48 protein-coding genes, 1 tRNA gene, 2 rRNA genes and 1 pseudogene (1 of these 52 running past the window's edge) are annotated in these 57671 nt (G+C 62.3%); 19 read left to right on the top strand and 33 right to left on the bottom strand.

The features are described from left to right. A protein-coding gene (locus JQ46_RS09170; RefSeq protein WP_034987534.1) for a PaaI family thioesterase crosses the window boundary here: on the bottom strand, positions 1-129 show its 5' end (the start). It extends 354 nt beyond the left edge of the window; only the first 129 of its 483 coding nucleotides appear in the window; the start codon lies at positions 127-129; its stop codon lies off the left edge, out of view. 44 nt (positions 130-173) lie between these two features. Here JQ46_RS09170 and gndA point away from each other — a divergent pair, with 44 nt between their 5' ends. Genes gndA through JQ46_RS09140 form a run of 6 tightly spaced genes read left to right on the top strand, consistent with a single transcriptional unit; the run spans position 174 to position 6559 of the window. Then, a complete protein-coding gene (gndA, locus tag JQ46_RS09165; RefSeq protein WP_034987531.1) occupies positions 174-1619 on the top strand; it encodes an NADP-dependent phosphogluconate dehydrogenase in 1446 nt (481 codons plus the stop codon). Then, complete coding sequence (locus JQ46_RS09160; RefSeq protein WP_034987528.1) at positions 1620-2762, top strand: DEAD/DEAH box helicase; 1143 nt, start codon at positions 1620-1622, stop codon at positions 2760-2762. 22 nt (positions 2763-2784) lie between these two features. Continuing rightward, positions 2785-4155: a hemolysin family protein gene (locus tag JQ46_RS09155; RefSeq protein ID WP_034987525.1), complete on the top strand. Its 1371-nt coding sequence runs from the start codon at positions 2785-2787 to the stop codon at positions 4153-4155. After that, positions 4155-5198, top strand: a complete 1044-nt coding sequence (locus JQ46_RS09150) for a hemolysin family protein (RefSeq protein ID WP_034987523.1) — start codon at positions 4155-4157, stop codon at positions 5196-5198. Before JQ46_RS09155 ends, JQ46_RS09150 begins: the two co-directional genes overlap by 1 nt. Beyond that, positions 5191-6030, top strand: a complete 840-nt coding sequence (locus JQ46_RS09145) for a hypothetical protein (protein WP_034987518.1) — start codon at positions 5191-5193, stop codon at positions 6028-6030. Before JQ46_RS09150 ends, JQ46_RS09145 begins: the two co-directional genes overlap by 8 nt. A 25-nt stretch (positions 6031-6055) precedes the next feature. Further along, positions 6056-6559, top strand: a complete 504-nt coding sequence (locus tag JQ46_RS09140; RefSeq protein WP_034987515.1) for a hypothetical protein — start codon at positions 6056-6058, stop codon at positions 6557-6559. Here JQ46_RS09140 and JQ46_RS09135 read toward each other — a convergent pair. The 5 genes from JQ46_RS09135 to secA2 all read right to left on the bottom strand — a co-directional run bounded on the left by JQ46_RS09135 (position 6556) and on the right by secA2 (position 11338). Beyond that, complete coding sequence (locus tag JQ46_RS09135; protein WP_034987513.1) at positions 6556-7068, bottom strand: MerR family transcriptional regulator; 513 nt, start codon at positions 7066-7068, stop codon at positions 6556-6558. The genes JQ46_RS09140 and JQ46_RS09135 overlap by 4 nt on opposite strands. A gap of 124 nt (positions 7069-7192) precedes the next feature. Next, positions 7193-7780 carry a hypothetical protein gene (locus JQ46_RS09130; RefSeq protein WP_034987510.1) on the bottom strand — a complete coding sequence of 196 codons (588 nt, stop codon included), beginning with the start codon at positions 7778-7780 and terminating at the stop codon, positions 7193-7195. Continuing rightward, a complete protein-coding gene (locus tag JQ46_RS09125; RefSeq protein ID WP_034987506.1) occupies positions 7773-8510 on the bottom strand; it encodes a MerR family transcriptional regulator in 738 nt (245 codons plus the stop codon). Before JQ46_RS09125 ends, JQ46_RS09130 begins: the two co-directional genes overlap by 8 nt. A gap of 6 nt (positions 8511-8516) precedes the next feature. Continuing rightward, positions 8517-8951, bottom strand: a complete 435-nt coding sequence (gene odhI, locus JQ46_RS09120) for an oxoglutarate dehydrogenase inhibitor Odhl (RefSeq protein WP_034987504.1) — start codon at positions 8949-8951, stop codon at positions 8517-8519. Positions 8952-9022: 71 nt separating this feature from the next. Continuing rightward, on the bottom strand, positions 9023-11338 hold the full coding sequence (secA2, locus tag JQ46_RS09115; RefSeq protein WP_034987502.1) for an accessory Sec system translocase SecA2: 2316 nt from the start codon (positions 11336-11338) through the stop codon (positions 9023-9025). A gap of 72 nt (positions 11339-11410) precedes the next feature. Between secA2 and JQ46_RS09110 the strand changes: the two genes are divergently transcribed. The 3 genes from JQ46_RS09110 (at position 11411) to JQ46_RS09100 (ending at position 12812) form a co-directional block, all read left to right on the top strand. Further along, positions 11411-12160 carry an alpha/beta hydrolase family protein gene (locus JQ46_RS09110; protein ID WP_034987499.1) on the top strand — a complete coding sequence of 250 codons (750 nt, stop codon included), beginning with the start codon at positions 11411-11413 and terminating at the stop codon, positions 12158-12160. 5 nt (positions 12161-12165) lie between these two features. Further along, a complete protein-coding gene (gene rraA, locus JQ46_RS09105; protein WP_005294589.1) occupies positions 12166-12669 on the top strand; it encodes a ribonuclease E activity regulator RraA in 504 nt (167 codons plus the stop codon). 69 nt (positions 12670-12738) lie between these two features. Then, positions 12739-12812 (top strand) — tRNA-Pro (locus tag JQ46_RS09100). 20 nt (positions 12813-12832) lie between these two features. Here JQ46_RS09100 and JQ46_RS09095 read toward each other — a convergent pair. From JQ46_RS09095 to JQ46_RS09080, 3 genes and pseudogenes are all read right to left on the bottom strand, one after another. Then, positions 12833-15919, bottom strand: a pseudogene (locus JQ46_RS09095) (type I restriction endonuclease subunit R). Beyond that, positions 15912-17000 (bottom strand): restriction endonuclease subunit S, encoded by a 1089-nt coding sequence (locus tag JQ46_RS11525; RefSeq protein ID WP_051894010.1) that lies wholly within the window; start codon positions 16998-17000, stop codon positions 15912-15914. Before JQ46_RS11525 ends, JQ46_RS09095 begins: the two are co-directional and overlap by 8 nt. A 203-nt stretch (positions 17001-17203) precedes the next feature. Next, on the bottom strand, positions 17204-19141 hold the full coding sequence (locus JQ46_RS09080) for a type I restriction-modification system subunit M (protein WP_034974294.1): 1938 nt from the start codon (positions 19139-19141) through the stop codon (positions 17204-17206). A gap of 519 nt (positions 19142-19660) precedes the next feature. Here JQ46_RS09080 and JQ46_RS09075 point away from each other — a divergent pair. After that, positions 19661-20056, top strand: a complete 396-nt coding sequence (locus JQ46_RS09075; protein WP_034987496.1) for a hypothetical protein — start codon at positions 19661-19663, stop codon at positions 20054-20056. 84 nt (positions 20057-20140) lie between these two features. On the opposite strand, the gene JQ46_RS09070 is transcribed toward JQ46_RS09075, so the two are convergent. Both JQ46_RS09070 and JQ46_RS09065 read right to left on the bottom strand, forming a co-directional pair. Then, entirely contained in the window at positions 20141-20395 is a 255-nt protein-coding gene (locus JQ46_RS09070; RefSeq protein WP_034987493.1) for a type II toxin-antitoxin system Phd/YefM family antitoxin, read from the bottom strand. A 9-nt stretch (positions 20396-20404) separates the two neighbouring features. Continuing rightward, positions 20405-21649, bottom strand: a complete 1245-nt coding sequence (locus tag JQ46_RS09065; RefSeq protein ID WP_237744793.1) for a glycosyltransferase 87 family protein — start codon at positions 21647-21649, stop codon at positions 20405-20407. On the opposite strand from JQ46_RS09065, the gene JQ46_RS11365 reads away from it, so the two are divergent. The 6 genes from JQ46_RS11365 to JQ46_RS09040 all read left to right on the top strand — a co-directional run bounded on the left by JQ46_RS11365 (position 21648) and on the right by JQ46_RS09040 (position 26420). Next, a complete protein-coding gene (locus JQ46_RS11365) occupies positions 21648-21881 on the top strand; it encodes a hypothetical protein (RefSeq protein WP_192817263.1) in 234 nt (77 codons plus the stop codon). The two genes, JQ46_RS09065 and JQ46_RS11365, sit on opposite strands and share 2 nt — an antisense overlap. Then, on the top strand, positions 21878-22795 hold the full coding sequence (locus tag JQ46_RS09060) for an ABC transporter ATP-binding protein (protein WP_034987489.1): 918 nt from the start codon (positions 21878-21880) through the stop codon (positions 22793-22795). The genes JQ46_RS11365 and JQ46_RS09060 overlap by 4 nt, the downstream gene beginning before the upstream one ends. A 2-nt stretch (positions 22796-22797) precedes the next feature. Further along, on the top strand, positions 22798-23559 hold the full coding sequence (locus JQ46_RS09055; protein ID WP_034987486.1) for an ABC transporter permease: 762 nt from the start codon (positions 22798-22800) through the stop codon (positions 23557-23559). Continuing rightward, a complete protein-coding gene (locus JQ46_RS09050) occupies positions 23559-24686 on the top strand; it encodes a sensor histidine kinase (RefSeq protein ID WP_034987483.1) in 1128 nt (375 codons plus the stop codon). Before JQ46_RS09055 ends, JQ46_RS09050 begins: the two co-directional genes overlap by 1 nt. After that, on the top strand, positions 24683-25285 hold the full coding sequence (locus JQ46_RS09045) for a response regulator transcription factor (protein ID WP_034987480.1): 603 nt from the start codon (positions 24683-24685) through the stop codon (positions 25283-25285). The genes JQ46_RS09050 and JQ46_RS09045 overlap by 4 nt, the downstream gene beginning before the upstream one ends. Before the next feature lie 91 nt (positions 25286-25376). Next, positions 25377-26420: a glycerophosphodiester phosphodiesterase family protein gene (locus JQ46_RS09040; protein ID WP_034987477.1), complete on the top strand. Its 1044-nt coding sequence runs from the start codon at positions 25377-25379 to the stop codon at positions 26418-26420. Here JQ46_RS09040 and JQ46_RS09035 read toward each other — a convergent pair. Beyond that, positions 26417-28111, bottom strand: coding sequence for an ABC-ATPase domain-containing protein (locus JQ46_RS09035; protein WP_034987475.1), 1695 nt, complete (start codon positions 28109-28111; stop codon positions 26417-26419). The genes JQ46_RS09040 and JQ46_RS09035 overlap by 4 nt on opposite strands. A 371-nt stretch (positions 28112-28482) precedes the next feature. Here JQ46_RS09035 and JQ46_RS09030 point away from each other — a divergent pair, with 371 nt between their 5' ends. Beyond that, positions 28483-30111: an aspartate:alanine exchanger family transporter gene (locus tag JQ46_RS09030; protein ID WP_034987473.1), complete on the top strand. Its 1629-nt coding sequence runs from the start codon at positions 28483-28485 to the stop codon at positions 30109-30111. A 23-nt stretch (positions 30112-30134) separates the two neighbouring features. On the opposite strand, the gene JQ46_RS09025 is transcribed toward JQ46_RS09030, so the two are convergent. Next, positions 30135-31601, bottom strand: coding sequence for a glyceraldehyde-3-phosphate dehydrogenase (locus JQ46_RS09025; protein WP_034987470.1), 1467 nt, complete (start codon positions 31599-31601; stop codon positions 30135-30137). 140 nt (positions 31602-31741) lie between these two features. Here JQ46_RS09025 and JQ46_RS09020 point away from each other — a divergent pair, with 140 nt between their 5' ends. Beyond that, entirely contained in the window at positions 31742-33430 is a 1689-nt protein-coding gene (locus tag JQ46_RS09020; RefSeq protein WP_034987468.1) for a formate--tetrahydrofolate ligase, read from the top strand. Positions 33431-33525: 95 nt separating this feature from the next. Then, positions 33526-34185, top strand: coding sequence for a PAQR family membrane homeostasis protein TrhA (gene trhA / locus JQ46_RS09015; RefSeq protein WP_034987635.1), 660 nt, complete (start codon positions 33526-33528; stop codon positions 34183-34185). A 29-nt stretch (positions 34186-34214) separates the two neighbouring features. Here trhA and der read toward each other — a convergent pair whose 3' ends face one another. The 20 genes from der to JQ46_RS08920 all read right to left on the bottom strand — a co-directional run bounded on the left by der (position 34215) and on the right by JQ46_RS08920 (position 57470). After that, the gene (gene der, locus JQ46_RS09010) at positions 34215-36548 is read right to left on the bottom strand and encodes a bifunctional cytidylate kinase/GTPase Der (protein WP_034987466.1); all 2334 of its coding nucleotides are present in this window, start codon (positions 36546-36548) and stop codon (positions 34215-34217) included. 84 nt (positions 36549-36632) lie between these two features. Beyond that, on the bottom strand, positions 36633-37505 hold the full coding sequence (locus tag JQ46_RS09005; protein ID WP_034987463.1) for a pseudouridine synthase: 873 nt from the start codon (positions 37503-37505) through the stop codon (positions 36633-36635). A 64-nt stretch (positions 37506-37569) separates the two neighbouring features. Further along, positions 37570-38166 (bottom strand): SMC-Scp complex subunit ScpB, encoded by a 597-nt coding sequence (scpB, locus tag JQ46_RS09000; RefSeq protein WP_034987460.1) that lies wholly within the window; start codon positions 38164-38166, stop codon positions 37570-37572. A 33-nt stretch (positions 38167-38199) separates the two neighbouring features. Further along, positions 38200-39024: a segregation and condensation protein A gene (locus JQ46_RS08995; protein WP_034987633.1), complete on the bottom strand. Its 825-nt coding sequence runs from the start codon at positions 39022-39024 to the stop codon at positions 38200-38202. 7 nt (positions 39025-39031) lie between these two features. Next, positions 39032-39925, bottom strand: coding sequence for a ParA family protein (locus JQ46_RS08990; protein ID WP_005294544.1), 894 nt, complete (start codon positions 39923-39925; stop codon positions 39032-39034). A 75-nt stretch (positions 39926-40000) separates the two neighbouring features. Then, positions 40001-40900 (bottom strand): site-specific tyrosine recombinase XerD, encoded by a 900-nt coding sequence (locus JQ46_RS08985; RefSeq protein WP_034987456.1) that lies wholly within the window; start codon positions 40898-40900, stop codon positions 40001-40003. Further along, positions 40897-41553, bottom strand: coding sequence for an NUDIX domain-containing protein (locus JQ46_RS08980; RefSeq protein WP_034987454.1), 657 nt, complete (start codon positions 41551-41553; stop codon positions 40897-40899). Before JQ46_RS08980 ends, JQ46_RS08985 begins: the two co-directional genes overlap by 4 nt. A gap of 39 nt (positions 41554-41592) precedes the next feature. Then, on the bottom strand, positions 41593-43260 hold the full coding sequence (locus JQ46_RS08975; protein WP_034987451.1) for a CTP synthase: 1668 nt from the start codon (positions 43258-43260) through the stop codon (positions 41593-41595). Between the two features lie 63 nt (positions 43261-43323). Continuing rightward, a complete protein-coding gene (locus JQ46_RS08970) occupies positions 43324-44256 on the bottom strand; it encodes a copper transporter (RefSeq protein ID WP_034987448.1) in 933 nt (310 codons plus the stop codon). 33 nt (positions 44257-44289) lie between these two features. Then, positions 44290-45492, bottom strand: coding sequence for a putative cytokinetic ring protein SteA (steA, locus tag JQ46_RS08965; RefSeq protein WP_080719531.1), 1203 nt, complete (start codon positions 45490-45492; stop codon positions 44290-44292). A 45-nt stretch (positions 45493-45537) separates the two neighbouring features. Next, positions 45538-47193: a hypothetical protein gene (locus JQ46_RS08960; protein ID WP_237744791.1), complete on the bottom strand. Its 1656-nt coding sequence runs from the start codon at positions 47191-47193 to the stop codon at positions 45538-45540. A 205-nt stretch (positions 47194-47398) separates the two neighbouring features. After that, positions 47399-48043, bottom strand: coding sequence for a hypothetical protein (locus JQ46_RS10825; RefSeq protein ID WP_192817262.1), 645 nt, complete (start codon positions 48041-48043; stop codon positions 47399-47401). Positions 48044-48244: 201 nt separating this feature from the next. After that, positions 48245-49972: a DNA repair protein RecN gene (recN, locus tag JQ46_RS08950; RefSeq protein ID WP_034987445.1), complete on the bottom strand. Its 1728-nt coding sequence runs from the start codon at positions 49970-49972 to the stop codon at positions 48245-48247. 2 nt (positions 49973-49974) lie between these two features. Then, the gene (locus JQ46_RS08945; protein ID WP_034987442.1) at positions 49975-50973 is read right to left on the bottom strand and encodes an NAD kinase; all 999 of its coding nucleotides are present in this window, start codon (positions 50971-50973) and stop codon (positions 49975-49977) included. Next, positions 50970-51821: a TlyA family RNA methyltransferase gene (locus tag JQ46_RS08940; RefSeq protein ID WP_034987440.1), complete on the bottom strand. Its 852-nt coding sequence runs from the start codon at positions 51819-51821 to the stop codon at positions 50970-50972. Before JQ46_RS08940 ends, JQ46_RS08945 begins: the two co-directional genes overlap by 4 nt. Next, entirely contained in the window at positions 51821-51997 is a 177-nt protein-coding gene (locus tag JQ46_RS11360) for a hypothetical protein (protein ID WP_005294519.1), read from the bottom strand. The genes JQ46_RS08940 and JQ46_RS11360 overlap by 1 nt, the downstream gene beginning before the upstream one ends. Then, positions 51998-53005, bottom strand: a complete 1008-nt coding sequence (locus JQ46_RS08935) for an HAD-IIA family hydrolase (protein WP_034987437.1) — start codon at positions 53003-53005, stop codon at positions 51998-52000. Between the two features lie 3 nt (positions 53006-53008). Continuing rightward, positions 53009-53917 (bottom strand): tetratricopeptide repeat protein, encoded by a 909-nt coding sequence (locus tag JQ46_RS08930; RefSeq protein ID WP_034987433.1) that lies wholly within the window; start codon positions 53915-53917, stop codon positions 53009-53011. A gap of 231 nt (positions 53918-54148) precedes the next feature. Next, positions 54149-54266: ribosomal RNA gene (gene rrf, locus JQ46_RS08925) — 5S ribosomal RNA — on the bottom strand. Positions 54267-54393: 127 nt separating this feature from the next. Continuing rightward, positions 54394-57470, bottom strand: a 23S ribosomal RNA gene (locus JQ46_RS08920). Positions 57471-57671 lie beyond the last annotated feature (201 nt).

The raw sequence follows: 57671 nt of genomic DNA, 5'->3' as shown, positions 1-57671 counted from the left end.
GTACTGCACGCCAAGAGTGCGGTCGAGGGTGGGGTGTTTGGCTAGCAGTTCATTGAGAGTGGCGATCTCCTGCTCGGTGAGATCACGCTCGGTGGCAACACGACTTAGTTCAATGAAAATATTGGACATGTGCCTAAGACTAACCAAGACATCGCCCTGTAAGATGTAAAACCATGACTACTGCTGAAGGAACCGCCCAGATTGGTGTTGTTGGACTGGCCGTGATGGGCTCCAACATCGCCCGGAACTTTGCCAACAACGGTCACACCGTGGCCGTCTACAACCGCACCACCGCGAAGACCGACAAGTTCATGGAGGACTTCGGCGAAACCGGCAACTTCGTTCCCGCGGAGACGATCGCCGATTTCGTTAAGTCGCTGGAGCGGCCCCGTCGCGCCCTGATCATGGTGCAGGCAGGTGCTGGTACTGACGCCGTTATTTCCCAGCTCGCCGAGGAAATGGACGAAGGCGACATCATCATCGATGGCGGTAATGCCCTGTACACCGATACGATCCGCCGCGAGGCTGAGATGTCCGAGCGCGGCCTGAACTTTGTCGGCGCAGGCATCTCCGGCGGTGAGGAAGGCGCGCTGAACGGCCCGGCAATTATGCCCGGTGGCCCGGCCGAATCCTGGGAGGCCCTGGGCCCACTGCTGGAGTCCGTGGCCGCGAAGGTCGACGGCACGCCGTGCGTGACGCACATCGGCCCCGACGGCGCGGGTCACTTTGTGAAGATGGTGCACAACGGCATCGAGTATGCCGACATGCAAGTCATCGGCGAGGCCTACCAGCTGCTGCGCTACGGCGCGGGCATGGAGCCGGCGGAGATCGCAGAGGTATTCAAGACCTGGAACGAGGGTGACCTGGATTCCTACCTCATTGAGATCACCGCCGAGGTACTTTCGCAGACCGACGAAAAGACCGGCAAGCCGCTGATCGACGTAATCGTGGACTCCGCGGGACAGAAGGGCACCGGCCGCTGGACCGTGAAGGCGGCCCTGGACCTGGGCATCCCGACCACCGGTATTGGTGAGGCCGTGTTCGCCCGCGCGCTGTCGGGCGCCCGCGAGCAGCGCGACGCCACCATCGGCAACCTGCCCAGCGGCGAGCTGTCCACCCTGGACGTGCCGAAGGAGGAGTTCATCGAGGACGTCCGCCGCGCGCTGTACGCCTCCAAGCTGGTGGCATACGCGCAGGGCTTCGACGAGATCAAGGCCGGATCCGAGGAGCACAAGTGGGGCGTGGACCCCCGCGACTTGGCCACCATCTGGCGTGGCGGCTGCATCATTCGTGCGAAGTTCCTGAACCGCATCCGCGAGGCCTACGACGCGAACGCGGAGCTGCCCTCCCTGCTGCTGGACCCGTATTTCAAGGGCGAGTTGGGCGGCCTGATCGACTCTTGGCGCCGTGTGGTCATCCTGGCTACCCAGCTGGGCCAGCCGGTTCCGGTGTTCGCATCTTCCCTGTCCTACTACGACTCGCTGCGCGCCGAGCGTCTGCCGGCGGCTCTGATTCAGGGCCAGCGCGACTACTTCGGCGCCCACACCTACCGCCGTACCGACCGCGAGGGCTCTTTCCACACCCTCTGGTCCGGGGATCGCAGTGAGGTCGAAGCGTAATTGTCCCGATCAGAGTTCGGAAAGCTCGGGCTAGATGATTGCATCACCAAGGAGCTTTCCGCCGAGGGAATAACCAAGCCCTTCCCCATCCAGGCGGCCGCCATCCCCGCGGCCGTCGAGGGGCGGGATGTTCTCGGCCGTGGACCGACAGGTTCCGGCAAAACATTCACGTTCGGGCTGCCGATGATTCAGCTGCTGAGGCGGGGGGCGTCCAAACCAAAAAAGCCGCGTGGCGTGGTGCTGGTACCGACCAGAGAGCTGGCGACGCAGGTGCGCTCGCGGCTGGATCCGATTGCGAACGCGGCCGGTCAGCGGCTGCTTGAGGTCGTCGGCGGGGTGAAGATTCAGCGGAACATTACGGCGCTGGCCAGGCCGGTAGACATTCTGGTGGCCACGCCGGGGCGCGCCCTGGATTTGCTGGGTCAAGGCATGCTGGACTTTTCCGACGTGAAGGTCGTAGCCATCGACGAAGCCGACCAGATGGCCGACATGGGCTTCTTGCCACAGGTAACCAAACTGCTGGACCGCATGCCGAAGCAGGCGCAGCACCTGCTGTTTTCCGCCACCCTGGACGGCGACGTGCAGGTGCTGGTGGATAAGTACATGCGCGAACCCGTGACGCACTCCACCGGCGAGGCCACCGCCAGCGTAGACACGATGCGCCACCTGCTGGGCGTGGTGGAAAGCCGCGAGGAGCGCAACGAGCTGATCGTGAGCATTGGAAAACTGCGGAAGCGCACTGTAATGTTTATGCGCACAAAATACGCTGTGGACCGGCAGGTCAAGAAGCTGGTGCGAGCGGGAGTGCCCGCCGTGGGGATCCACGGAAACAAGGGACAGAACACCCGCCAAGCGGCGTTGGACGGCTTTACCCAAGGCAAGAACACCGTACTGGTGGCCACCGATATTGCCGCCCGCGGGATCGACGTGAAGGACGTGGAACTGGTCGTGCACATCGACCCGCCCGCAGAGCACAAGGCGTATGTCCACCGAGCCGGGCGTACCGCTCGCGCCGGGGCCAGCGGCACGGTGGTGACGCTTTCCTTCGCAGACCAGCAAGCTGATACCGAGAAGATGATGGCCAAGGCCGGGGTGCATCCAACCGTGCTGCCGGGCGCCAAATTGGTCGCCGAGCTGAAATAGATTTAGGAGTCGGAATACTCAAGTGGACATAGTTCTTTCCCTAGTCGGGCTGGTCCTGTTTGTGCTGCTTACAGGCGCAACTGGCCTGTTCGTGGCCGTGGAGTTCGCGATGACGGGGCTAGAGCGCTCTGCCATCGACGAGCACGCCCGCACCAAGGGCGATGGCACGGCGAAGCTGCTGCAAAAGGCGCACGGGGAGCTCTCCTTCCTGCTCTCCGGCGCCCAGCTGGGCATTACGATCACCACCCTGGCGACGGGTTATCTGGCGGAACCGATCCTGGCGAAGTTCTTCGACCCGGCGCTGGAGTGGATGGGGTTAAGCGAGGCCGCAGCCATGCCCATCGCGCTGGTTCTGTCGCTGATTGTGGCGACGGTGCTGTCGATGGTGTTCGGCGAACTGGTGCCGAAGAACCTGGCAATCACCCACCCCATCGAAGTGGCGCGAACCGCTATCCGACCGGCGTGGACATTCAACGTGGCCCTGAAGTGGTTCATTAACGGAATGAACTCGACGGCCAACGCGGTTGTGCGGAAGCTGGGCATTGAGCCGGCGGACGAGTTGGCGTCCGCACGATCGGCCGAAGAGCTCTCGGCGCTAGTGCGAAACTCGACGGGCAACGGTGGGTTCACCGAGTCCAAGGCGCGGATTCTGGATCTGTCGCTGCGGTTTAGTGACGCCTCAGCGGAGGATGTAATGACACCCCGGTCGACCGTCGAATCCCTAACTGTCGATGAGACCGCGCTGGATCTGATCGAGCTGGCGCTGGAGACCGGACACTCGCGCTTTCCCGTGACCCGCGGGGATCTGGACGAGACTGTCGGAGTGGTGCACGTGAAGGATGCGCTGACTATCCCCCACGACTCGCGCCCCACCACCACCTTGAACAAGCTGATGAAGAACGTCCCCTCCGTGCCAGATTCCTTGAGCGGCGATGACGTGCTGAACCAGGTGCGAGCCGCGGGCTCGCAGCTGGTGATGGTCGTGGACGAGTACGGCGGCACCGCCGGCATCGTGACGATCGAGGACGTGGTCGAGGAGATCCTCGGCGAGGTGTGGGACGAGCACGACGATGTGGAAGAGGACAAGGAAGTCCGCAAAACGGGCACCCACTGGGAGGTTTCCGGCCTGGTGCGCACCGACGAATTGCCGGACGCGGTGGGCTACACCGCGCCAGAGGGCGACTACGATACGCTCGGCGGTCTAATCATGGCCACGCTGGGGCGCATCCCCGCCGAGGGTGACGAGGTGTTGCTGCCAGTCGGCGACAACGAGATGATGGAGAGCTTCGAAACGGGCATGTCCGGCCGCTGGCGGGCCACCGTCAAGGAGATGGATAACCGGCGCGTGGACAAGGTGCTGCTGCAACCGCTGACCAAGGAGGAGGCAAACTAATGAGTGACATTTGGGCCATCGTCTTTGCCGTCTTCCTGCTGGCGCTCAACGCCTTCTTCGTGGCGGTGGAGTTCGCGCTGATTTCCTCGCGCAGGGATCGCCTGGATTCCATGATCGCCGCGGGCAACAAGCGCGCCAAGCGGGTGCTTTACGCCAGCGAGCACCTGTCGATCATGCTGGCGGGCGCGCAGTTCGGCATTACGATCGCCTCGCTGCTGCTGGGTAAGGTCGGCGAGCCCGCGATCGCGCACCTCATCGAGGCGCCGTTCGAGGCACTGGGGCTGCCACCGGAGATGCTGCACCCGGTGAGCTTTGCGATTGCCCTGCTGGTCGTGACGATGCTGCACATCATCCTGGGTGAGATGGTGCCGAAGAACATCGCCCTGGCCGGCCCGGAAACCGTCGCGACGTTCGTGGTGCCACTGCACCTTTTGTTCGTCAAGGTCACGAACCCGATCATGCAGCTGCTGAACTGGATCGCCCGCCATACGCTCAAGCTGATGGGCGTGGAGCAGAAGGACGAGCTGGATTCCACCGTCTCCCCCGCCGAGCTGGCCAGCATGATCCAGGATTCCCGCTCCGAGGGGCTGATCGCTCCAGAGGAGGCCAACCGCCTGGACAAGGCCCTAAGCTCTTCGCGCCGCACATTGGACGAGGTTCTGATCCCCGCGGCCGACGTGCATTGCATCCGGCAGGACGGTCCGCGGATGAAGGTCGCGGCCGTGGAGAAGGCGGTGCAGGAGACGGGCTATTCCCGCTTCCCCGTCACAGATACCAAGGGAAAGTGGATCGGCTACGTCCACGTCAAGGACGTATTGGACAACCTGGTGGAGCCCGACGGCCAGTTGGATACCACGGACATCCGCCCCTTACTGGAGGTCAAGACTGGCTCCAGCTTCGATGTAGCGATGCGCAACATGCGGCGTACCTCCAGCCACATCGCCGCGGTAGTGGATACAAATGGGCAGATTATCGGCATGATCACGCTGGAGGACATCATCGAAGAGCTCGTCGGCACTGTCCGCGACTGGACCCATGACTGAGGTACTGCACGACTGGCGCGATAGGCAAGCAGCCCACCGGGAGCGCGTGCAGTGCCTCACCGAGGGGCACCGCCGACGCCGCGCTGAGGGTGAAAGGCACCCGGTGTGGGATTTCATGTTCAGCTACTACCCCACTACTCCTGGGAAGTTGAGCCACTGGCATCCGGGCGTCAATAAGGGTGTGGTGTGGGATGGCAACGGCGACCTGCCGCACTACAAGGATCACTATGTGCGCCGTGGCGACGTGTGGACCCTCGATACGGAACGGTTTATGGCCGCGCGAGGCAAGACGGTGCGCTATATCGCGCGGTTGTTGGAGGCGACGTATCGGCACCCGCCCGTGCTCGGCTGCTTCGGGCTGCATGAGTGGGCGATGGTCTACAAAGATGCGCCCCGCCACCCCGAGCCTTTGCGGCTGGGAGTGGCCGGTACCGACGAGGTGGTGGAGGCTTCGCAGTTGAAGTGCACGCACTTTGACGCTTTTCGCTTTTTTACGGACGCCGCCGCGCCTCGCAACGCCCACACCCCAACACGCGCCTCGCAGCCTCAGCTCGAGCAGCCGGGCTGCCTGCACGCCACCATGGATCTATACAAGTGGGCCACGAAGCTGGGGCCGCTGATCCCCGGCGAACTGTGGCTGGACTGCTTTGAGCTGGCCTGTGACGTGCGTCGGTTGGACATGGAGGCTTCGCCCTATGATCTGCGCGAATGGGGTTTCGAGCCGGTGCGGATCGAGACCCCGGCGGGACGGGCCGACTACGTGACTCGACAAAAGGGGTTGATGGAGCGCGGGCAGGAGCTGCGCAAGCGGCTGCTGGCCTACACTGGATAGCAAACTACTGGGAGGAAGAAGAATCGTGGCACGTCACGCAAGCGGGAAGCAGAACTATCGGGTAGCCGGGTGGGTCTGGGCAGCGCTCGCGGCCGTGATCGTGGTGGCGCTCCTGGTGGCCGGGTGGATTGCACTGGCGAGGAATAACCAGGATGACTTGGCCGCGCCGGAATGCCCGCAGGGGGACTTCGTGGTGCAGGTGTGGGCTGCGGATGAGTCGGAGCTGAAGGATGCGGTGCAGGAGTTCAACAATGCGAACGAGGTGGAGCTGGACCACTGCCTGAAGGCGGAGGTTGTGCGCAAGCCAGATGCAGAGGCAATTAAGGCCTACAAGGCGTGGGGTGAGGGTGGCCAGCCGGGTGCGGAGCTGTGGAAGCCAGCGGATAGACAGCTGGCTGATGAGGCGCTGGCGGTCTCCAAGGTGGAGATCGCCGAAGAGAATGGTGGAGTGTTGGCCCCGCAGCTGCAGGATAATCCCCTGCCGGAGCTGAACCAGCGGGCGCGGGGAGCTTTTCTGAGGCAGCTCTAGGCCATACGGCGACGGCGGCGCTCGGCCAGCTCGTCGATGGCAGCGTCCTGCACGACCTTCTCGGAGGGGAAGGCAGTGATGGTGCCGGTGAGTTCCTTCATCAGGCCCGGGACGGCAATGCCGAATACACCCTGGCCGCCGTTGAGGAGGTCAATGACCTCCTCGGAGGAACGGCACTCGTAGACGGTGTGACCGTCGGAAACGAGGGTGATGCCGGCGAGGTCGTCGACGCCCAGATTCTCCAGCTTCTCCACGGCCTTGCGGATGTTCTGCAGGGAGATGCCGGTATCCAGCAGGCCCTTCACGATCTTCAGCACCAGGATGTCACGGAAGGAGTACAGGCGCTGGGAGCCGGAGCCGACGGCGTTACGGATGCTGGGCTGAACCAGCTTTGTGCGGGCCCAGTAGTCCAGCTGACGGTAGGTGATGCCGGCGACTTGGCAGGCGATCGGTACGCGGTAACCGACCTCGTCGTCGGGGCCATGGACGTCGAAAAGGGCATCCTGCATGAAACACTCCTGGTGTAATTTCAATTCTCTTCTAAAGATTAGACCGGTTTGCGGCACAGTCAACCGCTAGCCGAACATTACTTTAACACGAGTCACAAAAATCACACGTGTAACAACAGGCGTGTCATTCCTTTAACCAGTCGTCGAGATCGCTCGACAGACCCAGGCCCTCCCACATTTCCTGGAAATCGGAGTCTGCGTTGTCGCTGGCGGTGAAGCCCATGTCCTCCGGGTTCCAGTCCAGCAAGAAGTCCACCTGGTCGCCGTCCTCGTCTACCTGCTTGAGTTTCGCCTCGAGCTCGTCAACCCAAGCTGGGTTAACGCGGATGAGCGCGCTTTCCACTCCGGGTTCCACGCGCACATCGAAGATCACGCCCGCGTGCCACAAGGGTTCCAGGATGGAGGGGCGAATGTCGATGAAACGCTCGGACTCCCCCTCCTCCAGCACCAAACCGGCGGTCATCTGACCGCGGGAGTTGGTGACGATGCGGGCAAACCACGGGTCGCGCGCGTCGTCGTACTTCAGAATGCTCGCCAGAACCTCGGCATCCGTGGGCCGCCCGCCCAGATCCAGCGTTGGCTCCACCCAGATCGGCAGGATGTGGGTGCGCTGGGGCGTCATAAAAATAAGACAGTCGGGCACGGGCGCGCCGCAGCCGAGAGAGCTACCGACAGCGCGGCCGAGGAAAACGACTTCGGTGCCTTTAGCCAAGGTTGCCCTTCACCAGCGCGGTGTTGAGGGAAATGATCAGCGCGGACATCTCGCGGGCGGTCTCGGCGGAGCGCTGCTGAGCGTTCTCGTCGCGGCCGTGAGCCAACGGGTCGGCGATGCGGGAAACCATGTCGAACTGGCGGTTCGCGATGGTCAACAGCGCCTTCAGGTGGCGGTTATCCAGGCCGTGGTCGGTCAGGTTCTGCGCGATCTGGACGATCTCTACGTCATCGACCGAGAAGAAACCGGCCGGGTCGGCGGAAATCAGCCCCATGCGGATCAGGGATCCGGTGAAGGAATCCTGCACGTTGGCGCGTGCCGTAACGTCTGCGCGGGTCAGGCGGCGGGACTGCGTGGCCCGCATCTGCTCCGGGGAAATCGCACCGGGGGCGGACTTGCGGGCGGCGGTCACCGGGGTGACCTTGCCGGAATCCATGGCCTCCAGGCGTTCGCGGATAACCTTCAGCGGCAGGTAGTTATCCCGCTGGAGGGTCAAGATGTAGCGCAGCCTGGAAATATCCTCCGGGGAAAAGCGCCGGTAGCCGCTCTGGGAACGGCGCGGGCTAACCAAGCCTTCGGATTCTAGGAAGCGGATCTTCGAGACGGTGACGTCCGGGAAGTCCGGCTTCAACTGCTTTAGCACATCGCCGATAGACGAAGTGGGCAGAACCTTTCCGGCTGGCGAGGAGGCAGGTGCAGGAGCGCTAGCGTGGCTTCTCTGTGCGCTCACTTTTCCTTAGGCTTCCTTCGAACCGTTCAGGAACACCAGGCGGAACTTGCCGATCTGGATCTCGTCGCCGTTGGACAGGACGGAGGAGTTCTTCGGCTCGCGGTTGACGTAGGTGCCGTTCAGGGATCCGACGTCCACAACCTCGTACTGGTCGCCATTGCGGCGGAACTCAGCGTGGCGACGGGAAACGGTGACGTCATCCAGGAAGATGTCGCTGTCCGGGTGGCGGCCAGCGGCGGTCGTGTCCTGGTCCAGCAGGAAGCGGGAGCCGGCGTTCGGGCCGCGCTTCACAACCAGCAGCGCGGAGCCCTCGGGAAGACCCTCGACACCGGCGGGAGAGGCATCGTGCTGCGAGCCAGACTCCATCTCCTTTAGAAGGTCTGCGCGAAAGACTGACGTGGTCTCGACAGATGCCTCAGGCACTCCGGTGTTATCGCTCATAGCTTTCAAGTCCTCTCATTCGAACTAATCGGTTCGGCTTTAACAATACGTCTAACAATACCCTAAAGCAGCTAGCGGAACATCTGAACGATAGACCCCATCACAGATCCCCCAGAGGAGGACAGCGGGTTGTCGTTCACCATGTAAGTCCACGTTGCGCTGGGCTTGTGAAGGCCCATCTCGCCCAGCTGGGCACCGTCGGAAGTGATCTCTACCTCGTCAAATGTTTCGCGTGCCTTGTTGACGGCACGCTCGGCCAGCTCGCCAAAGGCGGCGATGGACATGCGGTGAAACTCATCGATCGGCGATTCGCGGGCGATGGCGCGCAAGTGGATGGACTCGCGCACGTCATCCAGGTACGCAAGGTGCTCCGACCATTCGTTATCTAGGTGGAACAGCATGATTTCGCGGGCGGCCTGCTCCAGCACCTCCTCGCTAATCCCCTGCTTCTTCAGCTCCGCGGCGCGGTCGACGTTGTGGTAGCTCAGGTCGTCCCAAGCCGCGGTGGTATCCAGCAGGGTGTCGCGGCGATCGTTAACGATGTCGCGCTGGTCCTTGATCAGTTTGTTGTACTTCCAGGTAGTGGCGTGGATGTCCAGCATCTGGCCCTCGGTCACGCGCTGGCAGTGGTCCACGAACTGCTGGACCTTCTTCTGTGGCAGCAGGCCGTCCTCCTCTGGCTGAGCCTGCAGCTCCTCCCCTGCGCCGCCCACGGCGACCACGTCGTCTTCCAGGGAGACGAAGAACAGGGAGCTGCCTGGATCGCCCTGACGGCCCGCGCGGCCGCGCAGCTGGTTATCCAGGCGCTGGGAGCGGAAGCGCCCCACGCCAACGACGTGCAGGCCGCCGGTCTCCACGACCTCGTCGTGCTCGGCCTCGTCGGTGCCGCCCAGCTTAATGTCCGTACCGCGGCCGGCCATCTGCGTGGAGACGGTCACGCGGCCCGGGCGGCCGGCCTCGGCGACGACGGCCGCCTCGGCCTCGTGGTTCTTTGCGTTCAGCACGGAGCATTCCACGCCCGCGGAAAGCAGGGCTTCTGCCAGTTGCTCGGATTCCGCGACGTCCTGGGTGCCCACCAGCTGTGGCTGGCCGGTCTTCTGTACCTCGACGATGTGTTTGACCACCGCGTCGTTGCGCTCGGCGGCGGAGACGTACACCCGGTCGGCCTCGTCGAAGCGGATGTTCGGCCCGTTCGGCTCGATGACGGAGACCTGCAGGTTGTAGAACTGTCGCAGCTGGTCGCCGGCCGCCAATGCCGTACCCGTCATGCCGCAAACCTCCGGGTACATGCCAACCAGCGCCTGGATGGTGATCTGGTCGAGGATGCGACCGCCGTCGGTGACGTCTAGCCCCTCCTTGGCCTCCACTGCCGCTTGCAGGCCGTCGGGCCAACGCTGCAGCTCGGCCACACGGCCGCGGGAGCCGTCAATAAGAGCCACCTTGCCGTCGCGCACGATGTAGTGAACGTCGCGGATCAGCAGGTGCTCGGCGTGCAGGGCGACGTTCACCTGCACCAGTAGCTCGCCCTCGTCCTCGTAGAGGGATTCCACGCCCAGCTGCTTTTCTACGAACGCTGCGCCCTCGTCGGTGAGGAAGACGTTGCGGTGATCCTCAGAGACATGGAAGTGCTTATCTTCCTCCATGCGCTTGACCAGGTCGGTAATGCGGCCGGCGGGCGCGGGGCCGGGCTCGGAACCGGCGAGCACCAGTGGCACCAGGGCTTCGTCGACCATCACCGAGTCGGCCTCGTCAATCACGGCCACGTCCGCCGGGGTGCGCACCTGGTCGGCGCGGCGGGTGATCAGCTGGTCACGCAGGACGTCGAAGCCGAGCTCGTTGATGGCTCCGAAGATGACGTCACGGGAGTAGATGTCGCGGCGCTGGTCCGCGGTGAGGTCCTCGTGGATCGCGCCGTGGGTTAGCCCGAAGAAGTCGAACATCGGGCCCATCCAGTCGTTATCGCGCCCGGCCAAGTAGCTGTTGACCGTGATGACGTGCACGCGCTTGCCCTGCAAAGCAAAGCCCACGGCGGCCATCGCGCCGGCTAGGGTCTTACCCTCACCGGTGGCCATCTCCACCACGTCGCCGTGCAACAGGCGGTAGGTGCCCTGCATCTGCACGTCGAAGGGCTCCATGTTCAGGGTGCGGCTTGCCGCTTCGCGCAGGATAGCCAGCAGCGCGGGAGCGTCGTCTACCTGCCCACCGAAGTGGTGGCCATCCTCGCTAGTGGATTGTTCGGTTACCACGTCCGAGGCGGCGTCCCGAAGCTCCGCATCGCTTAGCCCCGAGTAGCGCGACGAGTCGGCCTGAGCGACCACGGCCCGGCTTTTCTTCTGATTCTTCTTCGGGGAAGATCCCATCGCCTTCCAGAACCAGTCAAATGCCATGAATGTGCCCTTCGAGTTTGAGGTGTAAGAATATGTAGACCACGTTAATCGACTGAAGGCGAGAGGCGATCCATGACCCGCACGATACGCTCCGTTCACGTGACCATTCCCACAGAAAATGGCTGGCAATTGGCGGGAACGGTGGACCTGCCGCGGGATTTGAAAATGGAAGATGCGCCCCGGCGGGCGGTCGTCGCGCACTGCTTCACGTGTACGCGCGGGGCGATTGGGGTGACGCGCATTTCCAAGGCTCTGGCGCGGGCAGGTTATGCGAGCTTGCGTTTCGATTTCGCTGGCCTGGGTGATTCGGGTGGCAAGTTCGAGGAAACCACGCTGGGGACGAACGTGTCCGATGTGCAGGCGGCGGCGAAATGGTTCGGCGGGGCGGAGTTGCTCGTGGGGCATTCGCTGGGAGGCACCGCGGTGCAGCGGGCGGCGGCGGAAGTTGCGTCGGTGGAAAGCATCGTGACCGTCGGCACTCCTTTTGAGCTGCAGGAAACCGCCAAGCGCGCACCGGAGATTATGCAGATGTTCGAGCGCCAGCGGGAGCTTTCTTTGGGCCAGGCGCTGCTGGAGGAACTCGCCGCGGCCGATTCGGCGGATACTGTGGCCGCTGTTTCTTCTAGTGACGCCACGTCTCTGGTGCTGCACTCTCCCGATGACCTGGTAGTTCCCGTGGCGGAGGCGCATGCGATGCGGGCGGCCCTGCCTCGCGCGGACTGGGTGAGCCTGGAGGGGATGGATCACCTGCTTCTACAGAGGGGATCTGGGCAGCGTGTGGGCGAATTGATCGCGGCGTGGGAGAGCTTGCGCCTAAAGTAGGTGGCATGGCTGAAGAGAAACTGACTTTTATTCCGACCGCCGACCTGGTGGACATCATTGGCAGCGACGTGCGCAGCTGCGATACGCAATTCCGCGACCTGGGTGGCGTGGTGGAGTTCTGTGGGAAGATCACCACGGTGAAGTGCTTCCAGGACAATGCGTTGCTGAAGAGCGTGCTGCAGGAGGACAACCCCGGTGGCGTGCTGGTGATCGACGGTGATGCGTCGATGCACACTGCGCTGGTGGGCGACATCATTGCAGGCCTGGGCAAGGACCACGGCTGGGCCGGCGTGGTAATTAACGGGCCGATCCGCGACTCCAAGGTGATTGGCCAGATGGAGTTCGGCTGCAAGGCGCTGGGCACCAACCCGCGCAAGTCGACGAAGACCGGAGAGGGCGAGCGCGACGTGACGGTGAGCTTCGGCGGCGTGGACTTCGTCCCCGGCGAGTACATCTACTGCGATTCGGACGGCATTATCGTTTCCGACGAGATTGTGCAGCCGGTCTAAGCAGGGGATTTCCTAACGGCGATGGGAGTGGGGTAACCTATCGCCGTTGTCCTTTTAACAGGGCTTCGGCGGACTGTGGCGCAGCTTGGTAGCGCACTACACTGGGGGTGTAGGGGTCGCAGGTTCAAATCCTGTCAGTCCGACAAATTTTCAGTACTAAGGACTATTCGTCCAGCTTCCCCATCTCATTAGCGGCAGCCATCAGCTCTGCGAGTGCTCCAATCACGCCATGCAACACGTCTCGGTCGCTGGAGAGTAGCGCGTCGCGTTGCTGACGCTCGGCGATTCCCGAGAAGATTGCCTTCGTCGCCTCGCCTTGGAATCTCTTGGAGCGCTTCAGCTGCTCCTTGTTATTGGTTCGTCCTAGCTTCAACGCCTCGGGCTGAGCGGAGAGCGTTCCCCACGCGGCGACGATCATATGCGCGGTTGCGCCGGAGGTTACGTCCACACCCGCCATCGAGAAAATGTCGTTGACCTTTTCGACTGCCTCGTCGAATGCAGCGCGTAGCGGGGTGGCATCCCCGCCGACGGTGACGTCGAAAGTTGGCACCTTCAGAGCTTCTCCTCCTCCGTCGGTCAATGACCGATCAACCTCGATCTCGTTTTGGGTGATCGCAACACCGGCCAGTGAGAGTCCGGTGATGAAGTCTTCATCCTCGTCGTACTCCGAGAGGTGGAGGTTGCGCTCCAGCACAGCGGCGAGCATCGCACGCTTAGAGACCTCCGCATCTGCGTAGGCGACGATCTGGGAGAGGAACTCGTAGGCGTGGCGGTACTTTTCCGCGTTGGACTTGAAGTTGTGCGCGTCGGCGCGCCCATCCTTGCCGGAGTCGCGTCGAACCTGCCACCGCCGGATGATCGGCGCGGCCGCACCGCGGAGCGCTTCCGAGTCGGTGCCGTCCATGTAGATCTGCGCGACCTGGTCCATCTCCTCGGGTGTGTAGAACCCGGAGGTGTCGAGCTCTTCGCCTAGGGTGTGTAGCGCGTTTGGGTCAATGTCCGTGTTTATCGCGGCGCCCTCGTAATAGCGTTTAAAGTCCTTGACGATCATTTCCGGATCGTTGACGAAGTCCACCACCATCGGGGTGGGCTTGTTCTCGTGGATGCGGTTGAGCCGTGACAGCGTCTGCACGGTGGTGACGCCGGAAAGCTGCTTATCGACGTACATCGCGCACAGTCGGGGCTCGTTAAAGCCGGTCTGGAACTTGTTCGCGACGATGATAACGCGATAGTCCTGCTCGTCGTCTTTGAAGGCGCGCTCGACGTCGGAGACGCCGTTGAGCTGGACTTCCGTTACCGGCTCGGAGTTCTCGTCGACGCGCACTGCGTCTGAGAAGGCCACTAGGGAGCGGAAGTCGTAGCCATTGGACTGGATGTAACGGTTCATCTCCTCCGACCAGCGGACTGCGGCTTTTCGGGAGGAGGTCACGACCATCGCGCGGGCCTGGCCGCCCAGGTGGTGGGCGACGTTGCGGCGGAAGTGTTCGATGACGACCTCCACTTTCTGCGCGATGGAGGTTGGGTGCAGGCGGACGAAGCGCACCATGTCGGTGACTGCTGCGGTCTCGTCGACTTCCTCGGTTCTTCCCAGCTCGTCACGGACTTCGGCCCACATTTGGTAAGTCGAGTAGTTACCGAGCACGTCGAGGATGAAGCCCTCTTCGATAGCCTGGCCCATTGGGTAGGTGTCGAAGGCGACGAAGTGGCCATCCGGGGTTTCGGTGCCGAACAGGCGCAGGGTCTTCCCCTTGGGCGTCGCGGTGAGTGCCACGAAGGTCATGTTTTCGGCGACCGCGATGGCTTCTTGCCGCAGTTCCAGTAGGTCGTCGGCGGTGTACTCCTCCCCCTCGTCGAGTTCGACATCCGTGAGTAGCTCGCGCAGCGCTGAGGCACTGGAACCGGTCTGAGAGGAGTGCGCCTCGTCAGCGATGACGCACCAGCGGCGGCCCGCGAGGTCTTGCTCGTCTTCGAGGAGCTTGAGCACGTGCGGGAAGGTCTGGAGGGTGCAGGTGATGATGTGATCGCCTTCCTCGATCGCCTGGCGCAGCTGCGGGGACTTCGCCCCGGCGTTCTCGCCGACGGAGACCACCAGCCCCATGGAGGCGTCCATCATCTGCATGTCCTGGCGGACGTTGGTGTCCAGGGCCGTGCGGTCGGTAACGACGATGACGGAGTCGAAGGTCTTCTGTCCGTCTTTGGCGACGTGCCGGATGAGCCGGTGAGCCAGCCACGCAATGGTCTTTGTTTTGCCTGAACCCGCGGAGTGCTCAATGAGGTAGCGCCCGCCGACACCGCGCCGGGTGACATCCCGTGTGACACGCTCTACCGCGCGGAGCTGGTGGTAGCGCGGGAAGATGAGTTTGCCGCCCGGGGTGCCACGCTTCGGCTTTGCGTCGGGTTCCCACACTGCGAAGTCGCGCAGAATACGGAGGAACATGTCACGTTCCAGCACTTCCTCCCACAGGTAGGAGGTTTCGGACTTACCGGGGATGGGCGGGTTTCCAGCGCCTCCGTCGACGCCACGGTTGAAGGGCAGGAAGAAGGTGTCGGAGCCCTTCAGCGCGGTGGTCATGTAGACCTCTGCATTAGAGACGGCGAAGTGGACGAGCGCGCGGCCCGGCTGCAGCAGGCGGCGAGTCGGGCTCGGCACACGGTCCTCCCGGTACTGCTTGCGGGCGTGGGCCACGGACTGGGTACTGTCCGTCTTCAGCTCCATCGTCACGACGGGGATGCCGTTGACGGTGAGCACGAGATCAATCGTCTCGTTGGTTTTCGGGTCGAAGTGAACCTGGCGGATGACACGCAGGATGTTGTCTTGCGCGCGCTCGGCGACTTTCTCTAGCAATGGGTTCGCCGGCGGGAAAGCGACCATCGGACCGAAGCTGGCGGAGCGGGCTCCGACCTGAGCGTATTTGAAGCCTTCCCGCACGGTGCCCAGCAGCCCGCCGAGGGTGCGCCCGGATTGTGGGTCCTTCCGCGTCTTGGACTCCAGCTGCTCGGCCACCCGTTCGAGGAGTTTGCGCTGCGCGACCTCGCGGGTGGCCTCCGGGACATCCGCGGGCACGGCCTTGGCGTATTCCTCCGGGTACCGGGTGGAGAGCCACTCCAGCACGTCGGCCGTGTAGAGCGCGAGGCGCCGATCCCAGCCCTGGTCGTTGTTGCCTTCCTCGTAGGTCTAGCCGCGCTCAGCGAGCGCGTTGCAGATGGCGCTCTCGTGCGCCTTTTCGCGGGTGATCTCCGTGTTAGTCATGGATGGTCTCCTCGGCGGCGGGGATGTCGATCTGGCCAGTCACGGCCGCAGCAATGACGGCGGCGCGGCGCTCGGCAAGCAGGTCGCGCAGTTCGGTGATGTCGGCGATCATGGCATCGATCTCGGCGGTTTCGCGGTCGATCTCGTCGGCGATTCGGCGCTGTTCCTCGAGCGGTGGTACCGGAAGCACCAGCTTCTCGAGCCTTGCATAATTAATGGTTTGGCCGTCCCTCAATTGGTTGGTCAGGTGAGATAGCCCATGAATAAAATCCGCCGATTTAAACAGGTGGCGATAGTAGCTTACGTCTACGCTTTTAGACCCCTTCAGCACGGTGTAGGCGGTGCTCACTTTTCCTCTAAGTCGCGATAGTTCCAAACCCCCCTGAAAACTCCGCAGATGACTCACAAAGTCACCTGGTTCGACGTGCTTCATCGAATTAGCCCCTTTTAGGTTCTTAACCACTGTCGCCCCACTGGTTTCAACGTATTCCTCTTGCGTCACCACCCCATGCCGTTGGGAGGGAGTCAGGTGTGGATCATCGGCATGGTTCTTTTCGGAGCGCTCCTTAAAAAGAAGTGGCAACGGAATTAGCTTCCAGTCTGCGGGGATTTGCCCGGTCCATTCCCGGTAGTCACCCAAGCCCCGGACCCCTGCGTTTTGAGGATCTGCGACAGCGCTCCGTCCGAAAACTGCATCCGAGTAACCGACAGAACGCCGCTCTCTCAACAGTGCCTCCATCTCATCTAAGTCAGCGCTCATCGCGTCGATCTCAGTGGTCTCGCGGTCGAGGTATTCCGCAATGGCTCGTTGCGTTTTCAACGGAGGCAACGGCAGGTCTAAAAGGGAAAATCGGTCATAACTAATGCGTTGACCAACTCGAATCTCGGTTGTCAGGAGGTGGAGGCTCGCCACTACATCACGGGACTTCATCAAATACCCCAAAAAGCCAGGAGAGTAGAGCGAATTTGGCCGCAGCACCCGGTAATCACCACTTACCTTTCCCGTTACTCGACTGCGCTCCAAACCAGACAGATGGCTGGCCATGCTGATGATGAAGTCGTCGGGCTCGACGTGCTTCATATTGGCAGCTGATTTTGTATTTCTCACAAGTTGGTGCCCGGTAATATCCCGATACTCATCCTGCGTCACAACTCCGTAGTTCTGTGAAGGAGTGAGATGCGGGTCATCTGGTCGAGCGAATTCCTTTGATTCTGAAAAGGCAATCCCAGCCGGTACGACATCCCAATCACGCGGGACACGCCCAGCCCAAGTACGGAAACTGATTAACATTCCCGCACCTCCGCGAACTTCTCCGCCAGGCGGCCCATGACCACGGCCACGTCGGCGTCGATCTCTTCCAAAGAGCGAACCGGGGCCTGGCGATAGAACACGCGCTTGAACGGGATCTCGTATCCCACTTTGGCGACCTCCTCGTCCCAGGTAACATCCGGTGCGAAAGGGAGGACCTGGCGGGACATGTGTTCGTCGACGTCCTCAATCAGCGGGATGCGCTCCGTCATGGAGAACGCCGGATCAAGGATCGGATTGCCCTTGCGGTCCACGCTGGGGTCGGCGTCCTCGTCGGGCACTCCCACGGCCGCGAGCACCAGGTCAATCATTCCGGCGAGCATCTTCACACCCCGCTTCTTCGCCGCGGCCTTGAGTGCCTCCGGCAGGTCGTTGAACTCTGAGTCTGCCACGTCGGCGAGCACATCCGCGTGCTCGGGCACGGCGGATTTATGCTCCAGCACCTGTGCCACGGCTTCCGGCGTGACCTCAACGCGTAGGCGCTTTTGCTTGGTGACCTCCACGTCTCGGAAGCCGAGCTCCGCTGGCGTGAGCACTCTCGAGATCTCCGTGTCCTCGAATCCGGCGTACTCTTTGAGCACTCGCTTACGATCCGGCTCCTTCATCTCCCGGCGCTTCTCACCCAGCCCCTTATCCGGCACCGACCAGCACTCGGAGGCGTCAATCAGCTGTACGAAGCCCTTGCGGTGCTCCTCCTTATTCGTATCCAGGATCCAAACATAGGTGGAAATCCCGGTGCCGTAGAACATATTGGTTGGCAGCTGGATGATCGCGTCCACCAGGTCGTTTTCCAGCAACCACGCGCGGATCTTGTCTGGCCCCGATTCTGGAGCACCGGTGAACAGCGGCGAACCATTTGAAACGACCGCGCCCCGACCTCCAGAGCCATTCGGACCCGCGGGCATGAGCTTTGCCGCAACGTGTGCGAGGAATAGCATCTGCCCATCGTTCTTATTAGGCAGGCCGTGGCTGAACCGGGAGCCTGGCACCTTGGCCTGCTCCTTCACTGACTTCTGCTGAACCTCCCAGTCCATGCCGAACGGCGGGTTGGAGAGAATGTACTCGAACTGCTCGCCCTCGTAGAGGTCGGTGAGCAAAGTATCACCGTGACGGATAGCGTCCGGCTCGCCACCCTGGATGAGCAGGTCGGCCTTACCGATGGCATAGCCGGTGGACATGAGTTCTTGGCCAGCCAGAACTACCTCGATATCCGGATTGAGCTCCTTGAGGGCACGCGCGGCAACCAGCAGCATGCCACCGGTGCCCGCTGTTGGGTCGTACACGGTACGCGAAGCACCATCCGCTGTCAGTCCGATGTCGTCGGAAGCAAAAAGAATATCCACCATGAGCCGGATCGCGTCACGTGGAGTGTAGAACGCACCCGCGGCCTTTCCCTTGGTATCGAAAGCCTTGTACATGACGTGCTCGAAGAGGTCGCCCATCTGGGCGTCCGGCAGCGCCTCCATGCTCATGTCGATGGTGGCGAAGTGCTTGATCACCGGCCACAGGCGAGAGGCACTGTCGAGGGTCTTCATCTTCACCGTGAAATCGAAGGCATCCCACACGTCGCGGATAGAGGCTGAGAACGCGCCAACATAATCCATCAGCGCCTCATATACGTGGTCATCGAGCTGGGCGATCCGTGTCAGGTCCAGGCGAGAGGAGTTATAAAAGGAAAGGCCAAAGCGTGCCTGCACCTCCCAGTCGATCATCTCGTCACTGAGTCCCTCCTCCTGCAGACTCCATACCAGGTCGAGGACTTCATCTTTGGTCGGCGCGAGAATACACTCGAGACGGCGCAGCACCGTCATCGGCAGAATATAGTCTCCGTAATCTTCAGGTTCGACGATGGAGCGCAGAAACTTGTCTGCTGTGTTCCAAACGGCGGACTGATTGAGCTCCGCTGTACTCATCCGGGTATGTCTCCTTGGGCCAAAAGTCTCAGTGCCCCTACGGTAAACGCACTGTCCAAAATCGTTCTCGAGACACGCACGTGCTGTCTCGCCTTCTAGTGCATCACCCCCGACAGACACTGGTTGCCATAGTCGAACAAACAACCGAACAACTTCAATCTTTCACCCCTTGCCGTCGTTCCCTATAAACCGCCCTTAACCACCACCCCTGCGCTCTAGAGTGCTATACCTACCCCACTTCACCACCTCAAGACCTAAGGGACTCTCTTCCATCGCCGTGTCAACTAGTGGTTGACACCACTGTCAACCTATGGTTGACTTACGGCCATGGATCCATTGACAAATATCCGACACACACTGCAAGCAGTCAGCCTCGCCGAACACGAACTGGAAGATGCCGTCGCGCAAGCAAGACATGCGGGACATTCATGGGCGGACATTGGGCAAGCGCTTAATGTTTCCCGCCAGGCAGCCTTCAAACGATTCGGCGCGGTGCGAAACCCCTTCACAGGAGAAACCATGGCCCCAGTATCAACCGACAAGCTCCCAGAGATTTCCGACGCGCTCATTCGCCACGTTTCCAAGGGCGAAGAAGCAGAAACCATTGAAATGCTCGATCCACACGTCCGCGAGGACCTCCCCTGGTCCGTCATCGTGGACGTGTGGACATCAATCCTGACCGACTTCGGCGAGCTCCAGGCGATCACCGATCAGACGATCGTCCCCATCAAGGGAGACCGCAACGCGGCCCCGGAGTCAGAAGCACTCTCCGCAAAAAGCACGGGCACATCGGTTGTCGTCTCGACGCTCAACCACGAAGCCGGCGAACTGATGTCTCGGATCGCCGTCAGCAGAGAGGGCACGGTCGTTGGCGTTCTTTTCTTGACGCCCGACGCCACGGACTACCCGTTCTAGGTCAGCTCCCGTAGTGGTAGCGACAATCCGCTGTCTGCCACCACAAATAGTCCCCCCAGGCAGACTCATCCCAAACGGGAACCATTAGTCCTCAATGAAGTCGTGGTGAGCGCCGCGCCCCCGCTCCAAGTTCTCGATGGAGTCGAGAAGGCGGCGAGCGTTCTCGGCAGAACGCAAAAGGTAGGCAGTTTCTCGCAGCGATTCGTACTCGGAAAGCGAAACGATCACGACATCCTCGTGACCAGCCCGGGTAATAATGGCTTCCTCACGGTTGTCGACAACATCGCTGAGCACCTTCGCGTAGTTCGCGCGGAATTCGGTATAACTAAACGTTTTCACAACACACCTTTACAGAGAATCAGCAGCGGCGCGCTCGGTCCCAGTAGCTCGGCGGTCCGTGAAGTACCGGACCGCGTAGTACGCCGCGGCCACCACAACGAAGGCCACGCCCAGGAAGGTGAAGGCGCCCTGCCACAGCGGGTTATCGTGAGCCACGCCCTGGCCGAAGAAGCCGAACCTGCGGGACGTGGCGTTGCTGACGAAAGGCAGGAACACCACCGTCAATACCGCCACCACTGCGAAGCTCAGGAGCTGCTCAACAACCCAGCCCAGCACTCCCTTCACCTTGTCTGAGACCGCCTGTACCAGCTGGAACCCGGCGTCCAGAAAAACGACAAAGAGCGGCACCAAGAACACCCAGTGGTGATACCAGCTAAACGGCGAGATGATGCAGGCAACAACTCCGCCAAGGGCCATAATCATCGAGTAGTTACCGCGACGGTAGCAGCCCAGGACCACGATGCTGTACAGCGCCACGATGGCGACAACGCCGACGAGCCACAGCACCGTGTTGTCGTAACCGAGGCGGTGCAAGACTGCGCCGAGGGACTGCGCGCCGGGATTGTCCTCGCCGCCGATGCGCTGGGTTTCGAAGATCTTGGTCTGCCAGAAAGACTTGGCGTCCGGGACGAACAGGAAGCCGATGCCGACAGTCGCGAAAATCGTTACGGTCATGTAGACCATCGCGCGCCAGCGCCTCCCCAGCAACAATGGCAAGTAGAAGAACACTGGGGTCAACTTAATGCCGGCGGCCACACCACTGAATACGCCGCCGCCCTTGTTGCCGGTGCGCCTGCGCAGGAAATCCAGGGCAACCAAGCCCATGAGGAAGATGTTGATCTGGCCCCAGAAGAAGGTGCCGAAAACCGGGGCCAAGTGGATGGAAGCGACTAGTGCTGCCAGGGAAACGAGGACCAGCCCCGGGGACCAGGCATAACCGCGTTCGCGGAAGACCCCGATAATCACAGCAAACAGCACCAAGGCAGTGCGGCCTAGCCAGATACTCGCCGCAACCTCGAACCGCGCCAGTGGCAATACTCTAAAAATCACGCCCGAAAACGGAGGATAAGTAAATGGAAGGCCCCCGACGAAGGGCTGGGAGTACAATTCCTGCCCGCTGTTCAGGGCAATCGCAGCGTTGTAATAGACCTTGAAGTCCGTCGGCCACTTGAAGAGGTTCGTGAACCAGGAGGCGCGAACCTCCGGCAGGGTAAGCCGATACACCGCATAGGCAGCGAGAAGAGCGAACGCCATGAACGCACCAAAAGCGCCCGGCAGCCTCTTGGAGGCGCCGCGCGAAGTGGTGGAAGCTATAAAACTCATCTCGTTTACTTTAAAACGCAAATCGTTGCTTTTTGGTTACCACGACCAAGCAACGAAGAAATTTAAGAAGAATTTCTCCAGCACCCATGACAAACGTCATGGTGCATTTCGTGACGAAAACTATGCGTGCACTTTTCAGGCCCGAAATAACGTGAAACCATGAGTGCGACACAACTGGCCCACGCCATAGAAGTATCCGGAATCAGCAAGACCTTCAAGCCACGCTCCAACAAACCGGTGCACGCGCTGAAGGACGTAAGCCTAAGCGTTCGCCCTGGCGAGATCATTGCACTGCTCGGCACCAACGGTGCGGGCAAGACCACGCTTGTAGATCTGATTTTGGGGCTTACTTCCCCGACCGCCGGGACGGTGAGAGTCATGGGCCGCTCCCCCAAGCAGGCCGTATACAACCAAAACATCAGCGCACTGATGCAGACCGGTGGCCTGCTCCACGAACTGACCGTGAAGGACACTGTGGAAATGATCGCCGCCGCGTTCCCGGAGCACCTGCCCCTCGACGAGGTTATCGAGCAGGCCAACCTGGAGCCGATCTACAAGCGCCGCGTAGGCAAGTGCTCCGGCGGCGAGCAGCAGCGCCTTCGCTTCGCCCTAGCAATCCTCGGCAACCCGGACATCCTCATCCTCGATGAGCCCACCGCAGGTATGGACGCCGGCGCCCGTCACCGCTTCTGGGACTCCATGAAACACCAGGCCCAGCTTGGCCGCACGATTATCTTTGCCACCCACTATCTAGAGGAAGCGGAAGACTTCGCCCAGCGCATCGTGCTTATGCACAAAGGCGAGATTATCGCCGACGGCACCACTGACGAACTACGACACATGAGCGCCAACCGAGTGGTCAGCGCCGAGTTCCCGGGCGGATTCCCCGACCTCTCGAGCATTAGGGGCGTCATAAAGAGCGAAGTAAACGGCCGCCGCCTTCGTATCACAACCAACGACTCTGACGCGCTTGCCCGGTACCTGTTGACGGAAACTGACGCCCGCGATCTCGACATCACTAGCCACAGCCTAGAGGACACGTTCCTTGCGCTGACGAACGAAAACCAGGAGGCCTAGCAATGAGCACCACACTAAAATTCGCCGGCCACGAGCTGCTACGCCTGCGCCGGGACATGACCACCTTGTTCTTCAGCGTCGGTCTGCCAATCTTCTTCTACCTGATTTTCGGCGCAATGCAGGAATATGGCGATCAGGAAATGAACGGCGGTAACGTCTCCGCATTCGTCATGCTGGGCATGGCCTTCTACGCCGGCGTGGTAGGCGCGGTCGGCGCAGCGGGTACTTCCGTGACAGATAACCGCAGTGGTTGGGGCAGGCAGCTGGCCCTTACTCCCCTGCGCCCGTGGCAGCTAGCCTTCGCCAATGGGCTGAGCATCGCCGTGCGTGCGGTGCTGCCGATCGTGGCCGTGTTTATGGTCGGCGGACTGACCCGGGCCCACATGCAGGCCGACCAGTGGGCGTTGAGCTTCATTGCCTGTGTGCTGTGTTCTATCCCCTTTGGCTTCTACGGCTTGGCGTGGACGCTGACTATTCCGAAGGAGAACACAGTGGCCATCGCCACTGCCTCCATCGTGATCCTGGCCTTCGCCGGAAACGTTTTTATGCCACTCAGCGGATCGCTTCTGCAGGTGGGCCGTTTCACTCCGATGTACGGCGCGATGACGCTGGTTCGCTGGCCGCTGGCCGAAGGTGCGCAACTGCTTGATGATGGATTTATGTACGACCCGATGTGGTACGCCTGGGTTAGCATCGCGGTATGGACGGCGATCTTCGTAGGCTTCTGCCTGCTGATGGGCAAGCGCGACAAGGAACGCAGCTAATGCGCCCTTTCGACGGGTTCCGGCTGAACTCCGCCATCTTCGCTTCAATATGGCTGGTATTCCTGGTGCCCGTCGCTCTGCAGGTTTACATGGGGGAAGGATTCTCTACTACGGCGAAAGCCTGGATGACAGTATGCCTGCTGGCTTTCGGCGCGTTCTACTTCTACGCCTTCGGCTCGCTGAAGTACTTCCCCCGTGACTGGGGAACACTTGCGCGGGCACTGCTGCGCTGGGGCATACTGCTAGCCATTGCGTTGGCCAGCGTGCCAGCGATGCAGGCTGGCGCGGTGGCCTTTGCCCCCTACCTGGCCGCGATGTTGGGATTCACGGTGACGCTACGAAAGGCGCTGCCGATCGTGGTGGCAACGGGTGTGCTCGGGACTGTCGCTGTGTGGAACTGGTCGCCGGACGACCTTACCTGGGCTGCATTCACCCTTTTCGGCATGCCGCTGATGCTCGTCGCACTTGGGATCTTCAGCCAATACGATGAATCCCGCCACAAGCTGCGACACGACCTGGACCTGGCGCAGCAACGGGAGGACATTGCCACCGATGTGCACGATCTGCTGGGCCACTCGCTGACGGTGATCAACCTGAAGTCCGAGGTCGCCAGGCGGGCAATGGACAACAACCCCGAGCAGGCTAAGCAGGAACTCAAGGAAATCAGCGACCTCTCCCGCCTAGCCTTGGCGGAGGTGCGTTCGACGGTCACCCGAATGCGCACACCCACCTTCGCCGGTGAGCTGCAGGCGGCGCGCCGGGCTTTGGAAACTAAGGGCGTCACCGCGCATCTACCCGAACTCCTGAAGGCACCGGGCGCACACGACGCGGTGTTTTCCTGGGGGCTGCGTGAGCTCACGACAAACGTGGTGCGGCACTCCGGGGCGAGCGCGTGCTGGGTGAGCGTCAATGCCCACAAGCTGCAGGTTACCGACGACGGCTGCGGGTTTAACGGTAATACCACGCAGGGTACCGGCGGTTTGGCCGGCCTGCGCGAGAGGGTCGAGGCAGCCGGCGGGCAGCTGATCGTACGCCGCGAACGGGGTCTGAGTACGGTGTTGATCGCTATGGAAGGCGACGACGAACTAATCGACGACGGCGCAGTAGCGAAGGAGGCCACCCGATGACCATTCGAGTACTACTCGCCGAGGATCAATCGCTGGTGCGCGGGGCACTGATCGCGCTGCTCAACGCGGAGCCGGACATCGAAGTCGTTGCCGAATGCGCGACCGGGACCGAGGCCGTGGCTCTCGCGCAGCAGCAGCCCATCGACGTGGCTCTGCTGGACATCGAGATGCCGGGGCTAAACGGCATCGATGCCGCGAAGGAGCTAGCCAGTAATCGGTGCCGCTGCCTGATCGTGACGACATTCGGCAAGGCCGGGTACGTCAAGCGGGCGATGGAGGTGGGCGTAGACGGGTTCATCGTTAAGGACACGCCTCCCGAGGAGCTCGCCGATGCGATCCGGCGGGTCCATGCCGGGCTGCGCGTTATCGACCCGACGCTCGCTCAGGAAAGTCTATTGACGCCCGATAATCCCCTTAGCGAGAGGGAAACCGAGGTGTGCCAGCAGCTTTTCGAGGGCAAGAGCTCCCCTTCCATCGCCAAGGCGCTGCACCTCTCGCCGGGGACTGTGCGTAATCACATCTCCAGCATCATGGCGAAGACGGGCGCGGGGAATCGCTACGAGGCGGCGCACCTAGCGAAGACGAATGGGTGGATTTAGCTCGCGCTGCCGAGTAGCTGAACGGCTGTTAGGTTTATGTGAGTTACTTCACGACTCCACCGCAGCACTCACGACTCGCAGTTAGGAATACATGAAGACATCCCTCACCTGGCGCAAGACCGCTGCCGCAGCAGTGGCCGCCATCGTTTCCCTCGGTTCCGCCGGCACCGCAGTTGCCGCGCAGGGTTCCATCGCCGGATCCTCCTTCAGCTTCGGCTCCTCCATCGCTGGTTCCTCCAAGCCTCAACCAAAAGAACCGCAGGGCTTCGACCTGCAGTCCCACCGTGGTGGCCGCGGCGAATACACAGAGCAATCTCGCAAGGCATTCGAAGAGTCTGTGAAGATGGGCGTATCCACCCTGGAACTGGACATCGTCTTAGCCGAGGATGGCACTCCAGTTGTTTGGCACGACCCGGTGATCCAGGCCGAGAAGTGCACCGACACCAAGCCCGCCACCGAAAACGACCCAGAGTTCCCCTACGTAGGCAAGCTCATCCATGAGCTGAACTGGAAGCAGCTGCAGACCCTGAACTGCAACAAGGTGCTGAAGGACTTCCCGGATGCGAAGGCCGAGGAAGAAAACAAGCTGCTGCAACTGCAAGATGTGTTCGACATCGCCGCTGCGGACCCGCAGATGCGTTTCAACATCGAAACCAAGATCGAGGCAGAAGAACCCGAGAAGTCCGCCGAGCCGCAGGAGTTCGTCGACGCGATCCTGCCGGTCGTGCGCGCCAACAAGGCCACATCCCGCACCACCATCCAGTCCTTCGACTGGCGCTCGCTGCCGCTGGTGCGCAAGGCCCAGCCGGATATTTCTCTGGCACTTCTCTACAGCGCCAAGACGTGGGCCTCCGGCTCCAAGTGGACCGGTGATGTGGACTACGACCAGGTTGGCGGCGACGTAAACAAGGCCGCGACCCAGCTGGGCGCGGAGATCCTCTCCCCGGAATACAAGCTGGCCACACCGGAGAACGTGGCCTCCGCCCACGAGGCCGGCCTGCAGGTTCTGCCGTGGACGGTCAATGAGAAGCCCGACATGCAGGCCGTGATCGACGCGAAGGTCGACGGTCTGATCACCGACTATCCGACCCGCGGCATGGAGGTTCTCAAGGAGAACAAGCTCCAAGTCCTCTAGGCGAGCTTGAGCTCCCGGTAGCGGTTTGCCGCAGCCAGGATTTCCGCCCCGCGCGGGCGACTCAGGTGTCCGGGATGATCACGCCCCGGCGCCAGCACGGCCAGGCCCTTCTCGGTGATCTGCTGCTCCAGGCGAGCAACCAGATCCACCAGCGGGGTCTGGCCATCGGCGTTCTTGGACAACCACTCCAGCGCCGCCGCGATCGCCGCCGTCTGGGACGGCGCAACTAGCTGGCCGACGGCACTCAGGTCAATGTCGGAACGGTCCACGCTGATGGTGGATAGTCCGCGCGGCTTCGGCGGCTTGCGGGAAGATAGAGTCCCGCGCGCGAGGACACGTTCAGCAGTGATGTGGCGGAACTCCCCCGCTTCCTCCATGCCTTCTCTGTTTACCGTGGCCTCCCCCTCCCGCGCGATGTCATGAGCGCGTGCGGTCACCTCGCTGGGACGGTAGGCATCCATCGCAATGACGGTATCGGCCAGCCGCAGATAGGCACCCGAGCCACCAGCGATAAGGACGGTGGAGACCGAGGTGGCGTCATATAAAGAACGAACGCGCTGCACAAACGGGGTGATGGGCTCCTTGTTGTTCGGCACGAGGCGCTGCATGAGCCGGTCGCGGATCATGAAGTTGGTGGCCGAGGTGTCCTCGTCGATGAGCAGAGTGGAGGTGCCTGCGGCGTGCGCTTCGACGACATTGGCGGCCTGGGAGGTGGAGCCCGAGGCGTTCGTGGTGGTGAAGTGGCGGGTATCGGCACCGGTGGGCAAGTTGGTGATAAACGGCGAGATGTCGTCGCCGGTAATCGGGCGGCCATCCTCGGCGCGCACGCTGGCAACGTCGGCGCGGGAGATCACCCACTCACGGCCATCGCCGGCGACGTGCGGGTAGACGCCGCGCTCCAGGGCGCGCAGCAGCGTTGACTTGCCGTGGTAGCCGCCGCCGACGATGACGGTGAGGCCCTCCGGTATGCCCATCCCCGTGACCGTGCGGCCGCTGGGGAGCTCGAAGGTTTGGGAAAGCGACTCCGGGGATTCGAAGGCCGTGGCCTGGTTGGCGGCAAGTGGGCGGTCGCTATCCCCCGCAGCGCGCGGGAGGATCGCGCCGTTGCCGACGAAGGCGACGAGTTTGCGGGGTGTCAGCTGGGCGCGAAGGGCTTCCTGGTCGCGCAGAAGTGCCACGTGATCCTCGAGAGCTTGAACGTCTGCAGGCTCGAAGCGATCGTGCCGCAGGCAGTCGTCGGCGATGTGAGGCAGGTCATCGGCCAGCAGGTGTGCGGCCTGGCGGCCCAGAATCCGGCGGCCTTTGGCGGGGAGGCCGACGAGTAGTCGGGCCTCCACGCGATCAGGGGTGACCAGCACGTGAGTACGTTCAAGGACCTGCTGCCCGATGTCGCCGATGTGGACGTTGCGCGGGCGGTTGGGATCGGCCTGGATCCGCCGGGCCAGGAAGTCGGATACCGCTACCCTGCCGGTGGCATCGTCAACGAGATACTGCGGGATGCCCGCGGCCTGCATGGGCAGGATGAGCCGCACCTTGGAGGGGCTGGCGTAAGGATCGGCCTGCACGCGGTCGATGGAAACCGTTAGCCCCGGTTCGCTATAGGCGCCCTTCAGCTTCTTGTAGGCGCCGTAGCCCGCGCCGTCGAGGCTCTTGGTACGGGAGAAAAGATCCGAGAGAGTGTTTCGTGCCATGTACCCCAGCGTAGGGAAAATTTTTCTCTGACTCTCACCTGCGAAAAGAACGCCTTTCACAATTTTTCCGAGAAAATTGTATCTAGGGCGTAACGCTTAGGGATGACAAACGATTGTTAGTGTGAAGGCGCTAACAAACTCACAAAATCCCTAGCGCCCGCCACTACACACTGAAAGGATCACTCCCATGATTGAACTGATTGCAAACTTCTTCCAGGGTCTCGTTAGCCTGATCGGCGGCGCACTCGCTGGCCTGGCTGGCCTGATCTCCGGCAAGTAAGGTCCGGCCACTCAGAAAGTCCTAATCTGAGGTTTCTCTTGGGTCCCCGCTCACCTCGTGTGGGCGGGGATTTCTTTATAGGATCAAGATCATGCTGGCATTCCTTGCTGAAAATCCGCTGATCGCCCTAGTCATTATCCTCGCCCTCGGTTTCGCCATCGGCAAGATACGCCTCGGCGGCATGTCGCTCGGCACCGCGGCGATTCTCTTCGTCGCCATTGCCTTTTCCACGGCGGATCCCAACATCCAGCTGCCCCCGATCATCTTCCAATTCGGCCTGGCCATCTTCGTCTACGCCATCGGCCTGACGGCTGGACACGCCTTCTTCGCCGACTTCCGCGAGCGCGGCTGGCGCATGATCCTCTTCGTCGTGGTGCTGCTCGTCGGCCTGATGGGCATGACGTGGCTGCTGGTGCCGATCTTCGGCGTGGAGGCCGCCACGGCCACCGGCTCCTTCGCGGCCGCACTGACTTCCACGCCAGGTATGGCGGCCGTCGTGGACATGCTGGAAGGCACCCACCCAGAACTGGCCGCCGATCCCGTCGTCGGCTACTCCCTGGCCTATCCCGGCGGCGTGCTCGGCGCCATCGCCGTGGCCGCCATTGGAACCAAGCTCTTGAAGGTGAACCATCGCCAGGACGCGATCGACGAGGGCGTGCTACACGCGCCACTGGAGCACCGCGGCGTGCGCCTGCGCGAGGACATCGAAGGCTGCGTGCGCGACCTGCGCGCCATCGCAGATTCAAAGATTATCGTCACCCGCTTGGTCCGCCCCCACCACGCCACCGAGGACGTCCAGGAAAAGGATCACAAGCTGGCCTACCCGGATGCAGAGGTGTACCCCGGCATGATCGTGGTGATCACCGGCACACCGGACTCCCTGGACAAGGCCACGGCCGCACTGGGCGAGCAGATCGACATCGACGTGGATAGCTCCTACATCGGCTACCGCCGCATCACTGTTTCTAACCCCAGCATCGCCGGGCGCAGCATCAAGGACATCGACCCAATCAGCCACGGCTTCATCATCGCCCGCATCCGCCGCGGCGACGAAGACCTAGTTCCCGGCCCAGACGACGTGCTCCACTACTCCGATCGCGTGCGAGTGGTGACCCCCAAGCACCGCATCGACGAGGTCTCCCAATTCCTGGGCGATTCCGAACGCTCCCTGGCGGACGTGAACCTGCTGCCTTTCACCCTGGGCTTGGCCATCGGTCTGCTCATCGGTGCGATCCCCATTCCCCTGCCCGGTGGCACCACGCTCAACCTGGGCTTCGGTGGTGGCCCGATCGTTATGGGTCTCATCTTTGGAGCGCTTGCCCGCACCGGCCCCATCGGGTGGCAAATCCCTTATCACGCCAACAAGGCCCTCAGCAGCCTGGGTCTGGCCATCTTCCTAGCTGGCGTGGGCACCATCGCGGGCACGGGTTTCCGCGACGCACTGACGGACATCACGTCCCTGAGCTACATCGCCCTCGGCTTCATCATCACCGTGACCTCAGCCATCGTCTGCGGCCTGGCCGGGCTGTGGCTGCTGCGCCTGAAGTGGGACGAGGCGATGGGCATGGCCGCTGGCGTCTCTACCAACCCCGCGGTGATCAGCTACCTCAACGATCAGGCGGACACGGAGCTGCCCATGCGCGGCTACGCCACCGTCTATCCGGCAGCGATGATCGGCAAGATCATCGGCTGCCAGATGCTCCTGCTGATGCTGCTATAACCCAGCACCAGCACTAGTAACTACTACAGATCCTGCGCAGCGGCACGCTGCGGCAGCACGCGCGGGCGCACGCCGGCGATCTCCTCGACAATGCGGATCACCTGGTTGGAGTAGCCGAACTCGTTGTCGTACCAGACGTAGAGCACCAAGTGGTTGCCGTTGGCAATGGTGGCCAAGCCGTCGACGATGCCCGCGTGGGTGGTGCCGACGAAGTCGGTGGAGACAACCTCAGGGGACTTAATGAAGTCGATCTGCTGGCGCAGGGTGGAGTGCAGGGAGACGCGGCGCAGGAAGTTATTCACCTCGTCGGCCTCAACATCCTGGTTCAGGGTCAGGTTCAGCACTGCCATGGAGACGTCCGGGGTGGGTACGCGGATAGCGTTACCCGTCAGCTTGCCTGCGAACTCCGGCAGAGCCTTAGCCACGGCCTTCGCCGCGCCCGTGGCGGTGAGCACCATGTTCAGGCCTGCAGCGCGGCCACGGCGATCGCCCTTGTGGAAGTTGTCGATCAGGTTCTGGTCGTTGGTGAAGGAGTGCACGGTCTCCACGTGGCCGTGTTCCACGCCGTAGCGGTCGTTGATGACCTTCAGCACCGGGGTGATGCCGTTGGTAGTACAGGACGCCGCAGACAGAATGCGATCATCCTCAGTGATGTCGCCGTGGTTGATGCCGTAGACGATGTTCTTGATGTCACCCTTGCCAGGTGCGGTCAGCAGAACCTTGGACACACCCTTGGCCTCCAGGTGCTGAGACAGGCCATCCCGGTCACGCCACACACCAGTGTTATCCACCACGATTGCGTCGTTGATGCCGTATTCGGTGTAGTCGATCTCCGCCGGGTTGTTGGCGTAGATAATGCGGATCGGGGTGCCGTTGGCCCAGATCGTGTTGTTTTCCTCGTCCGTGGTGATAGTGCCGTCGAAGGCTCCGTGGACGGAGTCGCGGCGCAGCAGAGAAGCACGCTTGATCAGGTCGCCTTCGCCCTTGGAGCGGACGACGACGGCACGCAGGCGCGCACCGCCATAGGTGGCCTCACGGGCAACCAAGATGCGGGCCAGCAGGCGGCCGATGCGGCCGAAGCCGTAGAGGACGATGTCACGGGGCTCGACCTGCTCCGGGCCGCCGATGACCTCCGCCAGCTCGCGCTCCAGGTACTCGCGCAGGGTCAGCCCCTCGGAATCCTTGTTGTAGCGGCTAGCCAGCGATCCAATATCGATGGAGGCAGTGCCCAGGTTCATCTCCACCAGCTCGCGCAGCACGGGCAGGGTCTGCTCCAGCGGCAGCTCTTTTTCCACGACACGGCGGGCGTAGCGGTGGGACTTGATGATGTCAATATCGGTGACGTTGACAAGCAGCCGGCCGAAGATGGAAGTCACCACGTTCTTATCGCGGTGCAGGCGGCTGATCAGCGGCAGCATCTCCTGCGCCACGGCCAGCCGCTCGTTCCAATCACTGTGCAGAGCGCTCTTGGTGTGTGCGTTGTCGGTCATCTATACCTCACTACCTCACTGGAAGTAATCGTTTTGCGAATATTCGGGGGGTTACCCTCTTACCCCCTGAAGTCTAGTTGCCCCCAGCCTTACACCCGCTATTACGGGGGCGATTAGGGGTAGGCGTTTATTCTGGGAATATGACTAACTCTTCTGTAACCAGCAATCCCCAACCCAGCGACGTCGACATCGCACAGGCCCACACTCTGGAGCCCATCACCGCGATCGCGGAGCACGCCGGCATCCCGGAGGCCGCTTTGATTCCCTACGGCCGGACAAAGGCCAAGATCGACGTTCCCGCTTTGCGGGCGGAGCGTGAGGGCGTCACTAAGAAGGGCAAGCTCGTGCTCGTGACCGCAATGAGCCCGACCCCCGCGGGCGAGGGCAAGTCCACCGTGCTGATCGGCCTTGCGGATGCGGTGCGGGCGGCCGGGCGCCAGACGATGGTGGCGATCCGCGAGCCCTCCCAGGGGCCGGTCATGGGCATCAAGGGCGGCGCGGCCGGCGGCGGCTATGCGCAGATTGTGCCAATGGAGGACATTAATCTGCACTTCACCGGCGACATGCACGCCATTACCGCCGCAACCAATACCCTGGCGGCCATTGTCGACAACCACGTGCAGCACGGCAACGCCCTCGGCATCGACCCGCGACGCGTGACGTGGCGGCGCTGCCTGGACGTCAACGACCGCTCGCTGCGCCACGTGGTCACGGGCCTCGGCGGGCCGGGCCAAGGCACTCCGCGCGAGGGCGGGTTCGACATCACGGCGGCCAGCGAGATCATGGCGATCCTGTGCCTGGCCACCGACTTGGAGGACCTGAAGAAGCGCATCGGGCGCATCGTGGTGGGCCAGACTTACGACCGCCAGCCTGTCACCGCGGGCGACCTGAAGTGTGCGGGTGCTATCACCGCCCTGCTGCGCGACGCGATCAACCCGAACCTGGTGCAGACCCTGGGTGGCACCCCTGCCCTGGTGCACGGCGGGCCTTTCGCCAACATCGCGCACGGCTGCAACTCGCTGATCGCAACCACCACGGCACTGGATCTATCGGAGGTTGTGCTGACCGAGGCTGGTTTCGGCAGCGACCTGGGCGCGGAGAAGTTCTTCGACATCAAGTCCCGCGCCGGTAGCCTCGACGTCGCCGCGACGGTCGTGGTGGCCACCATTCGCTCGCTGAAGCACAACGGCGATTCCGTGCTGAAGGCCGGTCTGGCCAACCTGGAGCGCCACGTCAGCAACATCCGCAAGTTCGGCGTGGAACCGGTGGTGGCGCTGAACCTGTTTAGCTCTGATACCGCCACCGAGCGCGCTCAGGTCGCCGACTGGGGCGAGCAATTCGGCGTACGCGTGGTGGAGTGCAACGTGTGGGCCGAGGGCGGTGCCGGCGCGGCGGATCTGGCCTCTGCGGTGTTGGAGGTCGTCGATGGTGTTTCTGGTGAGGACGCCCCCAGCTCCAGCCACCAGATCTATCAGCCCGTCGATGGCGTGGAAGCCACCCTGCACACGCTTGCCACGGAGATCTACGGCGCGGCGGACGTGCAGTTCGGCCCGCAGGCCGTGAAGGACCTGGCGTTTCTAAAGGACAACGGCTGGGACAAGCTGCCGGTGTGCGTGTCGAAGACGCAGTACTCCTTCAGCGATGACCCCAAGGCCCTGGGTGCGCCGAGCGGCCACACCCTGCACGTCCGCGAGCTGGTGCCGCGCATCGGCGCCGGTTTCGTCGTGGCACTCACTGGCGACGTGATGACCCTGCCGGGTCTGCCGAAGAAGCCCGCGGCCGAGCGCATCGATGTTGACGCGCAGGGGGTTATTTCGGGGCTGTTCTAGCTGCGGACGGGCGTAGGCTTTCTTTCGTGCGCGATTCTCAAGTACTCACGAAGAAGCCCTCTCGCCCCGTGTTCGACCGTGGCCCGCGCCCCTATATGCGCGGGCGGCTGCACACCGCCGCCGCATGGTATTTCGGCGGCATGGGCACGGCACTGACCATCGTTGCGGCCTCCAAGTTTCACCTGTCCTGGATGACCATGGCCACGGCGCTGTACGCACTGTGCCTGGCCGGGATGCTCACCGTCAGTGCGCTGTACCACCGCGTGCCGTGGCGCTCCGAGGGTGCGGTAAACAGCTGGCGACGTGCCGACCACGCCATGATCGCGGTCTTCATCGCCGGCACCTACGGGCCGGTAACGGTCGGCGCTTTCGGCGCGCGGTGGTTCACCGGCTGGGGCTGGTTTAACACCGGCGGGCTATGGATCTTGGCCGTCAGCTGGCTGGCCGCCACCGCGGCAGTGGTACTGAACTTGGTGTGGATTGATCACCCGCGGTGGCTGGATGCCACCACGTACCTCACCCTCGGCTGGCTGGCCGCCATCGGCGCCGTGGGCTACTACCAGCAGCTGGGTCTGGCCGTGAGCCTGCTGATGCTGCTGGGCGGGATCATCTACTCCCTCGGCGCAGTGATCTACGCCAAGCAGTGGCCGAACCCCTCCCCGCGCTGGTTCGGATTCCACGAGGTTTTCCACGCCGCCACGATCCTGGCGGCGCTGCTGCACCACATCGCCATCTGGATCCTGGTGCTGCGCTAGAGCCTATTTTTGGCGCCTACTTCTAGCGCCTACTTCTTACGCTTCTTCTCGCGCACACGCACCGCGATGCGCACCGGAGAGCCCTCGAAGCCGAAGGCCTCGCGCAGCTTGCGCTCCAGGAAGCGGCGGTAGCCGTGCTCCAGGAAGCCCGTGGTGAACAGCACGATCACCGGTGGCTTGGTGGATGCCTGGGTGGCAAACAGCACGCGCGGCAGGCGGCCGCCACGCATCGGCGGCGGGGTCTCCGCAATCACCGCACGTAGCCAGGTATTCAGCTGACCGGTGGAGATGCGCTGATCCCAGCTCTCCAAGGCCTCGATCATCGCGGGCTCCAGCTTCTGCAGCGCGCGGCCCGTCTTTGCGGAAATGTTCACGCGGCGGGCCCATGGGACGTGGGAAAGCTGCAGCTCGATCTCCCGCTCCAGCAGGTCGCGACGGTCCTCATCCACCAGGTCCCACTTGTTGTAGGCCACCACCAGGGCACGCCCCGAGTCGAGGATCATGCGAAGCACTCGTTGATCCTGCTCGGCGATGGGCTCGCTGGCGTCAACAAGAAAAACAACGACCTCCGCCGCGTCGATGGCGGAGCGGGTGCGCAGCGAGGCGTAGAACTCGTGGCCGCGCGCGTGCTTCGTCTTCTTGCGGATGCCGGCGGTATCGACGAACTTCCAGGTCTTTTCCTCCAGCTCCACGATGGAGTCGACCGGGTCGACAGTGGTGCCTGCAACGTTGTTGACCACGGAGCGCTCCTCGCCCGTGATCTTGTTCAGCAGAGAGGACTTGCCCACGTTCGGGCGACCGACCAGGGCCACGCGGCGCGGGCCAGAAACGACGGAGAGCTCGCGCGGGTGCTCCGGGAAGACGCGCAGGACCTCGTCCATGACGTCCGCCGCGCCCTTGCCGTGCTGGGCGGACACCGGGTACGGGTTATCCAGGCCCAGCGCCCAGAACTCGGCGACGTCGCCCAGCTGCGCATCCGCATCGCACTTGTTGGCCACCACGATCACGGGCACCTTACTGCGCTGCAGCTTGCGGGCGATGACCTCGTCGGTGGAGGTGATGCCGACCTTCGAGTCGACCACGAAGACGATGACGTCGGCTGTTTCCATGGCGGTCTCCGCCTGGCGGGCGATGGCGGCGTGGATGCCCTTCGCATCCGGATCCCAGCCGCCCGTATCCTGCACCCAGAAGCGGCGGCCGGACCACTCGCCCAGGTAGGAAATACGGTCGCGGGTGACGCCCGGGAAGTCCTCCACCACAGCCTCGCGGCGGCCGATGAAGCGGTTCACCAGGGTGGACTTGCCCACGTTCGGGCGGCCGACGATGGCAACGGTGCACAAGGCCTCCTGCTCGGCCTCCTCGTCGCCGAGCACACCGAAGGCTTCCTCCAGGGCTTCCCAGTCCTCGTCGGATTCCGGCATGTCGCCGCCGCCCTCGAGGGTGAAGTCGTCCGGGCCGGTGATGAAGAATTCGTCGGGGCCGGACTCGTTGCCCTCGTCGAACTCGTCATCGTCGTACTCGGAGAATTCGGCGGCGGAGAAGTCGGACTCCCCCAGCACCTCGCCATCGGCGGTGCGGAAGATCAGCTCCGCCGGGGAATCCAGGCTGTCCGGCTTGGCGCTGGCCAGGGTCAGCTGCGCCAACTTCTCCAGCACTGCGTCGATGTCCATCTCGCCGGTGTCTACAATCACGGCATCCTCTGCCGGGCGGAGCGGAGAGGTCTTACGGGAGGAGTCGGCCTCATCACGGCGCTGCACATCCGCGAGTACAGCCTCGTAGTCCGCGTCTCGGCCAGCTTCCAGGTCCTGATCGTATCGGCGCTGAGCCCGCACCTCGGCGGAGGCCGTCATGAAGATCTTCACGGGGGCGTCCTCAAGAACCACAGTTCCGATGTCGCGCCCCTCGACCACGCAGCGACCGGCGGCGAAGGCCAAAGAGCGCTGCAGGGCCACCAGGTTCTCGCGCACCTCCGGGATGGCGGCGACGGCGGAAACATGCGCGGTAACCTCGGGGCCGCGGATCTCGCCGGAAACGTCGGTGCCGTCCAGCAGCACCTCGGTGGAGGTGGGATCCTCGTTGATCTCCAGCGGCAGGTCGGCGGTGGCGGCGATGATCGCCTCGCGTGCGGACTCCTCGGAAGGGTCGATGCCCTGGCGCAGCACATGCAGCGTGGCTACGCGGTACATGGCGCCGGTATCCAGATATTTCGCGTCCGCGGCGGTAGCCAGGCGGCGGCAGACGGTGGACTTGCCGGTGCCGCTCGGGCCGTCGACGGCGACGATCAGACCGCCGTCCTCAATGTTCTTTGCGCTGGCGAGCTGATCCAGCGCGGAGCCGGGCTCGTAGAAAGGTGCGTTCGTCATAGAAAGGTCGTTCCCCTAATTAATTGTGTGTTTATGTCGGCTGTTCTAGCTGCGCTGGATAGTTACTGGCTCGTTGCTGGCTAACTACAGCCCGACCTTCTTGTACATGCTCTGCAGTTCCGCCTGGTTCAGCGCGCGGATCGTGCCCGGCTTCTGCTCGCCCAGCTGCACGGTGTGGATCTTGGTGCGCACCAGCGCCTGGACCGGGAAGCCGGCCTCCTTCAGCATGCGGCGCACGATGTGCTTGCGCCCCTCGTGCAGCTCCACCTTGATCAGCGACTTGCCTTGCCACACGTCCACGATCTGCACGTTGTCGGCGCGGGCAATGCCGTCGTCCAGCTCCACGCCGTCCTTCAGCTCGCGGATCAGCTTGCGGCTCGCCTCACCCAGCACGGTGGCCATGTAGGTCTTCTTTACTTCGTATTTGGGGTGCATTAGGCGGTTGGCCAGCTCGCCGTCGTTGGTGAGCAGCAGCAGGCCCTCGGTCTGTGCGTCCAGGCGGCCGACGTGGAACAGCCCCTGGCCTTCCTTCAGGCGCGTACCCACCAGGTCTCCCACGCACGGGCGGCCCAGGTCGTCGCTCATCGTGGAGTGCACTCCGCGGGGCTTGTTCAGCACGAAGTAGACCATCTCTTCGTTGACCTGCACGCGCTCGCCATCCACGCGGACGATGTCCACGCTCGGGTCGATGCGGGTGCCCATCTTCACCACGACTTCGCCGTTAACTTCCACGCGACCGGCGGCGATGAGCTTCTCACTCATGCGGCGGCTAGCCACACCCGCAGAAGCCAGCACCTTTTGCAGGCGCACCTGGGCCTTCTCCGAATCTGGCTTGTTGAGTGCGGCCTCTGCCTCCTGCGCCGTCACGTGCTGGCGCTTGGCGGGCTTGGCCTGGGATAGGTAGATGTCTTTCGGAGCGGTCTCCGGTGTGCCGTCTCGGCGAGCGGGTGTGTCCACGGTGTTTCTAGCCCTTCGAACTAAAATCTTGAATTATCAGCCCGAACTATACCCTTCAACCTGCTTAATTGTCGATATTGTCCAGGCTGTCGATGCTGTCCACTTCTGGCAGCAGCGGCGCCAGATCCGGCAGTTCCTCCAGCGATTCGATGCCGATCTGTTCCAGGAAAAGTTCGGTCGTGGAGTACAGGTGCGCTCCGCCCTGCTCCCCCGTCTCGGCGATCAGCCCGCGCAGGGAAAGGGTGCGCATCACGCCGTCGCAGTTCACACCGCGCACCGCCGCCACCTGGCTGCGCGTGACGGGCTGCCGGTAGGCCACCACCGCGAGAGTCTCCAGGGCCGCGCGGCTCAGGCGCTGTTGCGTGCCGTCCAGCAGCTTGGCCTCCACCACGTCCGAGTTCGCGCGCCGCGTGTACAGCCGGAAAGCGCCCTCGTGTTCACGCAGTTCAAAGCCGTTTCCCCGGGCTTCGTACTCCGCCGCGATCTCGTGGAGGGTGCGCGCCACCTCGGCTTCTGGCACCGCGTTGTCCTCGTTGGAAAGCACGCGGGCGAGCTCTGTGGGCGTCACTGCCTCGTCGCTTATCAGCAGCAGCGATTCCACGCGGCTGCGCAGCACCGACACCTGCGGCAGCGGCGCGGGGTTGGGATTTAGATCGCTCATGGTGTGTGCCTTTCTGTTCTTTCTTTGTGACGCCTACTCCCAGTTGCTGGCCGCCACCACCGCCGGGTCGACATCCAGCCCGGTCCAAGCCACCGACATGTCCTGCAGCGGCTCGGGCTGTTCGATGCCTATGGCGCGGGCCTTGTACAGCTCCAACAGTGCCAGGAAGCGGCCTACGACGATCATGTTCAGCTCCGCGTCGGCGACGAGCGCCCCGAAGGTCACCCAGGTGTTCTCGCCGGCGACCTTGAGGGTATTGAGAATCCGCCCGGCCTGCTCCGGCACGGAAACCGCAACCTGGTGGATGTGTCCGGTCTCCACGTGATCGGGCTTAGGGCGGAACACGGCCGCAGCCAGCTCGGCGAACTCGTCGGCGGTCTTGCCGATCTTCACCTCCGGCAGCAGGTTTGCGTGGTGTTCCTCCAGGGACAGGATTGCCGGATAGGCGCGGGCGGCGTCTCGTTGCCAGTCGGCGAAAAGGTCGGCGACCTGCTTGTAGGCGCGGTACTGCAGCAGGCGGGCGAACAGCAGGTCGCGGGTTTCCAGCAGTGCGAGATCTTCCTCGCTGTCCACCTCACCGCGCGGCACCAGGCGGGCCGCTTTAAGGTCCAGCAGCGTGGAGGCGACCACCAAGAACTCCGTGACCTCGTCCAGGTCCTCGGCGCTGGAGCTCAAGTTCTTGGTATAGGCGATGAACTCGTCGGTGACTTGAGCCAGAGCGACCTCAGTGATGTCCAGCTTGTGGGAGTGGATCAGCTGCAGCAGCAGGTCGAACGGGCCATCGAAATTAGCCAGCGCCACCCGGAAGCCAGTGATCTCTGGCTGCTCGGCCTGCTCCGGTTGCTCTGGCTCCTGCACGGGCTGGCTAGATTTGCTGAGCGACGCGCTCAATGACTTCCTTCGCCAGATTCGAATACTGCACCGCGCCAGACGAGCTCGGCGCCCAGGTGTTGATCGGCTCGCCGGCCACCGAGGTCTCCGGGAAGCGCACGGTGCGAGTGATGACGGAATCGAAGACCTTGTCCCCGAACGCTTCCACCAGCCGCTCCATCACCTCGCGGGCGTGCAGGGTGCGGCGGTCGAACATCGTCACCAGGATGCCCAGCACTTCGAGCTTGAAGTTCAGGCGGTCGCGAACCTTATCCACCGTGTCCATCAGCAGCGCCAGACCGCGCAGGGAGAAGTACTCGGACTCCACCGGAATGATCACCGAATCCGCACAGCTCAGCGCGTTGACCGTCAGCAGACCCAGCGAAGGTTGGCAGTCGACGATGATGAAGTCGTAGTCGCGCATCACGGGCCGCAGCGCGCGGGCCAGGGCTTGCTCGCGGCCGACCTCGTTCACCAGCTGGATCTCCGCAGCCGACAGGTCGATATTCGCCGGAACGACGTCCAGACCGTCGACGGGGCTGGAGTGGATGGCGTCAAGAATAGAGGCCGAAGAATCGACCAACAGGTTGTAGACCGTAACGTCCAGCTCGTCGTGGCTAATGCCCAGACCTGCGGACAGTGCGCCCTGCGGGTCCAGGTCCACCAGCAGCACCTTTCGACCAAACGCGGCCAGCGAAGCACCGATGTTGATTGTCGAGGTGGTCTTGCCCACCCCGCCCTTCTGGTTGCACATTGCGATGATGGAAGCCGGGCCGTGGCGGTCCAACGGCTCGGGGTCCGGCAGCTCCTTGATCGGTCGTCCGGTCAGGCCGATGCGCTGATCGGGCTTATCAAACAACGCATCCGCGTGTGACTGTGAACGTGACATCGGCGATCCCGTCAAGCCCTTTCCCTTGATTGTGATAAATAGCCTTTAATTACACCCTAGAGATTATCAGGCGCACTAGGTACGGGGGTGAGATGAGGCCCAAATTTCCCTCAAGTGCTCAGGGCTGACCTTGGTGTAAATCTGCGTGGTAGCCACGCTAGCGTGCCCGAGAAGTTCCTGTACCACACGAATATCCGCGCCGCCCTCCAACAGGTGCGTCGCGAAGCTGTGGCGCAGACTGTGCGGCGAAACGTGCTCCAGCCCCGCCGCCTCCGCCGCCTGCGAAACAATCTTGAAACCCGATTGGCGGCCGAGGCGCGCCCCGCGGTTGTTGAGGAACAGCGCGGGGCTGCCCTTCTTGTTCAGGCTCGGCCGCGCCCGCACCAGGTAGCGCTCCACCGCTTGCAGCGCGGGGCGCCCGAGCGGCACGATGCGTTCCTTGCCGCCCTTACCGCGCACCAGCAGCACGCGCTGTTCCCGGTCGAGGTCGTCGACGTCGAGGTCTAGTAGCTCGGTGATGCGCGCGCCGGTCGAGTAGAGCATCTCGAGCAGCGCACGGTCGCGGATGTTTATTTGGGACGCCCCGTCACCCGCCGGCACCGCGTTCAGCAAAGCCTCTACCTGTGCCAGGCTTAGGGCCTTCGGGATGGAACCGCCCAGCGAGGGCGTGGGGACGTCCGCCGCAACGTCGAAGGGCAGGCGGCCATCGGCGTGGGCGAAGGAGTGCAGCCCGCGGATCGCCGCCAGCCCGCGGGCGGCGGAGGACGCCGCGAGGTTCAGATCCTTGCGGAGATAAACCAGGTGGTCCTCGATGTCCGCGGCGGTGACGTCCTGCAGCGCCTTTGCCCCTAGCCACTCCAGGTAGCGGTCGAGGTCGCGCTGGTAGTTCGACAGGGTGTGTACGGACACATCGCGCTCGGTCTTCAGGTGCCGGATGTAGGCCGTGACGAGTTTGCGGTTAGCTTCTGCGCTCAACGGATGAACTTCATGTCCGAGCCGGGCTTGGCTTCCGCGCTGGCGGAGCGGCGATCGGCGAGGCCGGAGTGATAGTTGAAGGCCTCGGAGACGTCCCGGCGGGTACCGGCGGCCAGGTGCAGCAGGGCGATGGTGGCAATGGAGTTTTCCACCTTGCCCGTCTGCACCCACTCAATGGCTTCGGGGATGGGCACCCAGCGGGTTTCAATCTCCGCCTCCTCAAACTCGGCCTCCGGCAAGTCGAAGTCGGAGAGGTCATCGTCCAAGTCTTCGGCCAGGTAGATGCGGCACATTTCCTCGCTGAAGCCCGGGGAGGTCACGACATCCCCCAGCAGGTGCCAGTTGTGGGCGCGCAGGCCGGCTTCCTCGGCCAGCTCACGGCGGGCGGCCTCCAGGGGATCCTCCCCGACCAGGTCCAGCAGGCCGGCGGGGATCTCCCAAAGGTGGCGGCCCACGCCGTGGCGGTACTGGCGGATCATCATCACGTGGTTATCGCGCACGGCGGCGACCGCGACTGCGGAGAAGTGCTCCACGATCTCGCGCTTCGCCTCGCCGGTGGCGGTGGTGATGGTATCGCGCCGCACGCCGATGATCGGCGCATCCAGCAGCAGTTCACTATCTACAACGCGGTACGGGGTGCTGTCGTTGCTCATGACTCCCTAGTGTAGGAGCGCTGGATTAGGAACGCCGGTTTAGGAGCGCTCAGCCTGGTGCTGCAGCGCAGCATCCACCAGCCCCTGGAACAGCGGATGGGAGCGGGTCGGCCGGGACTTGTACTCCGGGTGAGCCTGGGTGGCCACGAAGTACGGGTGCACGTCCTTCGGGTACTCCACGAACTCCACCAGGGTGCCGTCCGGGGAGGTACCGGAGAACTGCAGGCCAGAGCCCTCGGTGATCTGCTCGCGGTATGCGTTATTCACCTCGTAACGGTGGCGGTGGCGCTCCGAGACGTCGGCGGCGCCGTACATCTCAGCGACCAGGGAGCCTTCGGCCAGACGCGCCGGGTAGGCGCCCAGACGCATGGTTCCGCCCAAGTCCGCCTCGCCCGACACAGCTGCCTTCTGCTCCTCCATGGTGGAGATCACAGGGGTGGAGGCGTTGGCGTCAAACTCGGTAGAAGAAGCATCGGTGAGCCCCGCGGTGCGCGCGGCCTCAATCACGATGCACTGCAGACCCAGGCAGATGCCCAGCAGCGGCAGCTTGTTCTTGCGGGCGTAGGTGATGGCGCCGATCTTGCCCTCGATGCCGCGATTGCCGAAGCCACCGGGGATGACCACACCGTCGACGTCCTTCAGGGCCTCGGCAGTGCCCTTCTCGGTTTCGCACTCGTCGGAGGCGATCCACTTCACGTTGGCACGCACGTTAGCTCCGAAACCGCCGGCGCGGATGGCTTCCGCGACGGAGAGGTACGCATCCGGCAGGTCGATGTACTTGCCGACGATGCCGATGGTCACCTCGCCCTGCGGGTTGTGGACGCTCTCCAGCAGGTTGCCCCATGTCGTCCAGTCCACGTCACGGAACGGCAAGTTCAGGCGACGGATGATGTAGTTATCCAGGTGCTGGGAGTGCAGCACCTTCGGGATGTCATAAATAGAAGGCGCATCCGGGCAGGAAACCACGCCGTCCTCGTCCACGTCACACATAAGGGCAATCTTGGACTTCATGGCCTGCGGGACCTCACGGTCGGCGCGCAGGACGATTGCATCCGGGACGATACCGATGCTGCGCAGCTCCGCGACGGAGTGCTGGGTCGGCTTCGTCTTCAGCTCACCCGACGGCGCCAGGTAAGGCACCAGGGAAACGTGGATGAAGGCAATGTTCTCGCGACCGGCCTCGTGGCGGACCTGGCGGATGGCCTCCAGGAAGGGCTGGGACTCGATGTCGCCGACGGTTCCGCCGATCTCGCTGATGACGACGTCCGGAGACTGGCCGTTCTTATCCGGCTGCCCCATGGCCAGCACTGCGGCCTTGATCTCGTCGGTGATGTGCGGGATCACCTGGACGGTCTTGCCCAGGAACTCGCCGCGGCGCTCCTTGGCGATGACGTTGGAGTACACCTTGCCGGTAGTCACGTTGCCAGCGGCGGAGAGGTTGCGGTCCAGGAAGCGCTCGTAGTGGCCGAGGTCCAGGTCGGTCTCCGCACCGTCCTCGGTGACGAACACTTCGCCGTGCTCGAAGGGGTTCATGGTGCCCGGATCAACGTTCAGGTACGGATCCAGCTTCTGCATCGTTACGCGCAGACCACGGGAGGACAGCAGCTGCCCCAGGCTAGCTGCTGTGAGCCCCTTGCCCAGCGAGGACGCCACGCCGCCGGTGACGAAGATGTATTTAGTGCTGTTCTTTGCACGATTATTGGCCAAGGTAACTCCCGAATCAACGACGCTTAAACTTCGCTATCTACGGGGTTTCAGCCTAACACAAGCCTATTCCGGCGTAGCATCCGACGCGTTCGCAGCAGCCCCGTAGTGCCCCGCCTTGCCGTCCTTCTGCTGGCCCAGCGCGCGGATTGCAGCGATGCGACCTGCGACGGTGTCCACGTTGTCCACAGTAGAGACGGCTTCCTTCGAAGCCCGGTCCGCACGAACCTGGCCCACCGCGCCGTCGTCCTCTGCACTGCCTGCCTGGGCGGCCAGAACGGCGCCCTTCATGCGGGAATCCAGGCCAGCGGCGAAGTCGGCGACGAACTTGGTGCCGTAGTTGCCGCGGTCCTTGTCGTCGGCAGTGTCCCCGCCCACGACCAGGGCCAGGTCGGCGGTCTTCGGCGCCTCTCCTTGGTAGGCGATAAAGTCCTCGTTGGATAGTGCGCCCAGGGCCACGCCCCGGTCCGATTCGCTGGCTTCCTTGTCGCCTGCACCCAGGGCTGCGCCCAGCAGCTGGCCGGTGTGCATACCCGGGTCCAGCTTGTCTTCCGAAAGCTTCGCACCGGCCGGCAGGGAGTTCGCCGCGATGGACTTCAGAGAGTCTCCATTGTTGGCGTCCAGCGCCTTCTCCGTCACCTCGATCACACCGTGGACTTCCCCACCGGCCATTTTGACCAGGCGCTGGAGGCTGTCGACGTTGGCCTGGTCGGCGTCCGGAAGCACAAAAAGGTCTACCGCCGAACCGCGCAACAGGTTGCGCACCGCCGGACCCGCGACGGAGCCCAAGACCTTGTCGCTGGCGGTGGACTGTCCCTCAGCCTTCTCGCGCGCGGTCTGCTCGCTCTTTAGCTCCTGCTCGGCGGAGGAATCCTTTGCCACAGGTCCGCCCGGCACATTCGGGGCGAGGGCGAAAAATCCCAGTGCTGTGCCGACGGCCACGCCGAAGCCCAGGCCGGCGATCACTCTGCCGGCGGAGCCCTTCGAGTTCTTGCTCATGCTTTTGCCTCTTGCCTCCCTGCTATTCCTGCGTTACTTCTTGAACAGATCCTGCACGCTCAGCGCGAAGTTGTTCCAGGTGTCCACGAGGTTGTCCACGAAAGATCCATCGCCAGAGAAGCCGATGATCACAACGATGGCGGCCAGGGCGACCAGGATGCCCAGCAGCGCCCAAATCCAACCGCCGCCAGAGCGGGAAACACGGTAGAGCTCCGCCACGGCGGTGGAGTCGACCAGACGGGGGCCAACGCGCAGGCGAGACATCAAAGCCGACGGGGTTTCCGGCGACTGGGCGCGCTGGAACACACGGTCCAGATCCTCCGCCTCGCCGAGGTTTACCACCATGGATGCACCGTGGTAGTTGGCCAGCAGCAGCGCCAAGTCGGTTGGGTCCTGGGTGGCAGCGGGGAAGGTCATTGCGCCCACGCCGAGATCTTGGATGCGCTCCAGGCCAACCGCGTGGCCGTCCGGGTCTGCGGGCAGCACCACGGTGGCGCCGCAACGCAGTGCCTCGTTGGAGATCTTCTCCGGGTCGCCGATGATCACGTTCGGGCGGTAGCCCTCCTGCATCAGGCTGTCGGCTGCGTTCTCCACAGCGACGATGATCGGCGAGTACTCGCGCATGAAGTAGCGCAGGTCCTTCAGCTTCTGCTCGATGTTCGCATCAGGGCTGGCCACCAGCACCTTGCGGTCATCCATGTCCACGTCGACATCCGGGATGCCGAGGCCGTCGACCAGCAGCGGGGCCTCGGAGCGGACGAATTCAGACATATTGCCAGACAGGGCTTCCATGTGGTCGCCGAGTGCCTCGCGGGCGTCCTCGAAGCGGGTGGCGGCGGTATCCATGTCCAGGATTTCGCCACCGCCGATGGAGCGGTCGCCGTAGTAGACCTTGCCCTCGTCAACGCGGCCCTTCTTGCCGTTCTTGACCTTGGAGAGAAGGTCGTCTCCGGCGTTCTCGATCAGCAGAATGTCTGCGTCGAGCATCATCTGCGGTCCGAAGTTCGGCACCTGGCCGGTGGTGAACTGTTGTGCGTTCACCACGGCGGCTACGCGCGCGTCGATGAGCTTTTGGCAGTTAGCACGGTTGATATCGGGTTCGTCGACAATGGCAATGTCGCCCTCGGAGATCTTGGCCTTCGTAAATCCCTTGGGTCCGGTGAGGTCACGGGTGGCGCCGTTGATTCCGGGCTGGTCGCTGCGGGAGAAAATCATGCCCACCATTGTGGTGTTCATGTGGCCAGTGTTGCGTTAGGCGCGCCGGTGAAAGGCCGTTTTACTCTAGCGAATCACCTTCTTCACCGTTGCTCGGTCCTTGCCCCGGCTCTTTCGGTCGCGTGCCTTCTTCCCGGAAATCAGCGGATCCTCGCCACTGAGGAAAATACGCCGGAAGTACGAGCGATCCTGCTTGCCGAATGCAACCGCCGACCCGCGCAGGCCAGTCTTCGCCCCCTTGCCTGCTCGGCCGATGCTTGTTCCTCTACCCATTGCTGTGGACGCCACGTTCCCGCCGCTCTTCATTCCAGCCCCGCCCTTAGCGCCAGTGGCGCCGTGGACTGCGGAGGTTGCGCCCTTGCCGGAGTTGGGAGTGTTCGCGTGCGCGTTCTCGCCGTGAGGGGCGCTGAGAGGGGTGGAGATTGCTTTCAGACTGCCCGGGAGGTTCGGGCGAGGTGCCGTGGTGGAGACGTTTCGCAAGTCCGCCTTCGGCGTGCCGGTGACGGAGTTTGCGCCGCTTCCGGAGCCGGCGCCTCCACTGATGCTGCGGAGCTGTGGGCCGCTCCCCCTGCCTCCCAGTTCGCTGACCGCGCCGGGGCGCCCGGCTGCAGCTCCACCAGCGCCGAAGCGATTCTGCGCGTTGATGAGGTTCTCTGTCCCAGGCATGGAAGTACCGCCCTGGCCGGGAACGGTTGGAGTGGCAGCGGCTGTGGCTGCTTGGTGCGGCGTGATCGTCGGTGCCTGTGCCGGTGACGTGATGCCTCCGGGCGCGAATCCGGGAGCCTGAGGTGCTGCTGTGGCCGCTGCGGGCTGGACGGGTGCAGGCGTGTTAGCCGGAGTGTGCAGGCCACCTGGTGCCGGAGCCGCATGAGTGGCTGCGGGAGCTGCAGCGGGTTTCGGGGCGTTGGTTGCTGCGTTGGCAGCTTGCTCGCCGTGCGCCGTGGCGCTTGCGGGAGCAACAGCATTCGTGTGGCCGTTGATGTGCGTGACCGTCGGTTGAGCGGAGGCGGTGGAGACGGTGGTGGCGTCCAGAGTTCCTCCGCCAGAGTGCCCAACGATCGGAACCCCGAGGTTGGAGACGGGCGGGCGGACCATCTCTAGGGATGGCTGCAGTTGCGAGGAAACGAAGTTGGCGACGGCAGCTTGTTCGGCGAGTAGGCGTTCCGCAGGGTCGGCGATCAGTGAGGTTGTGGCCTGGATGGTTTCGAGTGCTTGCAGGTTGGTGCTGCGGACGAGTGGGAACTGGCGGACGGAGCCAGCCATCGCGGTGGTGTTGGAGGCCACGACAAGGCCGGTCTTGTGCACATCGTCGATCGCCTCACGGGCTGTGTCGAAGGAGTAACCCTCGGAGGAGCTGGCCAGGCCAGTGGATGCGCTCTTGAGGTTATCCATGGAATCTTTGAGCGCCTTGGCTGCGTTCTCCCAAGAGTCTGCCACCGCGAGAGGCACGGAATCGTCACCCTGAAACGCCGAGATGAGCGATGCGAGCGGCATGGTGGCCTCCGCAACAGTCACGGGCGTGTTGTACATCAGGTTGTCGATCGACCGAGAATCGCGGGTTGGGATAAAAAATTTCCGCATTCTGTTATCGGCGACCGAAACCTGGGAATTCACCTGCTCGAAGGACTTCTTGCTGAAATACTCCTGCAGGTCGAAGCCTTCCAGTTGATTGGAGAATACTTCTTGAAGCCATTCAATATTGGATTTTAAAATATCGAGCACATTCTCGGCGGATCCTGATTGCCCCGACCAGAACGAATGATGCTGCGAGAAAGCGCCCGTAACTGACGGTGCACCGGTGTAACTCCCCAAACTTCGACCAACGGACTTCAGTCCTTTTAATGCAATCAATGCAGATCGCAAGCTTTGCTGAACGGCCCTTAGTCCAGAAATATCGAACCTTAACATTCCCCACCCCTATGAATAATTAGATACTAGCTATGTTGTCGTAAATCTGAAAGAAATACTCTGAGTACAAACACGTTTCTTGAATAGTGCTACCTGACACCCCAGATAGGCTCTCGATCGCCAACCTACTGTCGTCAACATTTTTGGAAATAGCACACTCACTAGAATTGACACCTCCGTCGCCAACAGGAACTACATCCTCACGTTGCGGGTCATAGTCCACCTCTTTCCGATAATCGTTACTTTGTCGATAACTATCAAGCGAAACCTGGAATAACGCCTCAGAAAAAGACCCATTAACGGGGTCTACTTCAAAAAAGTTACATGTGTAATTCAATGGTGAATCAATCGCTATTTCTTGATCAAAGCCTATATCCTTTAGTCGTGCTGAAACTCGTGAATCGCAAACGTCTGGAAGCCCATGAAAACCTTGTTTATTCCCCTTCCCCTCTAGCTTCGGAAGTTCTATGGGATCCCCCACGAACTTCTGCGATGCCCACACGTAGTGTTCCCACGGATCCGTCGGCTCGGTCTCGAACCACATCCCCTTGTGCCCCTCAGGTTTTAGCATACGGCCATCGCCTTCAACCTCTCCTGAACCCGAGTTATCCACAGGGCCGCCGCCTGTCGATAACTCCTCCGTTTCAGCAAAAGCACCGGTCACGGCAGGTTCCTCCCCCTCGCTACCGCACGCAGTCAAAGCGAATCCAAAAAAAATTAGAAACACACTTGCCGCTACACGCTTCACCGCTTTAGCCTCCCCCTCACACTGCACGCAGATCGCTGCGGGTGCGCGCTCCCCCTCTTAACACAGCACCACTGTAGCGCCGATCACACCTCCGCGCCCGCTGGCAGAAAAATTTTTCTACAGGTCCGCTTTCGCTTCCGTAGCCATCGCCATCAGCTCTTCGGCGTGAGCCCGCCCCGTCTCAGACTCCAAACCAGCCAACATGCGCGACAACTCCTCCACCCGCTCATCCTCGCTGAGCGTGCGGACCGAGGAGGTCACCGAGTCCGCCGAGGTCGCCTTAGCTACGTACACGTGGGCGTCACCAAACGCAGCAACCTGGGGCAAGTGAGTAACGACGATGACCTGATTATCAACCGCCAACTTCGCCAGACGGCGCCCGATCTCCACGGCAGCTTTACCACCAACGCCCGCGTCGACCTCGTCGAAGACCATCGTCCGGCCGCCCTTCGTCCCCGCGGCCAACACGACCTCCAGCGCCAGCATCACGCGCGAAAGCTCACCGCCGGAAGCCGAACCCGCCAGCGGATTCACGTTGCCGCCCTGCACCAGCTGGAACTCCACCTCGTCGATGCCGTGCGGCCCGAGCTCACCGGCCTTCTCGCCCGCCTTCTCGCCAGGCTGCCGCACGTCAACGCGGATCTCGGCCGACATATGCAGTCCCCGGATCTCTTCGGTGACGGCCTTCGAAAATTTTTTGGACGCCCTCACGCGCGCCGAAGACAACTCCTCAGCCACCGCGCGCGCCGCATCCCGCGCAGCCGCGACATCGTCCTGCAGCTTCTGCAACGCCTCATCGGAAACGTCCATGGACTCCAGACGCTCGCGCGCCTGATCGCGCCACGCCAGCGCCCCATCCACGTCCACGGCATACTTGCGGAGCTCTCGCAGCTGGGTCTGGCGCTGCAGCAGCCCATCCAGCTCGTCGGGGTCGGGAACGTCCAGCAGTGCCTGCCCGATCTCGGAGGAAATGTCGGCCAGCAACACGCTCACCTCGCCCAGCCGGTTCGCCAGGTCGGCAAGGTTGCCGCCCTCCGCCTCGGTATCCGTCAGGTTGGTCAGCTCGTTTGTCGCCTGGCCGACCAGGGCACTGGCACCTTCGGAATCGCCGAAATCATCCCCGGACAGGCCATCCATGCCGTCCAGGGCCGCCTGGGCACGTTGCAGACCCGCGCGAATATCATCCGCGGCCTGCAGGCGCTTAATCTGCGCCTTGACCTCCACGTCCTCGCCCGGCTGCGGATCGATCTCGTCTATCGCCTCCACCGCGCGCTGCAGAGTTTCGCTCTCCAGAGCCAGATCGCGGCGCGCCTCCATGCGACGGCGCAGATCCTTATCCAAACGCAGCCACTCAGCGCGGCGAGCCTGGTAGGTGGCGACCTTCTCCCCCAGCCCCGCGTAGTCATCCAAGGCACCGAGCTGCCGCACCGGATCCAGAAGCCGCAGCTGGTCGTTTTGCCCATGGATCGTAATGACGTGGCCCGCGAACTCTCCCAGCACGCCTGCGGCCACCGTCTTGCCCGCGAGGTGCGCACGAGAACGCCCCGTGGCGTTCACCGTGCGGGAAGCGATAACCTCCCCATCGTCGACATACCCGCCGACCTGCTCAACCAGCTCATCCACAGCCGCAGAATCCGCAGAGAAAATCCCCTCCACGCTGGCCCTGTCCGCGCCATTGCGCACGCGGGAGGCGTCCGCGCGGTGCCCGGAAAGCAGCCGCAGGGAGCTGACCACCATCGTCTTACCTGCACCGGTCTCGCCGGTGACAACGCTCAAGCCCGTGGAAAACTCCGCCGTCGCCTCCTCGATCACGCCGAGGTTGCGAATGTGTAGTTCGTGCAGCATTACTAGTGGCGCGGACCCCTCCAGCCCGTCACGGGCAAGCGGAACTTGTGTACCAGTCGGTCGGTAAACGGTGCGGAATCCAGGCGCACCCAACGCACCGGCTGCGGGCCGCGGCGGATCTCCACGCGCGCTCCCGGGGGCATGTGGATCTGGCGGAAACCATCCATCACCACGGTCGCGGGCGAGGTCGACGGGTTCGTCTCCACTGCCACCATCGAGTTCGGGGAGACCACCAGCGGGCGACTAAAGAGCGTGTGCGCGTTGCTGGTTACCACCAGAATCGCATCTAACTCCGGCCACAGAACCGGGCCACCTGCGCTGAAGGCATAGGCAGTGGAACCTGTGGGCGTCGATACCAAAACACCGTCACAACCGAACGAAGAAACAGGGCGCTCGTCGACCTCCAGGATCGTATCCAGCACACCTTGGCGGTTCAGGTTCTCCACAGAGCATTCGTTCAGTGCCCAGCCCGTGCCCAGCACACGGCCGTCCATGTCGCGGGCGGTAATCGACAGGGTCATGCGGTCTTCGATGCGGTAATCGCGGTTGATCACGCGGTCCACAGCCTCCTGCAGGGATTCCTGCTCCCACTCCGCGAGGAAACCAATGTGGCCCATGTTGATGCCCAACACCGGCACGTCCGCGGAGTGCGCGATGTCGGCTGCGCGCAGGAAGGTGCCATCGCCGCCCAGGACGATCACCATCTCCACGCCAGTGGCGGCTTCCTTGGTGTGGCCGAAGCGCTTGAAGCGCCCCAGAATCTCGTGGCGAGCCACCGGAGCAGGATCGGCGGTGGCCATCACGCGAACGTTGATGCCACCCTTTTGCAGCCGCGACGCTGCCTCCGCCGCCAAGCCTAGGTTCTCGTGCACACCGGTGTGCGCAACCAGCAGAACCTCGCGTTCGTTGTTCGCGCCCGAAGTAGCCGAAGCGGCCTTGGTGCCCTTGTCACCAGATTCCGCGCCCTGATCCGCGGCGTGATCCGTCCCCGGTGTGGTCACTGCGGGCCCTCCTTAATGGCGGTTGCAATCATCTCGTCCAGGCCGGTGTAGTCAGCCTCTTCAACCATGCTAGGTGAAACCGCAGCACTGTCCTTGACCAACCAAAGAAAATACTCAACATTGCCGCTCGGCCCCGGCAGCGGAGAGGCGACAACGGCCTTCGTACTCAAACCATACTTCATCGCCTCGACGGCCACCTCGCGGGTCACTTCCGCACGCAATTCGGGGCTACGCACCACCCCGCCGTGCCCCAGGCGATCCTTGCCGACCTCGAACTGTGGCTTCACCATCGGCAGCAGATCCCCGCCTTCCTTCACGCACGCGGCCAGCGCGGGCAGCACCAGGCGGATGGAAATAAAACTTAAGTCCCCGACCATCAGGTCCACCTGACCGCCGAGGTCTTCGGAGGTGAGGGTACGCACGTTCGTGCGATCCATGACGTCCACCCGGTCGTCGTTCTGCAGCCGCCAGATCAACTGGCCATAGCCCACGTCCACCGCCTTCACCTTCGCCGCACCGCGATCCAGGCACACATCGGTAAAGCCGCCGGTGGAGGCTCCGGCATCCAGGACGGTCTTGCCTTCCACGCTGAGGCCCTGCGGCTCGAAAGCCTCCAGTGCTCCCAGAAGCTTGTGCGCGCCGCGGCTGGCCCACCGGTCGTCTTCGGACTCTGCGACTTTGATGGATACGTGCCCGTCCACGCCGCTGGCCGGCTTCTTCGCCAGCATGCCGTTGACGGTCACGCGCCCGGACTTGATCATTTCCTGGGCATGCTCGCGGCTGCGGGCGATCCTCCGCGCCACCAGTTCCGCGTCCAGCCGCTGCAGCTTCGGTCCCCTCTTGGCCATTAGCGTTCGCCCCCGAGCGCCTCGTTGACTACCCGGTGTGCTTCTTCCAGCACCGCTGCTTCTTCGGCGCCGTGGACGTCGCGCGCGAGTAGCTCGTCGACGGCCTGTGCCAGCTCTTCTTGTTGACGCCTACTGTCCCCCGACAGCATCGAAGGTTTCGGTTGCCCCTCGCCCACTTACTTCCAACCTCCCAAAGCCTCCATGGCTTGCGCGTCTGCGCCTACAAAGTCGATGTTCTCAGCCCTAGTGATCTGCGGGATCTCCGGGTCGTCGATCAGCTTCCACGCCAGCGGCGCAGCCACGGCCAACGCTTCGGCGGCCATGACTTCCACGTCTCCCAGCTCGCCGGCGGTCACGCGGATGCGGTTAGTTCCCTCGTCCACGCTTGCAGACCACCCCGGCAGGTGGTCGCGTAGGTTACCTGCAATAAACGTGGGTCGGTGGGACGAGGGGGCGTCAATAATATCGGTGTGGGTAGACACCCCAGTGACGGTGCAAAGCGTGTCCATTCCCGCGGCGTTACCACCTGCGATATCGGTATCCAGACGATCGCCGACGGCCAGGGGCTTTGTAGAACCGACGCGGCGGGCGGCGACCACGAACATGGCGGGGCCGGGCTTGCCAGCGGATTCGGGGGTAACTCCCGTGGCGGAGGACACGGCTGCGACCATAGAACCGTTGCCGACCAGGAAGCCGCGCTCGGAGGGCAAGGTCGTATCTAGGTTGGAGGCGAAGTAGCGGGCGCCGCGCTGGATGGCCAGGGCGCCCTCGGAGAGGCGTGCCCAGTTGCTGTCCGGGCTGTGGCCGTGGAAAACCACGTGCGGCTGATCATCTGCGGTCTCCGTCACCTCAAAGCCCGCGTCGGCTACCAGCTGTTTAAAGGAATCGTGGCCGATAACGTATGCAATTGGCTGCTCGATACCGCACTCGGCGATGTAGCGCTTGCCCAGGTCGCAGGCGGCCATGGCCGAGGTAACCACGTCTTCCGCCTTCGCGGGGAAGCCCATAGAGTTCAGGTGCTCGGCGACCTGCTGCGGGGAGCGCGAGGCATTGTTGGTTACGTACATGACCTTGCGGCCTTCCAGGCCTTCTGCCGCGCCCGGGATTGGGGTGTGGCCAGAGAACACGGTGCCGTCGAGGTCGGCTAGTAGTGCGTCGTAGTTATCCAGCAGCGGGTGGGCCATGGCCTACTTATCCTTGTTCTGATCTGCACCGTTGGGGTCTGTGCCCAGCTCGGCCAGGCGGTCCGGGACATCCAGGACCTCTTCGGTATCCATTTCGCCTGCGCGGGTGAACCAGTCGATGGCCTCGTCGTTGCGCTTGGCTGTGGCCAGTGCGTCCGCGTAGGCGTAGTACAGGCGCATGCGGGTTACATCCGGGGCTTCGGCGTTGTCCAGCTGAGCTTCCAGGGCCAGCAGGGCTTCGTCGGACTGGCCGAGATCCTGGTGGGCGCCGGCGACGACGATGGCCAGCTCGGCCTTGGACTCCGCATCCAGCTTGTCGGCCTGCGGGTCGTTGGCTACTTCCAGGGCCTTCGCGGGCTTGCCGAGGCCGCGCTCCGCGTCGGCGAGGACGGGCAGTAAACCGGGGCCGCCTGCCATACGGCGGGCAGCGCGCAGCTCGGAGATGGCTTCCTTCCACTCGCCTGCGTGGTAGGCGACGATGCCGCAGGTTTCGCGGGCGACGGAGACTCGACCTGCGCGGTCCTTGGCAGCGCGAGCGTGGGCGAGCGCCTTCTCCGGCTCATCGTCTAGAAGCGTGGCGGCCATGATCAGGTGCTTCGCCACCATGTCCGCGTTGTCCTTGGAAAGGCTGCGGAGTTCCTGGCGTACGGAAGGGTCGAGCTCCTTCGGGTCGAGATCCTTGGGAACCTCTGGTTCGTTGAGCCGCTTGTTGAGGCGCTCCTCGCGGTAGCCGGCCCGGTGCGGGCCGCTGTGTGGGCCACGCTGGGTTTCCCAGTTGGAGCCGCGCTTCTTGTTGGAGGTGCGGTTGGGGCGGCCGCCGCGGTTGGGCTTGAAGCCGCCCTTGTTGCGGAATTTGCCCTCCCCCTGGGGCCGGCCACCGCGTCCGCGATTTTTGCTTGAGTTTTCAGCCATTCTTGGGGGTTTACCTTCCGTCGTCTTCGTCTTTTCGGGTTGTAGGGCCCGTCCCGTGAACCTTATCAATCCTAGTTTCGCTTGTTGCGGAGGCGCAATGTTGTTGTCTTTTGCTATTGACGCCTACTTTTCCGCAGCTTTGCGATAAAGGCATAAAAAAATGAGGTGTGGGTTGCTGCAACCTTTTGAAAGGTTACAACGACCCACACCCCACTTCTTCTTTAGTTTTAGTGCCGGCGGTGACTTACTCTCCCACACCCTCCCAGGTGCAGTACCATCAGCGCAGGTAGGCTTAGCTTCCGGGTTCGGAAAGGGACCGGGCGTGACCCCACCGCTAACAACCACCGACAAACCAATTCAGAACAAAACACACACCCAACCAAACACAGCTGGTGTGTCGTGCCGTTCCAGACACTGCATAACAGACGCGAGCACACTCACAATGCGACAAGAAATCAAAACCCTAGCACACAAATAATGTGTTGAACATCGGCTAATTAGTACCGGTCACCTCCATCACTCACATGACTTCCAGATCCGGCCTATCAACCCCATAATCTACAGGGAACCTCAAAAGAAACCTCATCTCAGAACAGGCTTCCCGCTTAGATGCTTTCAGCGGTTATCCCTCCCATACGTAGCCAACCAGCCATGCCACGGGCGTGACAACTGGCCCACCAGAGGTATGTCCGTCCCGGTCCTCTCGTACTAGGGACAGCCTTCTACAAGTTTCAACGCGCACGGCGGATAGAGACCGAACTGTCTCACGACGTTCTAAACCCAGCTCGCGTGCCGCTTTAATGGGCGAACAGCCCAACCCTTGGGACCTACTCCAGCCCCAGGATGCGACGAGCCGACATCGAGGTGCCAAACCATCCCGTCGATATGGACTCTTGGGGAAGATCAGCCTGTTATCCCCGGGGTACCTTTTATCCGTTGAGCGACACCGCTTCCACAAGCCGGTGCCGGATCACTAGTCCCTACTTTCGTACCTGCTCGACCTGTCAGTCTCACAGTCAAGCTCCCTTGTGCACTTACACTCAACACCTGATTGCCAACCAGGCTGAGGGAACCTTTGGGCGCCTCCGTTACACTTTGGGAGGCAACCGCCCCAGTTAAACTACCCACCAGGCACTGTCCCTAACCCGGATCACGGGCCGAGGTTCAGATGCCCAATCCGATCAGAGTGGTATTTCACCAACGACTCCACAACCACTAGCGTAGCCGCTTCACAGTCTCCCACCTATCCTACACAAACCGAACCGAACACCAATACCAAGCTATAGTGAAGGTCCCGGGGTCTTTTCGTCCTGCCGCGCGTAACGAGCATCTTTACTCGTACTGCAATTTCACCGGGCCTGTGGTTGAGACAGCAGGGAAGTCGTTACGCCATTCGTGCAGGTCGGAACTTACCCGACAAGGAATTTCGCTACCTTAGGATGGTTATAGTTACCACCGCCGTTTACTGGGGCTTAAATTCTCCGCTTCGGACAAAAGTCCTAACAGGTCCTCTTAACCTTCCAGCACCGGGCAGGCGTCAGTCCGTATACATCGACTTACCCGTCTTCGCACGGACCTGTGTTTTTAGTAAACAGTCGCTTCCCTCTATTCTCTGCGACCACCACCAGCTCAACACGTCGTTCACCAGCAGTGGCACCCCTTCTCCCGAAGTTACGGGGCCATTTTGCCGAATTCCTTAACCACAGTTCACCCGAACGCCTTAGTATTCTCTACCTGACCACCTGTGTCGGTTTACGGTACGGGCCGTACATGCACTCACTAGAGGCTTTTCTCGACAGCATAGGATCACCAACATCCCCACAACGGGTACGCATCACGCCTCACCCACATGCAGGACGGATTTACCTAATCCTGCGGGCCACACGCTTACACCACAATCCAATCAGTGGCTTGGCTACCTTCCTGCGTCACCCCATCGCTTGGCTACTACCAGATCAGGTCCCACGCATCCACACACCACACACACAAAGTGCATGTGACACGCTTCAGGGTGGTTAGTATCACTGATTCACCATTGGTCGCACACACACGGGTACGGGAATATCAACCCGTTAACCATCGACTACGCCTGTCGGCCTCGCCTTAGGACCCGACTCACCCTGGGAAGATTAGCTTGACCCAGGAACCCTTAGTCATCCGGCGGATACGTTTCACACGCATCATTCGCTACTCATGCCTGCATTCTCACTCGCATAACCTCCACCACACGGTCACCCGGCAGCTTCCACGATCACACGACGCTCCCCTACCAACCCAACCAAAAGATTGAGTTCCGCGGTTTCGGCGGTGTACTTGAGCCCCACTACATTGTCGGCGCAGAACCACTCGACCAGTGAGCTATTACGCACTCTTTCAAGGATGGCTGCTTCTAAGCCAACCTCCTGGCTGTCTTCGCGATCCCACATCCTTTTCCACTTAGCACACTCTTAGGGGCCTTAACCGGCGATCTGGGCTGTTTCCCTCTCGACTAACGAAGCTTATCCCCCGCAGTCTCACTGCCGCATTCTGACTTACCGGCATTCGGAGTTTGGCTGACGTCGCTAAGATGATAGTCCCGCTCAACCAACCAGTAGCTCTACCTCCGGCAAGAAACACACGACGCTGCACCTAAATGCATTTCGGGGAGAACCAGCTATCACGGAGTTTGATTGGCCTTTCACCCCTACCCACAACTCATCCCCTCAGTTTTCAACCTAAGTGGGTTCGCGCCTCCACAGCCTCTTACAGCTGCTTCACACTGGCCATGGGTAGATCACCCCGCTTCGGGTCCAGGACACGCCACTAAAAACACCCTCATTAGGATTCGGTTTCCCTACGGCTACCCCACAACACGGGTTAACCTCGCGACATGCCGCTGACTCGCAGGCTCATTCTTCAAAAGGCACGCCATCACCCTCTAAAAGGCTCTGACGGCTTGTAGGCACACGGTTTCAGGTACTATTTCACTCCCCTCCCGGGGTACTTTTCACCATTCCCTCACGGTACTCATACACTATCGGTCACAATAAGTATTCAGGCTTACCGGGCGGTCCCGGCAGATTCACAGCAGATTCCACGAGCCCGCTGCTACTCGGGTACATCATGTCAACCCCAACACCACATGCTTTCACGTACCGGACTCTCACCGTCTACGGCAGGCCATTCCAAACCACTTCCGCTAACACATGACACCAGGGCACGGCATGGCAGCACCGCACAACACAACCCCACAACCCCACACACGCAACCCCTGCCAGGTATCACACGCATGCAGTTTAGCCAAAATCCACGTTCGCTCGCCGCTACTAGCAGAATCATTATTATTTTCTTCTCCTACGGGTACTAAGATGTTTCACTTCCCCGCGTTACCACCACACAAACTATGAATTCATCCATGCAGCGACCACACACAACTGTGGCCAGGTTTCCCCATTCGGACACCCTCGGATCAACGCTCGATTGACAACTCCCCGAGGACTATCGCGGCCTTCCACGTCCTTCATCGGCTTATCATGCCCAAGGCATCCACCGTGCGCCCTTCACAGACAACACACAAATACTAAGACACCCACACACCAACCACACAAACAAAACATCCATGCAGCCAGCGCGTGAACAACAATGATTTCAAACAAAAATCACAAAAAAGAAGATACTCGCGTCCACTATACAGTTCTCAAACAACACTGAACACCCACAACACACAAACAACCACACAGAAGTGATCATCCGCCCATTAGCAAGCATCCACACA

The sequence above is a fragment of the Corynebacterium jeikeium genome (assembly GCF_000738175.1).
GTDB lineage: Bacteria > Actinomycetota > Actinomycetes > Mycobacteriales > Mycobacteriaceae > Corynebacterium > Corynebacterium jeikeium_C.
This window is presented reverse-complemented; position numbering and strand designations above follow the sequence as displayed.

Coding starts and splice junctions, on each gene's coding strand:
- gndA (WP_034987531.1), top strand. CDS start 174: ATGACTACTGCTGAAGGAACCGCCCAGATTGGTGTTGTTGGACTGGCC.
- JQ46_RS09150 (WP_034987523.1), top strand. CDS start 4,155: ATGAGTGACATTTGGGCCATCGTCTTTGCCGTCTTCCTGCTGGCGCTC.
- JQ46_RS09145 (WP_034987518.1), top strand. CDS start 5,191: ATGACTGAGGTACTGCACGACTGGCGCGATAGGCAAGCAGCCCACCGG.
- JQ46_RS09135 (WP_034987513.1), bottom strand. CDS start 7,068: ATGCAGGATGCCCTTTTCGACGTCCATGGCCCCGACGACGAGGTCGGT.
- odhI (WP_034987504.1), bottom strand. CDS start 8,951: ATGAGCGATAACACCGGAGTGCCTGAGGCATCTGTCGAGACCACGTCA.
- secA2 (WP_034987502.1), bottom strand. CDS start 11,338: ATGGCATTTGACTGGTTCTGGAAGGCGATGGGATCTTCCCCGAAGAAG.
- JQ46_RS09110 (WP_034987499.1), top strand. CDS start 11,411: ATGACCCGCACGATACGCTCCGTTCACGTGACCATTCCCACAGAAAAT.
- rraA (WP_005294589.1), top strand. CDS start 12,166: ATGGCTGAAGAGAAACTGACTTTTATTCCGACCGCCGACCTGGTGGAC.
- JQ46_RS11525 (WP_051894010.1), bottom strand. CDS start 17,000: ATGAAGCACGTCGAGCCCGACGACTTCATCATCAGCATGGCCAGCCAT.
- JQ46_RS09080 (WP_034974294.1), bottom strand. CDS start 19,141: ATGAGTACAGCGGAGCTCAATCAGTCCGCCGTTTGGAACACAGCAGAC.
- JQ46_RS09075 (WP_034987496.1), top strand. CDS start 19,661: ATGGCCCCAGTATCAACCGACAAGCTCCCAGAGATTTCCGACGCGCTC.
- JQ46_RS11365 (WP_192817263.1), top strand. CDS start 21,648: ATGAACGCACCAAAAGCGCCCGGCAGCCTCTTGGAGGCGCCGCGCGAA.
- JQ46_RS09065 (WP_237744793.1), bottom strand. CDS start 21,649: ATGGCGTTCGCTCTTCTCGCTGCCTATGCGGTGTATCGGCTTACCCTG.
- JQ46_RS09060 (WP_034987489.1), top strand. CDS start 21,878: ATGAGTGCGACACAACTGGCCCACGCCATAGAAGTATCCGGAATCAGC.
- JQ46_RS09055 (WP_034987486.1), top strand. CDS start 22,798: ATGAGCACCACACTAAAATTCGCCGGCCACGAGCTGCTACGCCTGCGC.
- JQ46_RS09050 (WP_034987483.1), top strand. CDS start 23,559: ATGCGCCCTTTCGACGGGTTCCGGCTGAACTCCGCCATCTTCGCTTCA.
- JQ46_RS09045 (WP_034987480.1), top strand. CDS start 24,683: ATGACCATTCGAGTACTACTCGCCGAGGATCAATCGCTGGTGCGCGGG.
- JQ46_RS09040 (WP_034987477.1), top strand. CDS start 25,377: ATGAAGACATCCCTCACCTGGCGCAAGACCGCTGCCGCAGCAGTGGCC.
- JQ46_RS09035 (WP_034987475.1), bottom strand. CDS start 28,111: ATGGCACGAAACACTCTCTCGGATCTTTTCTCCCGTACCAAGAGCCTC.
- JQ46_RS09030 (WP_034987473.1), top strand. CDS start 28,483: ATGCTGGCATTCCTTGCTGAAAATCCGCTGATCGCCCTAGTCATTATC.
- JQ46_RS09025 (WP_034987470.1), bottom strand. CDS start 31,601: ATGACCGACAACGCACACACCAAGAGCGCTCTGCACAGTGATTGGAAC.
- JQ46_RS09020 (WP_034987468.1), top strand. CDS start 31,742: ATGACTAACTCTTCTGTAACCAGCAATCCCCAACCCAGCGACGTCGAC.
- trhA (WP_034987635.1), top strand. CDS start 33,526: ATGCGCGGGCGGCTGCACACCGCCGCCGCATGGTATTTCGGCGGCATG.
- der (WP_034987466.1), bottom strand. CDS start 36,548: ATGACGAACGCACCTTTCTACGAGCCCGGCTCCGCGCTGGATCAGCTC.
- scpB (WP_034987460.1), bottom strand. CDS start 38,166: ATGAGCGATCTAAATCCCAACCCCGCGCCGCTGCCGCAGGTGTCGGTG.
- JQ46_RS08990 (WP_005294544.1), bottom strand. CDS start 39,925: ATGTCACGTTCACAGTCACACGCGGATGCGTTGTTTGATAAGCCCGAT.
- JQ46_RS08980 (WP_034987454.1), bottom strand. CDS start 41,553: ATGAGCAACGACAGCACCCCGTACCGCGTTGTAGATAGTGAACTGCTG.
- JQ46_RS08970 (WP_034987448.1), bottom strand. CDS start 44,256: ATGAGCAAGAACTCGAAGGGCTCCGCCGGCAGAGTGATCGCCGGCCTG.
- steA (WP_080719531.1), bottom strand. CDS start 45,492: ATGAACACCACAATGGTGGGCATGATTTTCTCCCGCAGCGACCAGCCC.
- recN (WP_034987445.1), bottom strand. CDS start 49,972: ATGCTGCACGAACTACACATTCGCAACCTCGGCGTGATCGAGGAGGCG.
- JQ46_RS08940 (WP_034987440.1), bottom strand. CDS start 51,821: ATGGCCAAGAGGGGACCGAAGCTGCAGCGGCTGGACGCGGAACTGGTG.
- JQ46_RS08935 (WP_034987437.1), bottom strand. CDS start 53,005: ATGGCCCACCCGCTGCTGGATAACTACGACGCACTACTAGCCGACCTC.
- JQ46_RS08930 (WP_034987433.1), bottom strand. CDS start 53,917: ATGGCTGAAAACTCAAGCAAAAATCGCGGACGCGGTGGCCGGCCCCAG.